Here is a 57,671-nt window from a genome sequence, read left to right as displayed (position 1 = left end):
GAGAAACGCGCCGCGAACTCCTCCAGCACCAGCCCGACCTGGCTGAGCACCTGCCAGTAGCGATTCGCCCAGGCGGGATCGTAGGTAGCGTGTTCGAGGTCCTCGGCGAACGGCCGGTCGGAGTCGGCCAGCCGATAGGGCCGGGGAATCCGGATCTCCACCCGGACGCCCAACGCTGCCAGCGTCTCCCGGGTCTGCCGGTAGAACGAGGCGACGGACTGGCCGGGGAGGGGGAAGGACTCCGTCCTGCCGTCCGCCGTCGCGACGACCAGCCGGTGGTCGACGAAGTCGAAGTCGATGGTGAAGATCGGGTTGCCGTCGACCTGTCCCATGGGCCGCGTGGTGATCCCGCGCCCGGTGAGGTGGAAGGGGACGTTCCACCAGTGGTTACGCCGCACGCTCGCCGCAAGGCGGATCTTGCCCACGACCTGCGTGAAGCGGTGCAGCGTCTCCTTCGTGTCCCGCCATTCGGCGAGCGGCATCGGCGGGAACAGCTCCATCGCGCATCCCTCCAGCCCGTCGGCCCAGTTCCATGATGACCACGGTGGTTCAGACACGCAGACGGAGGCCGGAGGGGGCGACGTCCACTTCGTCTTCCGCCGCCCAGCGCTCCGATATGCCGCGATCTAGCATGAATCGAGAGGTTCGGCTCGATGCCCCGCACCACCCGGTGAGGAGGCCGCCATGACGGAGGACGCAGGGGCGGATTCGGGCAGCTGAGCGGTTCCCGGTATCTGCCGAGCTCCGAGCACGGCCTGATCGGCGATCTCCGCACCGCCGCGCTCGTCGCCACCGACGGCACCATCGACTGGTAGGTGGGGCAGCCGATCAGCAGCGGCCGCTGGCGGCTGATGTGCTGGGTCGCGCTGGAACGGGCGGCCCGGATCGCGAACCGGCGCGGGCTCCCCGCCGACCTGCCCCGCTGGCGGCAGCCCCGCGACGCGCTCTACCGACAGATCATGGCCCGCGGCTGGTCGGCCGACCGCGGCGCGTTCGTCCAGGGGCTGGACGACAAGGTCCTCGACGCGTCCCTGCCGATGATGCCGACGGCCAAGTTCATCTCGCCCACCGACCCCAAGTGGCTCTCCGCCCTGGATGTGCTCACCCCGGATCTGGTCTACGACTCCCTGGTGTACCGCTACGACCCGGAGGCCGGTCCGGACGGCCTCCGGGGCTCCGAGGGCGCGTTCTCGATCTGCTCCTTCTGTCACGTCGAGGCGCTGGCCCGGGCGGGCCGGCTGGAGGAGGCCCGGCTGGCCTTCGACAAGATGCTCAACGTATGTCAACCACGCCGGCCTGTTCGCCGAGGAGATCAGCCGGACAGGCGAACAGCTCGGCAACTTCCCCCAGGCGTTCACCCATCTCTGGCTGATCAGCGCCGCCTTCAGCCTGGACCGCGCCCTGGGCTGAGGGTGGCGTCGCAGGAGTCGGCGTCGGCGTCGCACGAGTCGACCTCGCAGGACGGGCCGCCCGGTTCGCCCTCCGCGACGGTGCGGGCGAGCCGGGCGAGCAGGGCCCGGAACACCTCGCGCTCGTCCTCGTCGATGACGGAGAGCAACTCGTCCTCGGCCGCGCTCACCTGCCGCTGCAGGTCACGGAGGGTTTCGACGCCCCGGCGGGTTGCGACGATCTTGCGCCGGCGGCGGTCGGCAGGGTCGAGCCGGCGTTCCACCAGGCCCGCCGCCACGAGGTCGTCGAGCAGGTAGGTCATCACCGTGCGGTCGATGCGCAGGTAGCCGGCCAGCGCGATCTGGTTCGGCCCGTCGCCCTCGACCACGGCCGCGAGCGTCTGAAAGCCGCGGGCGCCCCGGGGGACGCGGGCGAGCACCGACGAGACGGCGGTCCGGTAGGCGTGTGCCACCGCCATGAGCGAGAAGCCGAAGTCCCCCGTGAGGTCGGCACACCCGGCTGCCGGCGCGGTCTGCGTCTCGCTGCCCATACCAGGAATGATACGCACCGGCCCGCTGTTGGTGAGATTGTCTGCTCTGCAGACGATCTGCCGGGCAGCGCAAACTCCGCAGGTGCCAATCATGCCAGGCACCGCGAACGAGGAAGGCCCCCCGTCATGCTCAAGATCGGCATCATCCTCGGCAGCACCCGCCCCAACCGCAACGGCGAACAGGTCGCCAAGTGGGTGCTCGACATCGCGTCGCGCCGTACCGACGCCGAGTTCGAGCTCATCGATCTCCGCGACCACCCGTTGCCGCACCTCGACGAGCCCATGCCACCGTCGCTCGGCCGGTACCAGAACGAGCACACCCGGCAGTGGGCGGACGAGATCGCGTCGTTCGACGGATTCGTCATCGTGACGCCGGAGTACAACCACGGCATTCCCGCCGTACTGAAGAACGCGCTCGACTTCCTCTACGCCGAGTGGAACAACAAGGCGGTCGGCTACGTGTCCTACGGCGCCGTCGGTGGCGTCCGCGCGGTCGAACAGCTGCGCCTGGTCGCCGGCGAGCTCCAGATGGCCGACGTGCGCCAGCAGGTCGCGCTGTCCCTGATCACCGAGTTCGAGAACTACCACGTCTTCAAGCCCGGCGACTACAACCAGCTCGCCCTGAACACAATGCTCGATCAGGTCATCGCCTGGAGCACCGCACTGGCGCCGCTCCGCGCCCCGTCACCCGTCGCGGCGTGAGCGGACCGGCGGGCGGAGTGTGGCGCTGCGCCTGGTTCTCGTTCGGACAGGTCCGCTGGCTGGTGGCGGTGCACTGCACTGCTGGAAGTGGCGAACGTCACCGCGGACGCCCATCTCGTACGGCGTGTTGATCAGCGGCCGGGGACATCGTCGACGCGAGCCTTGTCGCGCGGGAGTCGGACGAGGACGGGGGCGGCCATCCAGATGTCCTCGCCGCACACGGCGAGCGGGACGGCGTTCCCCTGGCGGTCCATCAACTGCGGGGCGGAAGCCGACGCGTCGGCCGCGGCGTGCGGCGGGATCACCTGTGCCTGTGGCGAGGCGTCGGCCGGCATGAAGCACCGACCGCTGGTGCCCGGAGTCACCGAGTAGAACAGGTCGGTGCTCACCGAGGCACCCGGCGGGACGGTGTGCCGCGAAGGCGTCTGCCGTCCGGGGACGGCGACCGCCTCTTCGGCCTTCCCGATGTGCACCCGGAACCACGGGTATCCGTCGAAGACGCACTGGCCGGGGCCGGTATTGGTGGCGGTGAGCCGGGACCGGGGTGGCTCGTCCGTACCCTTCGGCGCCTCGGCGACGACACGGAGCGTCCAGTTCAGCTGCGCGGGTGCACACTCGGGCACGACTTCCACCCACCCCGGCGATCTCGTCCCCTCCGCGACCGCCACCGCCCCTTCCGGCCGGTCACAGCCGGCGACCGCCCCGGCTGTCGAGACGATCACGGCGGCCAGAACCGCTCCCCGTACACGTATGACGATACGCCGCTTGTTGCCAGGCAACGACACCCCCCCGACAGGCGCCTGACCATGAACATCTCATTGTGCCACCGAGCCCTACGTCCAGGCGGGGCAATGCACAATCGCCCGCCGAAGCGCAGCGCCCATACCGGGATAGCTTGGCCCCGCCGCGGGGCCAAGCCATCCCGGTTCCTGGTGCCGGTTTGCCCGCGCCGCAGCCCCGCCGCCGTCCTGCTCGGCCTGCTCGCCCGGCCCCGCCGACCCGAGCAGCCCACACCGCTGGCCACCGGCCCTGACGACGGGGGAGACGACCCCACCGGCGCCTGGTCTCCCGAACCGCCCACCCGCTGAACCGGTCCGGTCGGGCTCCCACATACCGGGAGCCGGGCCGGCCGGAGTGGCTGGCACGAACCAGCCACTCAGACCGCCTTGTACCGGGCGTGGCCGATGTGCCAGACGTAGGAGCAGGCGATGGATTCCAAGGCGCGGGCATGCTGCGCCAACACGGCCGAGTCGCCGGCCGCGAGTGCGTGGATCCCGCGGCGAGCCGTTGTGGCGTGCTCTTCCCCCAGGCGGGAAGCAGCAGCGTAGGCGGTAGGGATGTCGCAGTGCTGGTCTCTGGTGAGCAGCGAGATGAGGTTCAGAGAGTCGGGGACGCCCTTGGCGGATTCCCGCGCGTAGGAGCCGAGGTCGTTCAGCACGCCGGCGAGGTCGGCGACGGCCGCCTCCAGTTGTTGCACCGCCCGGGACCTTCGTGCCTCTTCCGGCAGTTCGTACCGCAGGACGACTTCGGTAGCGGCGATGAGGGTCCGCACGAGTACGGTGTGCGGGCGCATCATGCGGTAGTCCTGCATGCTGACGTGACCGGGGTCGGCCAGCTGGTGCGCCTCCCAGAGGATGCCGAAGAGGGCGTCCCTCAGACAGCCGGTGATCCGCAGGTACTGGGCGGCCGTGGCCCGGGTGCGCAGCCTCACGAGGAGGTCATGGAGCGCTTCGTCGAACGCCCCAGCGTCGCCGGGAACTTCGCCGCCGCCGAGGAGGTGAACGCATCCCTGGATCCGGCGTGCCAGTCGGGCCGGGCTGCCTGCCGCCGCCGCTTCGCCGTAGGTGTCGTCGAATGCGGTGAGCCACAGGAAGAGGTCCGCGCACAGGAACAGGCCGTCCGCCTCGGCGGTGGGAAAGGTCCTGGCGACCCCGTGCGCCACGATGTCGCAGAGGATGTGCCGCGCCTCGGGCCGGCTGAGGAGCGGGAACCGGTCGAGCCATTGTCCCAGGTGCGCCTGGATGTCTTCCGCGTGCGGGCTGGTCGGGAAGGGGCCGGGGAAGGTACGGGAGAGGTCGGGCATGGGCAGGGCGGCGATGCCCGCCTGGTCGGTGGTGGTCATGCTGCCGTCCGTGCCGCTGCCTGTCCTCGGGTCTCGGCGATCATGTGGAGGGAGGAGGGGTGGACGGTGATGGCGGGGACGGGCCGGACGGTGGTGCCGGGTGCGTGCCGCAGCGTCCAGCGGGAGGCGATGAGGGCGGTCAGGACCGTGGTCTCCGCCCAGGTGAAGCCGTCGCCGATGCACATGCGATTTCCCGCGCCGAACGGGATGTACGCGCCCCTGCGGGGCTGCGGTCGCTCGGGAAGCCAGCGGTCCGGGTCGAACCGCAGCGGGTCGGAGTACAGCTCGGGGTCCCGGTGGAGCGCGTACGGGCTCCACACCAGGTCGGCGCCGGCGGGCAGGTGCGCGCTGCCGAGCCGCACCTGCACGTTGGCTCGGCGGGTCACGATCCAGGCGGGGTTGTGCAGGCGCAGGGTCTCGGTGACGAGTCTGCGGGTGAGAACCAGCTGGGGGAGGTGCTCCGCGGTGAGCCGGCCGCCGGCGAGCACGGTGTCCACCTCCTGGTGCAGCCGTTCTTCCAGGCGGGGGTTGCGGCCCAGTTCGTGGAAGAGCCACGCCATGGTGACCGCGGTGGTCTCGGTGCCCGCGGCCAGCAGGCCGGTGATCTCGGACAGGATCTCCTCCTCGTCCAGCGGCCGGCCGTCCTCGTCGCGGGCGTCGAGGAGCAGGGAGACGAGGTCGTCGGGGCGTTCGGGGTCCGCGCGGTGAGCGGTGACGATGTCGCTGACCGTCCCGCGCAGCAGCTCATTTGCGGCCCGGACCTTGCGCTTGCCGGGGAGGGGGAGCTTCTCCCAGCCGGAGACCGGCGTGACGGCGCGCCGGATGGCGGCCTGGAAGAGGGTGTCGACGCCGTTCATGACGGCTTGCGCCGGAGCGCGGTCGAGGTCGGAGGAGAGCAGCGCCGACAGGACGACGCCCTGGGTCATGAGCTGCACCTCGTGCTGCACGTCGAGTCGTGCCCCGTGTTCCCAGGTCCCGAGGGCGGTCTCCGCGGTGGTGATCATCCGGTCGATGTAGGAGTTGATGCGCTCGCGGTGGAAGGCCGGCTGCACCAGGCGGCGGCGTTTCAGGTGCCGCGGTCCGCCCTCGATGACCGGCAGCGGCGATCCGCCGAACAGGCGGAGCTTCTCGAAGAGCCGGCCCTTGCCGAAGTTCGCGTGCTGGGCGGTGAGTATCTCCCAGATGAGGTCGGGGGAGTTGACGACGAACACCGGCTTCGGGCCGAACCCGATCTGCACCACGTCACCGTGGCGGCGAATCCGTTGCATGAACTCCAGCCGGTCCCGGAGCATCGGCAGCAGGTGTCCGACGACGGGCAGGCGCCCCGGTGCATGCGGAATGGGCGGTGCGTCGGCGGTCACGGGCGGTGCTCCGTTTCGTGGCGGGTGTGCAGCAGGTGGCGGGCGGCGAGGACCTCGGCCTGGACCATCGCTTCCGGTGCGTACAGGGTCTTGTCGTGCCAGCGGGCGGGGTGCCGGTGGCCGGGTGTGCGGGCCGTCTCGACCAGGAAGGCCTCGGCGCGGTCCAGCGCGCGCCCGTCGGCGATCCCCGGCGTGCGGAGCAGGATCTTCACCGCGTACGCGGTCTCCTCGGCGGTGCCGCCCCAGATGCCCCAGGACCCGTCCGGCTGCTGGGTGGCCAGGACCCATTCGGCGGCGGCCCGCAGGGCCTGGCGCGCCCGGGGGCCGGGTATAGCGGACAGCGCGGTGACGCACCGCTCGGTGGCGTAGTACGGGGAGGCGTGCCACTTGTCCGTCCAGTGGCCCTGCGGCAGCTGATGCTCCGTCATCCAATCGGCCACCCGTCGCATCACCGGCAGGTGCGTCTGCGCCTCCTCGGGGCGGCGGCTGAGGTGGGCCTGCAGGGCCTGGAGGGCGTGCGCGTTGGCGGTGAGCGAACCGGTGTCCTCGCCGATGTAGCAGTCGTAGTGGCGACCGTTGTCGAAGACGGCGAGCGGAGCGGGGTCGCGGGGCCGGTCGACCAGGGCCGCGACGAGGACGGCCATGGCGGTGTCGTCGGCGTCCACCATCAGCCCGGGTGCGCCCCGGACGCCCTCGGGGTCGTAGAGGTGGTCGGCCCACTTTCGCAGGGTGGGCAGGCCACAGGACGCCAGGCCGGAACGCGCCAGCGCGGCGGCGACCCAGAGCCGCTCGAACACCGTGATCGGTGCCGCCTCCGGGAGGAGGCCGCCATAGCGGTGCGCCACTGCGGCGAGCTCGTCGACCGCACGCTGCCGCTGCCCGGAGGAGCCTGCGGCGGCGGCCCAGGCTGCGGTGGCGGCCGGGGAGCTGCCGAGCAGCCCGTCCGCTGCGGGCAGCAGCGCGTCCGGGAGGTGCCCGGCGACGCCTTCGAAGGTGTGGTGCAGCTTCAACGGGACCCCGCCGGCGGCCCGGCACTTGCGGGCGACCGCTTCGGGCGACGCGGCGTGGTAGCCGCGCGGGACGGCGGGACGCGTGCCGCGGTGCCAGGGCCCGAGGTGAGGGAGGCCCGCGACAGCAGGCCGGTCGAGACGCTCGTTGACGGCGGCGACCAGGCCGGGGACGAGGATCTCCGCGGCCGCGGTGTCCGGCCACGGCCCGGCCGACGGCAGGCGACCGAGCGCGGCGAGCCCCCTGGCTGCCGCCGCGGCGAGCCGGCCCGCCGCACCATCGGCCCGTGGCTCCTGCTGCAGCACCGCGAGGACGGCCTCGACGGCGCTCAGCGTCGGCAGGAGCCGATAGGGCGCGGGCCCCTCGCCCCAGCTGCCGTCGGCGGCCTGCTCGCGCAGCAGGTATTCGAGCCGGGCCTGTCCGCCGGGCAGCCACGGCGCCGCGGACAACACCCGGGCCGTCTCGTACAGGGACGGGCGGACGTCGCCCCAGGGGTCGGCGTCGACCGCACTGATCAGCCTCGCCGCTGCACCGACGCAGGTGTCGCTCTCCGATCGGTGCTCGACGGGTGCCGTCGCCAGGGATGTCCCGCTGTGCTGGTGGTCGTTCATGCCTGCCTCGCAGTGGCGGATCCGGCGATGTCCCGCAGCGCCGCGACGGCGGCGGCCGGGAAGGGGGCATGGTCGAGGGATGCCAGGGCTTCGTCCCGCCGGATCCGGATCATCTCCTCCACGGCCTGCCGGGCTCCGGTGCGCTCGAGGATGCTCCGGACCACGTCGGCATCCCGCTCGGTGAGATTGGGTCTGCCGAACCGTGCGCGCAGCGACCGCAGCTCGCTCCGGGAGGCCCGCTGGACGGCGAGAGCCATGAGAACCGTGGCCTTGCCCGCCCGCACGTCGTCCAGCACCGGCTTGCCCGTCTCCCGGGGATCACCGAAAACCCCGAGGAGATCGTCCCGGAGCTGGAAGGCGTCACCGAGCGGCAGCGCGAACCCGCTGAGGGCCGCTTCGACCCCCGCGCTTGGGCCGGCCAGCGCCGCGCCGATGTGCAGCGGCCGCTCGACGGTGTACTTGGCCGTCTTGTAGCGGATCACCCGCAGGGCGGTCTCGACATCGCCGGACAGTCGCCCGGTGGTCTGCAGGTCGAGGAACTGGCCGTAGACCACCTCGCTGCGCATCTCGTCCAGGAGCGGCAGGAGACGTTCGGAGCCCTGGACTGTCAGCCCCGCTCCGTGCAGGAGTTCGTCGGACCAGATCAGTGCCAGGTCCCCGAGGAGCACGGCGGCGCCTACGCCGTGCTCCTGGGCCCGGGAGACCGGGCCGCCGCCCGCGGTGTAGGCAGCGGCCAGTGCCCGGTGGGCCGAGGGCCGGCCGCGGCGGGCGTCGCTGGCATCCATCACGTCGTCGTGGATGAGGGCGAATGCCTGAAAGAGTTCGAGGCCCGCCGCTGCGCGGACAGCCGGCGAGTGGTCGACCTCGCCGCCTCCGGCGTACCAGCCGCACACACACAGCAGGGGGCGAAGGCGCTTTCCGCCAGTCAGGAATGTGCGGAGCTGGGCTATGAGGAACGGCAGTTCAGGGCCGGGCGCGGACTGCTCCTTGGTGTCCAGGAACGTGGCCAGCGCCGTATCGACCTCCCGCCGCACGGCCCGGAGGTCCAGTGCGGCGGGAGGGGGTACGACGTCAAGCGCGGGCGCCGCGCGTCTCTTGTGGTCAAGAACGGCCAATGCATGTTCCTTTGGCGAGCAGGTGTGGTCACGAACGCACATCCCCAGGCGTTCTGACCGTCACGCCTGGTGCCGGTGTGGCGGAAAACACTCCGTCAGCATGCTTGGACCCGTGGCCGACGTGCCGAGGCCGGGCAGTGCGGGCACGCGCTGTCGACGCCGCTAGCCCGGCAGGCTGACCGTGACCGCTGCGTCCGGTTTGGGCGACTGCCGCTGGGACGGGCTCTCGCGGCGTCGCGGGTGAAGCGGGGTAAACCTGGCGGGCAGTGCCGTCAGGCTCCGGTAGATGGGACCGCCCCGGTAGGCGAGTTCCGCTGCGGACACCGCGAGTTTGATGTCGGGCAGGTAGGAGGTGAGCCGTTCGATCGCCGCGGTGGCGACGAGGACGGCGGTGGAACGCGCCGGGCAGGCGTGCGGTCCTGCGGCGAAGGCCAGGTGCGCCTTGTTACCGGAGCGGTGGCCCTCGTTCGGCGGATTGCTGTGCGGGCAGGAGTTGGCGGCCGCGTAGGAGACCATCACCGGTGAGCCGGCCGGAATGACCGTGCCGTAGAACTCGACCTCGTGCCGGGGGAAGTGAAGGCTGTAGTTCGCCAGCGGGGAGTCGTTCCACAGCGCCTCGTCGATCGCATGCTGGATCGGCAGACTCCCGGTGGTGAGGCTGCCGAAGTAGCGGTCGTCCGAGAGCATGCGCGCGAGCGTGCTGGCGATCAGGTTGGTCAGCGGCTCGTTGCCCGCACCGAGAACGATGATGACCTGCTGGAGGACGTCCTCGGGGCTCAGCCCGTTCGGGTGGTCGATGAACCACGAGGTCAGGTCATGTCCGCGCTGTTGGGCCTTGGCGGCATACAGGCTGGTGAGGTACTCGTTCAGCGACTGCGCACCCGCGGCCATCTGCGCAGGATCGGAGCTCACCATCCCGCTCAGCGCCTGCATAAGGCGAGGAGCGTACTCGTCGGGCATGCCGAACAACGCGTTGAAAACCATCAGGGGGAGCTGCTGCGCGTACTGCGCGACCAGGTCGACCTCACCGTCCATGACGAACTGCTGGAGCAGCGTGTCGGCGTACCGGAAGGTCAGGTTGCGCACATCGTGCGGGTCCAGAAGGCGGAAGCTGTCCGTGATGACATTACGCAGGTGGGCGTGCTGGGCGCCGTCGGCGAAGAACAGGCTGGGCCGCCACTGCACGTGCGGCATCACAGGGCTGTCCGCCGGAACCTGATCCATCCACGGGCGAGTGTCCTTGGACCACGTGCTCGTGTCATGGAGGAGGTCGAGCGCGGCGCGGTAGTCGGTGACCAGGTGGACGACGACGCCGGGGGAGATCTCCGCAAGGCCGACCGGCCCCTGCAGGCGCAGCAGGTCGTAGCTGCGCCTCGGGTCCGCGTCGTGTTCTGGCCCGTGGATGCGCACCGGGGTGGCGGGAGGGATGGCGGTCATGACGATTCGTCTCCGGCTCGGGATATCAGGTGGGCGGTCAGGGCGATGAGCGCGTCCAGGGTGGAGTTCTTGTCCCGTGCGTCGCAGGTCACCAGCGGGGTGCGCTCGTCCAGGTCGAGCTTGGAGCGCAGGGTGTCGAGGGTGTAGTCGGGTGAGGTCGGGAACGTGTTCACGGCGACCGCGTAGTCCAGGCCGCGTTCCTCGATGAGGTCCATGACCTCGAACGACTGGTCCAGGCGGCGGGTGTCGGCCAGGACGAGTGCGCCGATGGCGCCGTCGGCGATGTCCTCCCACAGGGGCAGGAAGCGGCGCTGCCCGGGGGTGCCGTACAGGTACAGGACCACCTTGGCCTGCGGCACGGTCAGCCGGCCGAAGTCGATGGCGACCGTGGTGGTCGTCTTGCCTCGCAGGCCGTCCAGGGTGAGGTCGTCCGCCGATGCGGCGGCGTCGGTCATCACCTCGTCGGTGTGCAGCGTCGGGATCTCGGACAGAGTCCTGATCGCGGTGGTCTTCCCGATGCCGAGGGGGCCCGCCACGAGGATCTTCAGCCTCTGGTGGTCCGCCTCCGGCAGATAGACCGGACGCAAGCTAGTGCTGCCTGAGCGCGCGGAGTCCACTCAGCACCTCTTCCAGGAGTTCTTTCGACGGACGATCGGCGCCCGCGTCGGGGAGCAGGGCAGTGGGGGCCGGCACGCGAACCTGCAGGTGCCCGCCGTCGATCAGCTGGGAGACCAACACCTTGCACACGCTGGTCTGCAGACGGAGGTACGCGGCCGTCTCACTGACGGTCAGAGCGCCGCCGGTGAGGAGCGAAATGATCCGCTGGTGGACGGGCGTGTGGTGAGGGGCGGGCGGAAGACCCGTGGCGACCACGGCCATGAGTGAATGGAGAGTGTTGCGGGTCGGGGTGCCGATGCCCCGGGTAGCCAGATAGCTGGGGATCATCCGCCGACCCTGCGACGAGCGGCTCATGACGCCTCCCGTGTGCGGGCCGGGACGGACATGAGTTGCTCGCCGAGCTTCTTGGCCTGGCGGGCCATGATGTGCGCGACCGTACCCATGGGCATGTCGAGGCCTCCTGCCACGGCGATGAAGGTGTTGGTGCGGGCACCGGCCGGCATGATCATGTACGTGCCGTGGGTGTTCTGCACGGTGATGGTCGTGATGGGAGTGCCATCCGAGGCGTCCAGCGCCGCATTGGCCGCGGCACGGGCCGCGCCGTGAAGTGCGGCCGTCATGGCGGAAATGCCCTCCGCGGCCTCCCGCAGGAGCCCTTCCGTCGCGCCGATGACCATGCCGTCGCTCGACAGGATCAGGGCGTGCTTGACCTCGTTGCTGACTTCGGTGATGGGATTCAGGACCCACGACGGGTCCTCGATCACGGGGCGCGAGGTGGAGAGGGTCACTGATCTTCCTTCGAGTCGTTGGGGGCCAGACCCGCGGCGAGTCCCGCCTGGAACTGGCTCCAGGTGTCACGGGCCGTTTCCGGGTTCAGCTCCCGGGGCGCGACATCGGGGGCATCGCTGCGAGCCGGCTCCGTGCGGGCGCGCCGATGGCGCTGGGGCAGGTCGCTGCCGTCGTCCGGGGTGCGGTCCGGGCCGGCCGGAGTGGGCCACTGCGGTGCAGCAGGGGGTGCGGCAGGCAGGGGAGCCATCGCCGAGATCGGTTCCTTCTCTTCGTCGATCGTCGTCAACAGGTGCGGGGGAATGGTGAGGACCGCGCGGACCCCGTTGTAGGGGGAAACCTGGTCGATCGAGACCTGGAAGCCATGGTCGGCGACAAGCCTGCCGATGGCTGCGAGCCCCAGAGCCGGCGGATCACCGAGCTCGGTCAGCAGCGTGTCCTGCTGCTCCTCGACCGAGAGCAGGCGGACACCGCGACGGACGGCCTCTGCGCTCATGCCGGTGCCCGCGTCGTCGATGATGACGCAGACACTGCCATTGCCGGTCTGGATCAGGCCGGCCTCCACCGCGAGGTCGTCCCGGGAGTGCTCCAGGGCGTTGGCCATGAGCTCGGTGAGAGCCACCGCGATGGGCTCCGCCGCGCGACCGACGACCGCAAGGTTCGAATCGAGCAGCCGCGAACTGATCTTGATTCGTTCGTAGCCGTGGAGCCGGGACGAGGCACCGCTGACGATTTCGACGACGTAGGTGTCCGGACGCACGTGCCCGGGCCACGCGCCGCAGACGATCGCGGCCTTCTGCACCAGACGGATCGCCTGCTCGTTGAGGTGGTCGACCTTGAACAGGCTGTCGAGCAGCCGCGGGTCGTCGAAGTCGCTCTGCAGGCCTTCGACCTGCGTCTGCAGCCGGTACGACAGCGCCTGGATGTCCTGGCACGCACCACGCAGCGCCGCACGGGCGGAGGCATCGATCCGTCGGCGCTCCTTGGCCACCGTGTCCGAGTAGTGGCCGAGCACGGCCTCATACAGAGGGGCGTACACGGTCCCGGCCAGGGCCTCGTGCTTCAGGCCCGGGATCGGGTGATGCGCACTGACCAGATTCAGCGCCAGGCCGGGGAGACGGTTGGCGACCAGATGCTGAAGCTCGTCGCCGAACTGCTGGATCTGGTCCTGGAGCGCCTGCTCCCGCTTCTGGGAAGCATTCAGTGCCTCGGACTGCACGGTGCTTCGCGCGACCAGGGCGCGACGCGAGCGTGCCAGCAGTGCCGTGGCTACAGCGCCAGCTGCGGTCGTGGCGCCAAGCATCACTGCGGCAGTCTCGGGTATCGAGGTCAACGGTCGGGTCCTAGGGCTCGAGCCGGCTCCGGAGGCCAGACATGGCGGAGCCGCCCGTTCATGGTGAACGAGCGCCGACCCGTGGAGTCCCGGCAGATTGCGAACGGAAGATCTGATCGATGGAGCAGCACCTGGCATGGCCGGGCGTTGTCATTATGTGGCATGCGCGCGACAAATGTGTCACTTCGGCCAGCATGCGCAGGCCTCGTTGTCAGCTCATCGCCGAGCTGTCGCTCCGCAACACGATGGTGCTCCCGATGGGGCGTCCCATGCCGCGGCGTGCGATGACCTGGCAGTCGTGAGCATCATCCTGAACTCCGCGGGTCTTCCATCGGGGCCACGGGGCGACAACCGGCTTGACTCGCTCCGCATCTGACCGGTCATTAGATCATATTGACGACGAAGGACACCATGCGTGTCCAGCCCGCCAGCACACCCTGCAGATCGACGTCCGGCACCTTTCCCTTCGAACGTCAGGCGCATCTACCACCAGGGCGCCTCTGCCGCCACGACCGCCGCGATGATGCACAGGTTGGCACCAACTGGACAGCCCGAGAAGCGGCCGGGGTGTAGCGCGGATGCCAACCGGGCGTATGGCCAGCTATCGCTTGCTCGAGTGGCGCTGACCACCCCGCCCCCGGAACTGATACGCATGCTCTCCGCGGCCTCCCACTGTCGAACCTCCGGCGACACTGGTCCGGCCTCGCCGCATGAGACCGGGCGACGGTGGACGGACCGTAACCGGTGGGCCGTGCTTCGTTACTCGGATACGTCCCGCAACGGTGAGCACAAGGTCGGCGTCCGCGCGCTCGGAGGTGTGCCAGCCCACGATCCGGCGGGAGAAGGCGTCGCGGATCGTGGCCAGCCACCACGGTCCCTCGCCGGTCGGGATCAGCAGATGTCGGCGACCCACAGCCGGTTCGGGGCGCCCGCGGTGAAGTCGCGCTGGACCAGGTCCGGGGCGAGGGCGGCCGCCGGGTCGCGGCGGGTGAGGGAACGGGGCCGACGCGCGCTCACGCCCTGCAGGCCGGCCTGGCGCACCAGGCGCTCGACCCGGTTGCGGCCGACGTGGGTGCCCTCGCGCCGCAGGACCGCGTGGATGCGCGGGGAGCCGCAGGTTTCGTCGGAGTCGGCGTGGATCTTGCGGACGGGCTCGGTCGACTCGGCGTCGTGGCGTCTGCGCGCGCACACCTCGTGAACGTCGCGGCGCCAGCGGTCATAGGTGGAGGCGGGGATGTGCAGTTCCCGGAGGACGGGCTCGGCCCCGAAGCGGTCCTGGTGCTCGTCGATGAGCCTCAGTACCGTCGCCGGGTCGGGTCGAGATCCTGGGCGAAAGGGCCGAGGCGGCCTTGAGGATCCCGCAGGACCGGCGGAGCTCGGCGCTCTCCTTGCGCAGAGCGGCCGGCTCTTCCTTCTCGGCCGTGGTGAGCCGGTCGTCGCGCTCGCCCCGGTCCGCCTCGTCCTGGCGGATCCAGTTCCGCAGGGCCTCGTGGTGCACCCCGACATCGCGGGCCATCTACCGGATCACGGGCTTCGGATCGGCGGCCCGGTACGCGGCACCAGCCCGCTGCCGCAACTCGGGCGGATACTTCACCGGTGCAGCCGTGGCAGAGGCTCCCTTCTCACGGCCCATCAGGCGATGTCCGGCAACCTTCCGCACCTCGGGGGAACCTCATGGTCGTCCGGGTCCTTCAGACGGGCGCGGTGGCCGATCACGCACGTCTCGACCGGACCCCGCCCAGCTCTACGCTGCCGAAACGGAATCCCTCACGGGCCGTTGACACCTGCAGGACGCCGACCAGGCCCCGCTGCCGTAACCGCCCGCCGCCCCGGCTCCGTCCCGGCTCCGTCCCAGCTCCAATCGGGGGAGCAGGTTTTTCCCTCCTTCCTCTCCGCGATGTCTCGACTGCGGAGAGTGGCGAGTGCCATAGCGTTGTGCCCGCCGAATCCCCGCGTACCGGCCTCCCGGGTCCCGGGGGTGGTCCGCTGCGACCGAAAGGGAACGACCATGCACGTTGTCTCCAGCCGCACCCGAATCGCCAGGGCCGCCCTGGCCGCCTGCGGGGTGTCGGTGCTGCTCGCACCGTCCGCGGGTGCCGCCGGGGCGGATACGGGCACGCCCGCGGGCGTTCGGCGCGAGGTGGTCACCGTGACGACTGCGAGGGTCGGGGCGCCGGGGAACCCGCCGGTTGCCGTGGTGCCGTTCACCGACGCGATCTACCAGTCCTGCGCCGACGCTCCGCCGGGCTCGACGGACTGCCTGACGGTCGGCGGTGTCGGCGCTCCCTACGAGATCGGACAGCTCGAGGTCACCGTCGGTCAGTGGGTGGCCTTCCTGAACACGGCCGACCGCCGGGGGCGCGACCCGCACGGTCTGTACGACCGGACCGAGAGCCCGTCGGCCTGGCCGAAATTCGGCCCGATCAGTTTCTCGCCCACCGCCGCGGACGGGCACCACTACTCCGTGGCCTACCCGGAGTGGGCCGACAAGCCGTACGGATTCGCCGACTTCCTCAAGGCGGCCCGCTTCGTCAACTCGCTCTACAACGGCAGGCTGATCTCGAAGCAGGCGAGCACCAGCGGCAGCTACGAGTACGTCACCTACCAGGTCGAACTGTCGCCGCAGACCGAACGCGGCATGTACGACCTCGCCCGGCCCGACGCGACCCGCACCCACGACTCCGGCTTCGTGGTGCCGAGCCAGGACGAGTGGATCAAGGCGGCCTACTACGACCCGAGTGGCGGAGGCACCTACTCCTACTGGAAGTACCCGACCAACCCCGGCGTGTTCGGCGACGGCGAGGCGAGCGCACCGGCCCCCACCGTCCTCGACCCCGCCACCGGCGACGTCACGAACGCGGCCACCCAGCCGCTGGCCTCGTACCACGCAAGTGGCCTGCCCGCGCCGAGCTGGTGCCCCGGGCAGGTGCAGCCCGCCGTCTGCTCGACCGTCAACCCGTTCGGCCTGGACCCCATCGCCTACCGTGCGATCTACCAGGGCAGCCTCAGCACCGTCGGCCAGGCCAGGACCACCTCGCCGTGGGGCACCCTCGACCAGGGCGGCAACGCGGTCGAGTGGACCGACACCATCACGCCGCCGCCGGCGGGGGGCGACCCCGCGCGGGTCTGGCGGCGGGAGCACGGAGGAGTGTCCAACGCTCCGGCCTACCAGATGTGGCCGTCCGCCGTGGGCCTGCAACCGCAGGACAACGCCTTCTTCAGCCACACCTACCCATGGCTCGGCTTCCGGGTCGGCGTGATCGGCAACCTCGGCCCCTGGGCACGCTGACGCCGGGTCGGCCCCGCCTGGCCACCCGTCGTCCCCGAGGCCACGGGCGGCACGGCAGAGCCGCAGGCCGGTGACGCTCGGCGCAGCGGAGGGCCGGTGCCGCGGGGCGGCCCTTCGGCGCCGGCCGTCGTGTCGAGCCCACGACGGCCTCCGCCGGCGCCGGCGCCCACCATCACGCCCCGGACTCGCGCCTGCAGGGCCCGGCTACTCCTCAGGCCGGAGCCGGACGAACCGCACACCGCCATGCCGACCGGTTGCCGATGCGGACCTCAGCGACCGGCAGCGGCTCGCGGACCATCCGCACCCTGGCCTGCCCGGCCCTGGCCGGCCGCAGCCGACCCGCCACGGCGGCGGCGACCTGGCGGGCCTGCGCGGTGGTGAGCCGGGGCGAGGTGACCTCCTGTCGGCCGTCCGGGAGCTGCACGAGGACCGCGTCCGGCCGGGCGAGCGTGCCGGTGACGCGGGCGACGTAGCAGTCGATCGTCTCCGCGTGCCGAACCCGATCCAGCCCCCCGGGGCCGCCCCGCCCGAGGGTTCCGTGGGGCGGACCGACGCGGGAGGCTGGAAATGTGCCCCGCACGAACAGTTCCGTGGTGCCGTGCCCGCCGGTGGAGGTGATGCGGCCGGTCGCGGTGCACTCGCTGCCGGCAGAGAACGGCCTGCCCGGCGGCCGAATCCTCTGCCAACCGAAGTTATGGACAGGGTTCTGCTCCGTCCCTGTCCGCCGATCCGGCGAGCGCGGCCTGCCACAATCTCCAGGAATGCCCCGGCGGGAGCACCGGGTCGTCGCCCCGTCGCCCTCGTTCAGGTCTGCGACAGGCGCTGCCGCGCTCCTCGTCATGGGACGTTCGTTGGTCGCGCTAACGACCAGGCCGTCGTGGTTCGTGAGTCTGGCGAACGCTCAGAAGGTCGGCGCCCGGGCCGTCGCGCCGGCGGTCTCGACTGCCGCCGGCCGTCCCGGCTATCCGATTCCAGTGCACGGCTACGGTCGGGAGGTCCGGTTCATGATCACTTCTGACGGAAGAACACCGCGGCGGTGACCGCGAGCACCCGCGCCTCACCGTTGAACACGAGCAGCACCCTGAGAATCGCGCACGCCACCCATGTGTGTCACCCTCCCCCGACCCGCCGGTCTCGCTCCCCGAGCGCTGCCCACGCGAAGAGGTCGACATCCCCCGAACCCACGATCGGGGGCGCTCGGAGCGGGCGCGTGGCCTCAATACCAGACGGAGAACGTGGCGTCGGCTCTGCCGGTGGCGGTGGAGATCGGGTCGATGCGCAGCTGGTAGGCGTAGTGGCGGATGTAGCGGTCGGGGAAGTTGTACGACTGGAACGACGACCAGGCCGGGTCGGCGAGCCCGGCGGTCCTGTGGAATGTGGCGTCCTTGGCGAACCTCGTGGTGCCGTCGTTGGCGTCCAGCCGTAGCTGGTAGTTGAAGTGCCGCAGATAGTGGGTCGGCTGCGTGGCGGACTGGAAGGAGACGCCGGAGGAGTCGGCCAGCCCCGGCACCAGCTTCCACTGCGAGTCGGTGTAGGGGTCGAACGGGTACGGGTCGATGCGGCCGAGGGAATCGACCTGCCGCCAGTATCTGTCCGGGACGTTGTAGGACTTCAGCCGGTTCCAGGCAGGCCTTCCCCACGTGGCGACCATGTTGTCGTACACCGTCTGGGGGATCGGCTTGATGTCGGCGTGCTTGGAGTTCAGCGGCTGGGTGTGGACGCGCCGGTCGGTGGCGGTCCAGGTACCGGTGGAGAGGTCGCTGGTCTGCCAGGTGTAGAAGAGCGCGTTGGCGTCGCCCCACAGGTACCAGGTGCCGGAGGCCTCGGCGAGGATCGGGCCCTCGATGCCTCCCTGCGGCGCCAGGCCCGAGGTGAACTGGGTGAAGCTGCCAGGGGCGAGGGAAGTGGACCTCGCACCCACCAGCCTGTTGTGGCCCTTGAAGTACAGGTAGTTGACGCCGTTCACGTCCTTGGCCAGGGTGCCGTCGATGACGTCGTAGCCAGGGTCGAAGAAGACCTGCGGTGCCGTCACCGTCTGGAAGTCGGTGGTGTAGTTCACCATGATCACGTTGTGTCCGCTGCTGTTGACGGCCGAGTAGATGATGGCGTACTGGCCGCGGGAGGGGTCCCAGAAGGCGTCGGGCGCCCAGGTGTGGGTGGCCATGTCGTGCAGTTTCAGGAGGCGGTAGTTGTCGAAAGAGCGCAGGTCGGCGGAGTCCCAGACGTGGATGTACGGGCTCTTCTTGGTCCAGTCGGTGCCCTTCAGGTTGGTCGCCATGACGACGTAGGTGCCGTCCTGCTTGGGCAGGATGAAGGGGTCGCGCAGACCGCCGTCGCCCGCGGTCGGGGTCACGACGGGGTTGTTCTGGTTCAGCGGCATCCATTGCAGCGCGTCGGTGCTGACGGCGAGGTGCAGGCCGTAGTCCGTGCCGAGGTTTCTCGGTGACTGGGTGAAGTAGGCCATGACGAACGGGGAGGTCGTCGCAGCGCTCGCGGCCCGGCTGCCGAGGGTCAGCACGCCGGTGGTGGACAGCGGCACGGCCGCGGCCATGCCGAGGAAGAGCCGGCGCGACGGGAGGGGTAGTGCGCTCATCTGGTGCCTCCGGGGTGTGGGGAAGGTGCGGGCGGATCCAGAACCGTGGGCGGCCCGGATCCGGAGCCGCCCACGGTTTCGATCGCTCGTCAGCTCCAGGGAGCCGCGGTGAGCCAGCTGGTGTCCTGGGCCCGCGCTCTCGTGTTGTCCCAGGCCTTGGTGCCGCCATGAGGGCCGTGCGGACGTGGGGGTGGGGTGGCGCATCCGTGCCGGCGCCGACCTGGTGGCGCCGGCACTCCCGGCGATGCGGGTCAGCTCGTCACGCGGAAGGTGGCGTCCTCGCGGCCGGTCGTGGTGGTGATCGGGTCGAGGCGCAGCTGGTAGGCGTAGTGGCGGATGTAGCGGTCAGGGAAGTTGTACGACTGGAACGACGACCAGGCCGGGTCCGCGAGGCCGGCGACCTGGCGGAACGTCGCGTCCTCCGCGAACCGGCGGGTGCCGTCGTTGCGGACGAGCTGGAAGTCGTAGTTCGCGTGGCGCAGGAAGTAGCCGGGGAAGTTCACCGACTCGAAGGAGACCGTTCCCGTGCCCGCAAGACCCGGCCGCAGCCGGAACCGGGAGTCGTCCAGCGGGCTGACGTTCGCGTCGATCCGCACGTCGAAGTTGCTCTGACGGACGTATCGGTCCTGGAAGTTGAAGGACTGGAGTCGCTGGGCGGGAGTGTTCGGCCAGCGGGCGAGCACCCGGCTCTCCTCGGCTGCCGTCAGGGTCGTGATGGCACCGTGCCGCTTCGGGGTGCCGCCCATGTCGTAGGCGGCGGAGGCCTGAAGCCGGTAGGTGCTGACGTCGAACGGGTTGGTCGTCAGGATCGGCCTGTACTCGCGTACGCCCTGCGGGTTGTTGTAGTCGATGTAGAGGGCCCACTCGGTACGGTCCCTGAACTTCATCCAGACCGGGCCTTCGACCACGTTGCCGGTGAGGCCGATGCTGGAGAGGTTGCCGAGGTTGGTCCACGTCCCCAGGATCGAGTTGCTGCCCTCGACGTTGTTCTGGCCGTCGCCGGAGACCCGCAGGTAACGGTAGGGGCCGGTACCTGCGGGCACCTCGGTCATCTGGGTGTCGACGACCGGCGTGGTGCCGGGCGGGTCGATCCAGATCTGCGGGGTGGTGATGGTGCGGAAGTCCGTGGTGCGGGCGGAGTAGATGCGGTACTTGAGGATGCCGTTCACGGTGGCGTTCGTCGCCCAGTACAGGACGTAGTCGTTGGTCTCGGGGTTCCAGATCGCCTCCGGCGCCCACGCGTTCTTTCCGCCGGGGATCAGTCCGGCGGCGCCGAGCAGCCACGGATTCGACCACGTCACCAGGTCCGTCGACTCCCACACCACGAAGTCGGGGCTGCCGTTCTGGTAGGTCGAGCCGCAGCGGACGCACAGGTCGGTCGCGATGATCCAGTACCGGCTGCCGTCGGGAGAGCGCACCAGCGCGGGGTCGCGCACTCCCTTCGTGCCGATCATCGAGTTCAGGATCGGTGCCCCGCCGTTGAGGTCGTTCCAGTGCAGGCCGTCCGCGCTGTGCGCGAGGTACAGCATCTGACCGGTCGCGGAATCGCCGGTGAAGTGGACCATCAGGTAGCCGGGATCGGCGGCGGCCGCCCGCTGGGCTGCGGACAGGGCTTGGCCTGTGAAGAGGAGGCAGACGGCGAGCAGCATCACCGACAGCCGGGCGCGAAGCGCGGACATGGACATCTCCTGATCGTTCTGTGCATGCACCAGGGCGAAGGGAGGAACTGGGGTGGCGGGCGGGCTCGGTCTTGGCGGGTCGGGACACGGTCAGTCCCGCACGACGCAGAGAGGACAAGGCCGCCCGACCGGCTGTCTCTTTTCGAGTGCGGCACGTAGTGCGCAGCCCGGTTTCGTGAGCGGTCGGGCAGCGCCGCTTCCAGGTAGCTCGTGTGAACCGGAGGTGACACCGCTGTTTCGCTCCGGTGTGAGTGTTAACGCTAACAATTGGGGCGACAAGAGGAAGCGCTCGCTGTTACCCAATCTTGATCTGCTTGGCCCCGCTCAACCGCCGCCAACGCCGCGCTGTGACGGTTGTCCTGACGGGCCGTCGGCGGGCACCGCTGGTGAAGCGGGCGTGAGCTCACGCCCCGGCGCGCGGAGTAGGCCCGCTGAGGGGCCGGGCGGACCGCGCGGCCGGGACCGGTTGGCCCGGTCGGAGACCGGTTCAGGGCGTGCCGCAGGCGCCGGTTCAGGTCTCGATGGATGTCGCCGACCGCGCGCGAGAGCTCTCCCGCGCTGCCGCCCGCTACCGGTCCGGTGGGTGACACGTTGAGCCAGTCTCAACACGCTGACTGGACAGGGGAGAGGAGGTCGAGCAGCTCCTCGTCGGTGCCGCGGGTCGTTCCGGCGAGGGCCGAGGCGGCGGTGTTGGGCAGGTGCAGGTCGCCGACGGAGATCGCGTCCGGGTCGCCGTTGCAGCGCTGCAGGGTCTCGACCGCCGTCCACGGACCGATCCCGGGCACGTGCATCAGTCGGGCCGCCGCCTCGGTGCCGGACATCGCGGACGCTTCCTCCGCGCGGGGCGCCAGCCGCCCCGCGCGGAGGATCGCCTCGGTGCGCTTCGAGTCCACGCCGGCGCGGTGCCAGGCCCAGGACGGCACGAGCGCCCACTCCCGCGCCGAGGGCGGCACCAGGAGGCCGAGTTCCGCACCGGGCCCGGGCGCCGCCGTTCCTGTGACTGTGCGCCGTGGATGGCCAGAGTTTTCGCTCTCCTTGGCCACTGGTCCTGGCTCTGGCCAGAGCGAACTCCTTGAGGGCCGCAGATTACCCGTGTTGCGGAGGCCTGGCCTGTACCGGCCTTGTTCGATGTCCCGACCATGCACCGCGCTCCGCGGAGACGCGCAGACCCAGGAGCGGAGACGAAGCCGACTTCCTGGTACTGCGCGCCGAGGTGTGACGGGTTGTCCGCTGCGCGGGGCCCGGCGGGGTGGGGAGAGCGCGGTTGTGGTCAGCCTCCGTGCACGGTGAGTGTGTAGCCTTCGGGGCCCTCGAAGGAGAACATTGGCCCGAACGGGCTGTCCGCGATGGCGGTCAGGATCCTGACGCCGGCGGTGGTGAGCTGGTCGCGGAGCTGGTGGGCGTCCGTGGTCTGGAACCAGAGCACCACGCCCAGGCCGGGACGTGCGGTGTCGGCGAGGTCGACGCCAGGGAGGAGCTCACGGACGGCGAACGGGGTCGGCCTGGTGTGTGGGAAAGATTGGCCGGCTGGCCTGCAAAGGGGCCAACTATGAAGCAAAGTCACAGTGGTGGCGCAGCAGGTACAGCCAGGCACGGTGCGCTCCGGTCACTTGTCCGACCACAGGAACGTGGCTAATGCCGTTGAAATGCAGCGATGCGTCGCGGACATGTCCGCGACGCGGAGGGGCTTGACGGATATGGCCCATCGACAAGGCATATCTGCATATCAGCGGCTCTGGCACCTGGCTCAGCGTCAGCTGCTCCAGGGGGCGTGGCGAACAGATGGAAGCCCTGCCACGTGGCCGCCGCGTACCGCTGCTTCCCGAACCAGGCGGCCTCCTCGTACGAGGGTGTTGGCGGCCTGGCTGCCAGGGCCTCCCATGTGCGCTGCGGGACGCCGCCGATTCGTGCCGGACACCGGCACGCCAACGCCCTCGACGCGGGCATTCAGGCGCCGGACGCGGTGGCAAACGCCGGGCCTGGCGGTTCTCCTCCGGCGGGGTATTCCTGGAGCGGGACGTCGCCGAGCGACCACGCGTTCAGGACGGGGTCGATGATCCGCCAGGCTTCCTCGGCCTCGTCGCCGGCGATGAACAACATCGGATCGCCCCTGAGCATCTCTTGGATGAGGTGGGCATACGCCGTAAATCGAGGCGCTGAGGAGCGAGCCTCGAGCTCTCGTCTCTCAGCTGTGCGCTCCGGGCCATTGAGCGTCGTTGTCAGGCGCACGTACGGTTCTTTGAGGCCGATCCGGAGGGCATTGGGCTCGACGCCGGGCCACTGGGCGAGCAGGTACTGCGGCAGAGGTCTGAAGTGGATGGCGATCTCGGCCGAGTCGGCCCTGAGGGCTTTGCCGGAACGCAGGGTGAACGGCACCCCGGCCCACCGTGGGTTGTCCACGTCGACCGTTAGGGACGCGTAGGTCTCGGTGTTGCGGTCGGGGTCGACGCCCGGTTCGTCGACGTATGACGGCACCCGCCGGGACCCGATCACGCCCGCGGTGTAGCGGCCTCGGATCGTGTCTCTGCGCATCCGCTCCGCCGTCGGCGTGGCGACTGCCCGCAGCGCCTCTACGCGGACCGCTCGGTGCGAGCCCGGACCGAGCTTCGCCGGCTGCTCCATGAGCACCAGCGTCATGACTTCCATGAGATGGTTCTGCACCATGTCCTTCAGCGCGCCGGCACCGTCGTAGTAGGAGGCCCGACCCTCGAGGGTCAGGCTCTCCAGCCAGTTGACCTCAACGCGCTCTACGTGCACCGCGTTGAAGATCGGCTCGAAGACCCGGTTGAGGAACCGAAGGACGATGACACGCTGAACAAGCTCGTTGGACAGGAAGTGATCAATCCGGAAGATCGTCGGCTCGGGCAGCTGGATGCGGAGGATCTCGTTGAGGCGGCGCGCCGACGCCAGGTCGGTGCCGAACGGCTTCTCGATCGCCACCGCGTCTGAGCCGGCCAGCTTGCTCGTCGCCAGCGCGGGCAGGACCGACGTCAGCAGACCCGGTGGCAGCGCGAGGTAGACGAGCGTGTCCGGGTGGTCGTCGCCGATCAGCCGGCCGACGTCCTTGGGCTGGGTGACGTCGGCGGGCTGGAAGCTGAGCATCCGCACGACGGCGTCGCGGGCGGCCGGCGCCACGGTCGAGTGCTCTTTGAGCGCCTCGGCGATGTGCTGGCGGAATTCCTCGGTCGTCCAGTCTCTGTTGGCTGACCCGACGATCGTGAACGGTTGCGGCAACAGCTCGGCTTCGGCCAGCTGGGTCACCGCCGGCATGAGCAGGCGGCTGGTCAGATCGCCGGATGCTCCGAAGAGGACCATGCGCTCGATCATCGAATGTCACCCCTTCTTGAGGCCTCTTGGCGTGAGACCCCTGGCGTGGCGAGTCCCGGCCGCCGGCTCCTACGACCTGGTCTCGCGCGGTTCGTCCGCGTGTGGTCTGGTTCCCCGGTCTCCTCTGCGGTTCGTTTGTCACCGATGCTGGCTCCCCCGTGGCCGGGGCCGGGAGAGCCGCCATCCTCAGACCGAGATGGCATGTGCGGGTTTGCCGTCCGCGGTAGAGGACCGGTAGTCCTGGTACAAGGTGACGGTGGTCCAGCGGCGCGATGAGAGGCGAAGCCTTGAGCCCCTGCGAATCCGCCTGAGGCGACGCGAGCATCCTCTTCTGCTCCGGGCGCCTCGACTGCATCGTCGCCTGGTCGCCGACGCGCCTTCACACTCTCGTGCGGGTCGCTCGCGCAGTCCGACATTCGGTTCACCCGAGTTGGCGGTCGAGGTTGTAGGCGGCGCTGATCAGCGCCAGGTGTGTGAAGGCTTGGGGGAAGTTGCCGAGCTGCTCGCCCGTCGGCCCGATCTCCTCCGAGTACAGCCCGACGTGGTTCGCGTAGCCGAGCATCTTCTCGAAGGCCAGCCGCGCCTCGTCGAGCCGGCCGGCGCGGGTGAGCGCCTCGACCCACCAGAAGGAGCACATCGAGAAGGTCGCCTCTCTGCCGGCGAGCCCGTCGGGCGACGCGTCGACGTTGTATCGGTAGACGAGGCTGTCGGACACCAGCTCTGCGGCGATGGCGTCGAGTGTGGAGATCCAGCGCGGGTCGGTGGGCGCGACGAATTTACACAAGGGCATGAGCAACACGGAGGCGTCGAGCACGTCGGTGTCGTAGTGCTGGACGAAGGCCCGGAGGGAGGGATGCCAGCCGCGCTCCATGATCTGGCGGTAGATGCGGTCACGAACCGTGCTCCAGCGGGGGATGTCGCAGGGCAGGCCCCGCTGGCGGGCGATCCGGATCGCGCGCTCGACCGCGACCCAGCACATCAGCCGGGAGTGCGTGTAGTCCCGCCTGCCACCGCGCGTCTCCCAGATCCCCTCGTCAGGCTGGTCCCAGTGGCCCATCAGCCACTCGAGGGTTCGGGTGACCTCGATCCAGCCGTCGTGGTAGACCGGCAGGCCGTACTTGTTGCACAAGTAGAGGGAGTCCATCAGCTCGCCGTAGATGTCGAGCTGCAGTTGGGTTGCCGCCCCGTTGCCGATCCGCACCGGGGCCGAGCCCATATAGCCCTCGAGGTGTGAGAGCTCCTCCTCGGGCAGGTCCTCGCGCCCGTCGATGCCGTACATGATCTGCAGCGGGCCGGACTCGCGGGCGGCAGCGTCGCGGACGCGCCCCTCGAGCCAGTTCATGAACGCGCCGGCCTCTTCGGTGAACCCGAGCCTGAGCAGCGCGTAGAGCGTGAAGGCGGAGTCGCGCATCCACGTGTAGCGGTAGTCCCAGTTGCGTGCGCCGCCGAGCACCTCGGGCAGACTGGTGGTGGGCGCGGCGACAATCGCGCCGGTGGGCGCGTACGTGAGCAGCTTGAGCGTGAGCGCCGAGCGATGCACCATCTCGCGCCAGCGCCCCGCGTAGCGTGAGCGGCGCAGCCAGCGCCGCCAGAATTGCGCGGTGGAGTCGAACGCGGCCGCAATGTCGGCATCGGAGTAGGGCACCGGCAGCTGGCCGGGCTCGATGCGTTCGAGCACGAAGGCGGCGGTCTCACCGGCCCGGAGGGTGACGCACGCGCGTACGTCCCCGTCGACGATCTCGATCGGGCAGCGCGTCGAGAGGCTGAGTTCCAGCCCGGGCGAGTAGAAGTGCGCGCCGTGCGGCGTGAGCGCGACCTCGTGACGGGCGCGCGCATAGTCGAAGCGGGGCGCGACGTCCACCACGAATCGCATGTCTCCGCGCACGGCGAGCACCCGCCGGATCATCCGGTGGCGGTGCGCGGACTCGACGGTACTCGGCGGGGGCATGAAGTCCTGCACCTCGCCTACCCCGCGGGGCATCAAGAACCGGGTGATGAGGATATTGGTGTCGGGGAGGTAGAGCTGCTTGGAGCTCCAGCCTTCGTAGTCGGGCGAGATCCGGAAGACGCCCCCACGCTCGGCGTCGAGGACTGAGGCGAAGACGCTCGGTGCGTCGAAGCGCGGGCAGCAGTACCAGTCGATCGTCCCGTCGGTGCCGACGAGCGCGACGGTGTGAAGGTCGCCGATCAGGCCGTGCTCGGCGATAGGCAGGTAGCGTGCCCGCGGTCTTTGCCGAGCCCCATCGGACACGGCGGCCGTCGCGGGACCGGAACGCACGTCGCGTGCCATCGATACGCGTCCTCCGATACGCGCCCTCGTCGCCTACGGGACGAGGACGATCTTTCCCTTCTCCGCCGAGCTCTCGAGCATCTCGTGCGCGTGGCGCGCTTCGGTGAGTGGCAGGCGCTCGGCCACGACCGGGTGGATCTTGTCGGCACGAAGCAGCTCGACCAGCACCGCGAAATCCTCCCGGAACTGTTCCGCGTTCATCGGCTCCCCGCCGACTGCTCCGTCTCGCCTCGTCGCCTTGTCGCGGTACTTCTGGACGTGGTAGGCGTACACGTGCCGGCGAGGCGACACCTTGTCCCACAGCCAGACGGTCGCGATCGCGGCGTACCACTTGAATACCGCCGGCCAGTCCTTGTGCCCTTCCTTGATCGTGCTGTAGCGGCCGAACACCACCAGCCTTCCGCCCGGCCGCAGCGCCCGGAACGAGCGCAGCGAGATCGGCCCACCCAGGCTGTCGACGACAACGTCCACGCCGCCGGCCTCCTGACGAACGCGCGCCAGGAAGTCCTCGCTCTGATAATCGATCGCCACCGCGCCGAGCGCCTCGACCTTGGCTCGGTCGCGAGCGGCTGCGGTCCCATAGAGGCGAAGCCCTGCCTCCCTGCCCAACTCGAGAGCCGCAACACCGACCCTGCCCGCCGCGCCGTGCACCAGCACCGTCTCCCCGCGCCTCACCCTGGCCATGCGATGGAGCACCTGGTAGGAGGTCATGTACGGGAACAGCAGACTCAGGACCTCCCCTGGATCGACGTCCTCGGGAACGGCCACGGTGCCGGACTCCGGCACACAGACGCGCTCCGCGTCCGCGCCCCAGACGGTCAGCGCGCCGACACGGTCACCCACCCGCGAGCTCGAGCAGCCCGGCCCGACCTCCTCGACGACGCCGACAAGCTCGTAACCGGGCGTGAACGGCGGCTTCGGGGCGCCAGGGAGGTACGTCCCAGCGCGCAGCTGCGAATCGGTGAACGACACCCCCGCCGCCAGCACCTTCACGAGCACCTCGCCCGGCGCCGGCCGAGGCACCTCCTCCTCAACCACCTTCAGAACCTCGGGCCCCCCGAAATGGTCAACAACGACCCGCTTCATCGCAAGCCTCCTCTGCGACGCCACGGCATTCCCCCGATACGCATGCTCCACCGCGTCGGTCGCTGGCGCCAGGGTCGTTGGACCCTGTAAACCATGCCAAACCGCACTAAAGACACCCTCTGTTGGATCATCAGGAACAGGATTCAGCGGTCGGTAAAGGTCACGGTGACCTTCTGCACGAGGGCGGACGGTACGAGGGAGTCCATCACCAGCCCGGTCGCGCCGAGGCGCAGTCAGGGGTCGCGGCGCTGGACGTCCCGGAGCTTCCCCGGGCGGCAGCACCAGGCCGTCCGGCCGGTCGTTCGCGCCGAGCAGCGCAGGCAGCTGCTCCAGCAGCCAGTCCGCTCCCGGCCCCCAGGCCGTCGCGGCGACCGTGCCGTCGGCCGGCCGCGCCACGATCCGCAGCGTTCCCGGGCCCCGCCGGGGTGCGCGAGGCCCACCATGCGCTCCCGGCCTCCAAGAATCGTCGGATCCCCTGCCCCGCGCCGCAGCGGCCCGATCACTGCCGGGAGATCGAGCGGGTCGGGCGGGCGCCAGGCGGGCGATCGTGCGCTCTCCACTGCTCTCGCCGCCATGCCCGTGCCGTTTGATGCCGCCGTGGTCCGGCGGCACCGGGGCACCCTACGCGACCAGCCTGACGGCGCTCACCGTGTCGGTCCACCACTGGCCGGAAGCTGGGGCGCAGGAGTGTGGCCGGCCGCCGTGCGGGGCGCGAGGTGGGGCGACACGCGGAAGATATTCGTACAAGAATTCGAACAGGGTTTTAGGCTGATGGACGGAGGGTGTCCGGATCGGCGAGGGGTTGTGCGAGCGAGGAGGCGGCGCGCGTGTTCACGCGTCTGCACGTGGCCTCCGGCTATTCGGCCCGCTACGGGGCGAGCCTGCCGGCCGCACTCGCGGCTCGGGCCGCGGACCAGAAGCTCGGCGCGCTCGCGGTGACCGACCGCGACACGGTCGCCAGCGCGGTGCGCTTCGCGAAGGCCAGCGCGGCCTCCGGCGGCCGGCCGCTGTTCGGCGCCGACCTCGCGGTGCCGCTGCTCGACACCGCCGCGGCCGGTCGCACGGGCCGGCCGGGCGGCGCCGCGGCGGCGGGGGAGCGGCGGCCGCGGACCCTGCACGGGGTGGGGCGTTCGTCGACGAGTCCGCGCCGCGGATCACCCTGCTGGCGCGGGACAAGGCCGGGTGGGCGAACCTGTGCGCTCTGATCACCGCAGGCTGGGCGGCCCGCGCCGAGCGCGGCGGCGGCCAGCCGATCATCCCGTGGGAGGCGATGCAGCAGCATGCCGAGGGACTCACGGTGCTGCTCGGCCCCGGCTCCCAGCCGGTGCGGGCGCTCGCCGCCGGCTGCCCCGACACCGCGACCGAACTCTTCGCCCCCTGGCGGGACGTTCGGGCCGCACCTGCGGCTGGAGGCCATCCGCCATCGCCGCTCCGGCACCGCGCCGGGCTCGCCGCGGCTCGCCGCTCGCACGGTGGGCCTCGCCGCGGACCTCGACCTGCTCGCCGTGATCACCAACGCGGTCCGCTACCTCGACCCGGCCCAGTCACGGGTCGCGGATGTGCTGGACTCCGCCCGGCTGCTGATGCCGATCCGGCCGGACCGGACCTGCAACGGCGAGCGCACCCTGAAGAACCACCGCGAGATGGCCGCCCTCGCCGAGGAGGTCGCCCGCGCCGCCGGACAGGAGCACGTCGGCGCCGCACACCTCCTCGCCACCACCGCCCGCACCGCCACCGACTGCCGTCTCGACCCGGCCTCCGACCTCGGCATCGAGCAGGTCCACTTCCCCGAGGAACACGTCGTCGGCGTCGCCCCCGGCACCTCCGCCCGGGTGCTGCGCGAGCGCTGCGACGCCGCCATGGTCCGGCACGGCTACGACCGCAGCCCCATCATGCGCACCCGCCTCGAAGAAGAGCTGCGGGTCCGCGCTGCTCGACGTCACCGGCGCGCTCGGCTACGTCCACCGCAGCCCCGCAGGCCTCGCCGACCTGATCGCCACCCGCCTCCTCGCCCGCTTCGGCCTGCTCGCGGCCATCGGCGGGCGACACCCCGCTCCTCGCCCAACTCGCCGCCGACACCTGCACCCCCGGCCGGATCCGCATCCTCCACCCCGGCACTCCCGACACCGAGCAGTTCCTGCGCGCGCCCCGTCCAAGCGTTGCCCGGCGTCGGCCCCAAACTCGGCCGCGCCCTGGCCCGCTACGGCATCGCCATCACCGGCGAACTCGCCGACCTGCCACTGCCCACCCTGCAGCGCATCGCCGGCACCAGCACCGCGCGCCTCCGGCACGAGCGCGCCAACGGCCGCGACCCGCGTACCGTCGCCCCCTCCGGCCCGCCGGCCAGCATCACTGCCACCCGCCGCTTCCCTGCCGACGTCCTCGACCCCCCTGATGCGTCCGGGCGGGCGCCGTGTTGTCGGCGCCCGCCCAGGGGAGGTGCCGGAGTCGGGTCAGAACTCCAGCACCTCGCGGTCGAGCGGATACTGCGCACGGTGAGGGCCCTTGTACGGTGAGGGCGTGATCGGCAGGACGCCGGTCGGTTGCAGGCCCAAGTTGTCGTCCCAGATCCGGGGTTCGACCTGTCCGAGGACGCGGAACCGCTGGAAGGTGAACGGCGGGCTGTCGGTCGGGAAGAACTCGGCCGTGGTCGTCACCTGGAAGTGCAGGTGCGGCGTGGTGGAGTTGCCGCTGTTGCCGATCAGCCCGAGGACCTGGCCGGGCTCGACGCGGTCGCCCTCCCGGACCTTGAGCGAGCCGGGCTCCAGGTGGCCGTAGAGCAGGTAGCGGCCCGGCGCGACTTCCAGGGTGATGTGGTTGCCGACCGTGTCCTCGATCGGCGGGACGGGCGGCGTGTGGGGCGGCGGGTTGTCCGGGATTCCGTCCTGGACTTCCACCACTCTGCCGCCGGCCGCGGCGGCGACCGGCTGACGGTAGCTCAGGTAGCTGGTGAGCTGGGCGGGGTCGCCTTCCCAGGCCTGCCCATGCTCGCCGACCCGGTACCAGTCGATCGCGAAGCGCTGCGGCACGCCGAAGCGGCCGTTGATCGGGGCGAGGCCGCGCCGGTGGTGGGTGTTGCCGCAGCACGACTCGCTGGCGTACCAGGTGCCGGGGAGGACCGGCGGGCTCAGGTTCAAGGGCGCGGTGCGGGCGGTCGGGGTGGCCTGCACCGTCTCCTCGAACGCGGAGGGGCCGGAGGCGGTCAGGATGGCACCCGAGAGATGGTGTTCGAGGACCTCGGGCGCCGCCCGGCCGTGGTCGAGGGTTAGGTCGAGCCAGATGATCCACTGCTGGGAGCCCTGGATGACGGTCGGCATCGGCGCCGGGGGCGGCGGGGTGTACCCGTCGGCACCGGGCAGGGGGTCGCCCACCGGATTGGCGGCCTCGGCCAGCGCCTGCCCGCTCAGCGAGCCGATGACCTGGTGGGTGCGGGCGTCTTTGACGTCGACACGGTTAAGCCGAACCGGCGTGCTGCTGGACAGTGCGCTCGTGGTGAGCAGTTCGTACGAGAGGTGCGTCTTTCCGTCCGTGGCGTCGAACGGCGTCGGTTCGGTCATCACTGTCGCCGTCAGCGGCGTGAACTGTGTGCCGGGCGCCAGAGCGGCCGCGCCGGTCCCGTATCCGGGTCCTGCTGAGGCCGCCAGCATGCCGACTGCGAGCACGGCTGCGGCGAGCCCGCGGAGTAGAGGGCCGCGACCAGTGCGGTTACGAGGGTCGTGCTCTGCCATTGTGCTCTTTCATTCGTCGGGTCCGGCGGCCGTGAAGGACGCAGGCACGCCCCGCGCCGAGGCGCAGGCCCATGCAACCCGGAGGCGCACCGCTTCGGACGGAGGCCACCGGAGCCAGGTGTCGAACTACACCCGTCCAGCCGCACGGGGTTTGCGCCGCCTGCTGGACCGAAGGCGCCACTGCGCCATCTGACGTCATGTCGCACCATGGGCACGCGTGGGGCCCAAAGAACCCGGAACTCAGGTGGGGCCAGCCGAACCCGTACAAGTGGGGCCAGGGGCGAAACGGACCCGCGAACGCCGTCCTCGGCCACACGTGCCACGAGGGCCAACCCCAGACGCCACCTCGGACCGACCTGCCGGGCGAGAGCGGAACAGCACACCCTCAGGGCGCGAGACGCTGGTGCATCAGGCCAGTACTACTGTCTGGGCGTCTCGCAGTTCGCCCAGCAGCCCCGCTACCTTGATGACTGTGCGATCGCCCAGGTGGGCTCCGATGAGCTGGATGCCGAGTGGCAGTCCCTCGCGGGTGCGGCCCAGCGGCACGGTCGCGGCCGGCAGGTGGACGAGGCCGGCGAGGTTCAACCAGGTGGTCTGCTCCCAGTAGGCGCGGCGCTGGCCGTCGACGGTGATGTGCCGCTCAGACATGGGCACGTTGGCCTGGTCCGGTACTGCGGCCGTTGGCGCGGCGGGGGTGATGAGGACGTCCATGTCGCCGAAGTAGGAAGCCCATCGTTCCTGGAGTCGTCGGCGTTCCTCGTTGGCCAGCAGCCAGTCTCGGTGACTCATCGTGCGGTCGCGGAGGTAGTGGGCCCGGGGCGACTGGTCTCCGGGAGACAGCTGCCGGGAGGTTTCCGCCTCGGCGGCGTACGCCTGCGGCGCGGCACTGGCAGCACTGCCGGCGAGCATGAGGGAGCTGAACAGCCGGTCGGAGGAGGCCATGTCGACCGGGTGGCCGTGTCGCTGACGTGGACGCCTGTGTTGCGCAGGGTTCGGTTCAGCTCCTCCAGCAGGGCGCGAGCTGCCGATCCACCGGGCAGAAGGGGTCGTCGGCCCAAACGCCGATCCGGTAGCCGGTCAGCGTCTCGTGCAGGGGTGGTGGCAACGACAGCTGCCACGCCGTGGCCTCGTGGGGCGCTGGACCGGCCAGGACACCGAGCGCGAGATCGAATCGGCTGCGCTACGGCCCAGGGGGCCGATGCAGAGCATGTCCGAGGTGGTCAGCCAGCCCGGTGGGCGTGGGACATGGCCGCGGTTCGGCACGATGCCGTAGGTGGGGCGCAGGCTGTAGAGCCCGCAGTAGAGCTTCTTGCGGACGTCCTTGCCCCAGGCGTCCAGTGGGTCGTCGCCGAACGCGGCGAGCTCGACCTCGCTGTAGTGCTGGAGAGCGGCCTTGCGGATCCGTTCGCGTCGGCCGGCACGCTTGGTGACCCGCATCCGGGCGGTGGTCGCGGCCTCGATGGCGGCGCCGGCGGCGGCCTCGGTCTCCAGTACCGACAAGGAGTTCACCATGTCCGAGACGGCTGTCGTGCTGCTGTCGCTGGCACGCGTACGGGAGGGGACGCTCTCCTCCCGGTCGACGAAGTCGCCAGGGGATGGCGCGGTCGAAGCCCGGTCTGCTACGGCCGGCAGCGAAGCGAGACGGTCAGACTGCTGGGCCCCACCGAGGAGGGGGCGCTCATGATCGAGGCCCATATCGAGGACCTCGCCGCGGGCCTCATCTTCGGGATGCTCACCGCGATGGCCGACGCAGCCCTCGGACGCACGTGGCACCCGCAGGACGATGGCAGGGTGCTGCGCAAGGTGGCGGCCATTGCCGCGATCCACGCCCGAAGGCCGGTGTTCCCAGCCCGGGCCGCGCTTCGGGCCGCACTCGTCGCCCGCAACGCCGCCGCCGAGGGGGACGACGCCGGCGTGGACGAGTTCGCACGAATCCGGCTCGGGCTTTCCCGGCCCAGCAGGTGGCGCGAGGCCGTGAAGGAGGCCCTGCTCGGCGACTGGACCCCGGCACTCGGCTCCGGCCCCACCACCGACACCCGCCTCACCGACCTGCTGAAGCGCCACACCCGCTCCGCCAACCCCCACCACCAGCCACTGTGGGAACGCAAGATCCACCACCGGCGGGTCGCGCTGCTGAGTGAGCCGATCGGCGCCGGCCAGGTCGTGGCGGACCTCCTCGTCGACCACCGCAGCCCGGAACTCGACGCGCTGTACACGGAACTGGCGGACAGCCGGCTCGGGCCCATCCTCCGCGGCCTCACGGCGGACGAGCGGGCACGGCGCCGAGGCCGGCCCGGTAGGCGAGGGTGAGGGCACCGCCGACTGGGGTGGTGGCGGCCCACAGGACTCCGAGATCATGGCGAGGACACTGGCTACCGCGGCCGCGGTAGCCCCGGCGACGACCGAGCGGGCGGGGGTGGACAGGCGGGGCCACTCCTCGCGGGCGAGGCGGTCGATGTCGTCGAGATGGCGACGGGCAGTGGCGTACCAGGCCGGGCCGACGGCGGATGCGGTGGTCACGGGAGGTCCTTTCGAGGTGTGAGGCCAGCCGAGCAGGGCGGCCGGGCCGGGGATGGTGTGCAGGGTGCTGCGCAGCCGGGGCGAGTGGGTGCGCACCGGTGCTGCGCAGCTGCGCAGGCCGGCGATTCGGGTTGCGCGCCGCTGCTGCTGCGCACCTGCACAGGGACACCCGCGCCCGCCGACCCATTGCGTGGCGTGGTGTTGTCGAGGTCGGACCATCGGCCGTTGGGTGCGACAGGCCTGTCACCGCGAGCTTGGGCAAAATCTCTCCCAAGAGGCGGCGATCGGTTCGGTGTATATCAGGCGTAGATGGACAAACGATGCGGCGGGCCGCGTCGCGGTGGGAAGTTGTGCGCCGTGGGGGTTGTCTAACGTGGCGGATGACCAGGGCGAATGCCCTATTTTCTGCTTGAAAGAGATGACTCTGTGTCAGCTTCTCCACCCCTGAGACGGCCGGTCGGCGTGATACGCGGACTCGCCCTGGCCGCAGCGACCGCCGTCGTCGCGGCCGGTGCTGTCGCTTTGCCCGCGCAGGCCCAGGCGTCCGGTACGTCGTCACCGACCGGCGGCTCTCACGTCGGCTCGCTGACCCTGTCCCAGGCAGCCGCACAGGCGGCCGCCGTGGGCAAGGATGTCCAGGCCTCCGCTGCGACCACGGAGCAGAGCACCACCACGGCTCACCCCAACGGGACGTTCACGGTCGAGCAGTCGCTCGTCCCGGTGCGCAAGCATGTGAGCGGCGCATGGGTCGACCTGGACGCGACCCTGCGCAGGAACGCGGACGGTACCGTCTCGCCGGCCGTCACCAGTAGCTCGCTGAGTCTGTCCGGAGGTGGCAGCGGTGCGCTGGCGACCATGGCCCACCAGGGCCGTAAGCTCGCCCTCGGCTTCCCGGTGAAGCTGCCCGCGCCCACCCTGGACGGCGCGACCGCCACCTACCCGAACGTCTTCGACGGCGTCGACCTCAAGGTCACCACCGACACCCGAGGCAGTTTCTCGGAGGTCCTGGTCGTCAAGGATGCGAAGGCCGCCGCCAATCCGGCGCTGAAGAAGCTGCGGCTGACGGCGAAGACCGACGGCGTGACCCTGAGCACTGACGAGGCGGGCAACATCACCGCCGGCGACCGGCGCGGCAATGCGGTGTTCACTGCCCCCGCCCCGTTCATGTGGGACTCGGCCACCGCGGCGGCCACCACCGGCGGGCAGGCGAAGACGCTGCGCAGCCCAGGCTCCGGACAGACCTCCGGCGAGCCTGCGGCGTCCAGCGAGAAGGCCCCCGGCGACAGCGCGCACACCGCGCGCGTCGCTGCACAGGCCACCGGCGACGGCATCGACCTCACCCCTGATGCCGCCCTGCTGAAGTCACCCGACACCAAGTACCCGCTATACATCGATCCGACGTTCTACCCCGCCTCGGCCTCCGGCAGCCGCCAGGGCTGGGCGCAGACCAACTCGACCTACCCCAACCAGGCGAACTACAACACCAACGACGTGCTGCGGGTGGGCTACAACGGCTGGGAGAGCCCGTACTTCACCGCCCGCTCCTACATGCAGGTCAGCGTCGACCCCGCCATGTGGGACTCCAGCGTGATCAGCTCCCAGATCAACTTCACCGGTGTCTGGTCCGGCAGCTGCACCGCCAACAACACCGAACTCTGGCTCGCCCCCAACGGCTCCAGCCTCGGCAACTCCACCACCTGGAACAACGCGCCCGCGCCGCAGACCTACGTCGGCAGCAGCAACGCCATGTTCTGGGGCGGCACCAACTGCGACCCGCGCGGCGTCGGCTTCGACACCCGTTCCGTGATGGCCACCGCAGCCGCCAACCACTACTCCAGCATGGTTTTCGTCCTCAAGGCCCAGTACGAGAACAACGACCGCAACAGCTGGAAGAAGTTCGCCAACGCGGTCACGGTCTCCACCACCTACAACCACGCCCCCGACCGGCCGGGCACGCTGACCACGTCGCCTTCGACGTGGTGCCCTGGCGGCGAGTTCGCCGGTGACGGTGACGTCTGGCTGTACGGCGGCGTCTCCGACCGCGACGGCGGCACCCTCGGCGCCGCCTTCCACGCCGTCAAGCACGGCACCAGCACCACCATCGTCCCGGACAGCAACCCGAACCTGCTGACGGCTCAGTCGGGTTCGACCCTCGCCTTCAAACTCCCCAAGGCCAATCTCGAAGCCGTAGCAGGCGGGCAACTCCTCCAGGTCGACTGGACGGTGACCGCCACCGACTTCTACGCCTCCAGCCCCACCTCCACCACCTGCTCGTTCCTGTTCGACCCCACCCGGCCAGGGGCGCCCGCCGTGACCCCACCGTCCGGGACCACCCTCGGCACCTCGGTGTCCGTGAACATCTCGCCGGTCTGCGCACTGAGTACGCCGAGCACCTGCACGGCCGGTAACACCCCGAGCAGCTACGAGTACCAGCTCAACGGTGCCGGGCGGATCACCGTTGCCGCGACCAACGGCAACGCGACGATCTCCGTCAAGCCGAACCGCCGCACCAACGTCCTGACTGTCACGAGCCTGTCCCCGGCGGGCAACATCGGGCAGTCCGCGACCGTGACCTTCAACTCGGCGGCCGCGGCGCCGGCCAACGACGGGGACTTCACCGGCGACGGCACCCCCGACCTACTCACCGTCGGTGGGCAGCACGGTCTCACGTCCGGCATCTGGCTGGCACGTGGCGACGGCCAGAACGCGACCCGTGTCAGCAGCTCCGCCGTGGACATCGGGATCAACGGCAACGGCTACTCCAGCGGGAACGTGCCGGCCGACTTCGACGGCGCCCTCGCGATCTCGGGCCACTTCACCGACACCAACCTGCAGGACGTCCTGGTCTACTACCCCAGGCCGAGCGGCAACGTCGGCGGAGGAGTGATCCTCAACGGAAGCGGCGACGGATCGGCCATCCCGTCCGCTCAGAACGGGAACGCGCACACCGTCCCCGCCGGGGCCTTCCAGGACATCAACGGCAACAACCCGCTCAGGCTGGCACCGGCCGGCACCGTGTCCGGCAGTGGTGCCCCGTACCCGGACGTCATCGGCATCTCCGGTGACGACGCCAACGGCTACGCGCTGAACCTCTACCAGGGCACCGGCACGATCGGTGCCTTCCAGTTCCCCGTGCAGATCAACGTCAGCACGCCGAACGGCACCGCCGACTGGGACAAGTGGACCATCGCGACGTGCCAGGTGCCCGCCGGCACCGGTACCAGGACCGCGATGTACCTGTGGAACAGGACCACCGGTCAGCTCGCCCTCTGGAAGGACCTCGCGGTCGACCCCAACACGGGCACGCTCACCTACACCCCCGTCAGCATCGCGGCCAACTGGAACACCGGTAAGGACCTCGCGCTCGAGGCGGCCGACGTCAACGCCGACGGGATCCCGGACCTCTGGGTGGTCGGCGACAACCGCAACGTCACCGCCTACCTGGTCACCTCCCTGCCGAGCCAGCCCGGTGGCAGCGCCTCCATCACCACCGCAACGGACGTGCTGACCCCGTACCTGGGGCTGCCTGCAGCAGCACCCGACGACCTGAACAGCGACGGCGTCGGCGACCTGGTGGCCGAGTGGGGCGACGGCAGTCTGCATGCCTACTTCGGCGACAGGACCACCGGTCTGGCCTCGCAGAGCCTGGGCCAGCTCGCCGGTACGACCTGGTGGCCCGTCCAGCAGATCGCCATGGGCGAGTTCACCGGCGACTACGCCGCTGACGTGATGGCGGTCTGGAGCGACGGCAGCCTCCACCTGTACAAGGGGGACGGCAACGGGCACCTCACCGACGGCGTCGCGCTGACCAAGTGGGGCACCAGCTGGGGCGGCATGCAGCAGCTGGAGGCCGGCGACTTCAACGGGGACGGGATATCCGACCTCGTCGCCATCTGGTCCGACGGCTCCATGCACATCTACCCCGGTGACGGCCACGGCGACCTCAAGGACGGCGTCGCGCTCACCCAGTTCGGCACCACCTGGAACCGCATGCCGCAGCTGGCCGCGGGTGACTTCGACGGAGACAAGATCGCCGACATGATGGCGGTCTGGACGGACGGCAGTCTGCACCTGTACAAGGGCGGCGGCAGCAGCTACATCGTCAGCAGCACCGCGCTCACCCAGTTCGGTACGACCTGGAAGACCGTCAGGCAATTCGTCGCCAGTGACGTGAACGGTGACCGCAACGCCGACCTTCTCGCCGTGTGGGAGGACGGCACGATGCACGTCTACAAGGGCGACGGCCGGGGCAACATCGACGACGGCACCGCGCTGAGCCAGTACGGCACGACCTGGTACCCCATCAGGCTGACCACCGGCTGATCCTCGAGCGCACCAGCGCACCAGCGCACCAGCGCATCGCATTAGCCCGAACGCCAGTGGCCCCCGCCGATCGGCGGGGACCACTGGGGTTTCTACGGGGTGAAGCAGGGTCAGCCGACGGCGGGCGGTGACCTGGGCCGGGGTGCCGTAGACGGTGCCCGTGACGTTGCCGAGGCCGGACCACGTGCCGTTGGGGTTGCGGGATGGCGTGGTAGACGGCACCGGAGCTGTTCGGCGCCACGAACTGCATGGCGTTGGCGGAGCCGGTGCCGAGGCAGCTCACCGCCGAGACCTACCGCCAGGCCGCCGTGCTCACGCCCGGAAGCGGCTACGACCCATGGCGAGGCTGACGATCGGGCCGGCGACGCCGCCCACGGCGGAGCCGGCGTCGCCGAAGGCGCTCCAGGAGCCGCTGGCGGCCCGGATGGCGTGGTAGAGGCTGTTGGTGGTGACCAGGACCTGGAGCGCGCCGGCCACACCCGCGGCGGCGACGTGGGTCGCGGTGCCGGGGTTGCTGGAGTTGGCGAACAGGTCGCCCCCGCCGGACCAGGTGCCGGCCGCTGTGGCGCGCAGGTGCCACAGCTTGCCGCCGGAGACGGCGACCAGCTGCAGGTCACCGCGGGTGGTGGTGGCCGCGGCGACCTCGGTGATCGTGCCGGGGCTGCCGGCGATCTTCGCGGTCAGGTCGGTCCAGCCGACCCAGGTGCCGTTCGCGTGGCGCAGCGCCTCGTACAGGCGGCCGTTGTCGCCGGTCGCGATCAGGTCGAAGTCGCCGTTGACGGTCGCCGAGGCGTTCACCTTGGTGATCCGCACCGAGGTGCCGGGGACGACGAGGTCCTTCGGGGCTGTGGTGCCGTCGGCCCACCTGCCCGAACGGCACGACCAGGGGATGGCGCACCGATCGTTCCGAGACCGGCCTGCCCGTCATCCGGATCCGCTTCCCGGCAACTGCCTGCCGTCCCTGCCCGGACCGGGCTGCATGCATCAACTCCTCCAACGGCAGGCAGCGGGAGCTCAGCCTGCGGCCTCGCGACGAGCACCTGGCCTTCAGCAGGCCCGCGCTATCCAGGCGACCGAAGAGTGGAAGACCCGCTACAAGATCCGCGCCGAGGTCGAAGGCACTATCTCTCAAGCAGTTCACGCCTGCGACCTGCGTAGATCCCGCTACCACGGTCTGCAGAAGACCAGCCTCCAACACCAGCTCACCGGCGCCGCGATCAACATCATCCGCATCAATGCCTGGCTCACCGACATACCCCGCGCCGGACCAGCCCCCTGACAGCACTTCGCCCCGCCGCATAGCGACGGGGCGAAGCAATAGGACCCGGATTGACCAACAGCATCCGAACCCCACGGTGCGGGGCCCTCTGTCGTTTCCGGCGCCCCGCACCGTCGATGCTCCGCGGCGGCGAGCGGCCCGCGGCCATCGCGTCTGCCGGGCCCGGCTACTCCTCCGGCCGGAGCCGGACGAACCGCACCCCGCCGTGCCGGCCGGTGCCGACCCGGACCTCTGCGACCGGCAGTGGCTCGCGGACCATCCGCACCCGGCCTGCCCGGCCGTCGCCGGCCGCAGCCGACCCGCCACCGCGGCAGCGACCTGATGGTCCAGGAATCATCGGCTTCCTGACAGACTGCCACCCCGGCGAGGCTTCTCGCCAGCTCCCGGTTTCCGTACCGGGCGGCGTCCAGCGCTGGCAACTGCCGCCGCACGCTCGCCGCTGCGCCCCGGTGCACATGCGCCGACGTCTCGTACACCGTCACCACCAGCCCGGAGCCGGGCCGGGCCCGGTGTCACGCCGGAGGGAGGCGACGGGTGTGGGCCCCGCCATCGGCCCAAACGCATTGCTTCTGGCGATCCAGGGTGTCCCAAATGAGTGCTGATATCAGCCCGACCAGTACCCAGAGCAGCACCACGGCAACAGCCTTGATGATCGTCATCGGGCTTGTCAGCGAGGGCCTGCCCAGAAGTGTCGAACGAAGTGACGGCCGCTGCGCCACGGGAGGCCCGGGCCGCGGACGCCGTCCTCATGCCACCAGTGCAGGACGGTGTAGACGACGCAGAACAATCCGAAGACGAAACCGGCCGTACTGCCGATGAGCGCGCCGCCCCCATCGGGTCCGACACTGACTATCCCGACGACGCACGCGGCGGTGAGCGAGACGCTCAGGAGGACCCCGAGCAACCAGCCAAGACGCCAGACCTTCGTGGAACCGACGCTCATGACGGTGATCTCGACCTGGTCGCCGCAAGTGCCGCAGGCCAGGGCGGTCTCGACGGCGCCACTGCTTGGTCGTTCGATATCGATGCGATGTGAGTGAGAGACCCGGATTCGAGAGGATCCGTAAGGCGAATCCGACGTCAGATGTTCGTACGGCGTCGACGGCACCGGCCCTAGTTGGCGTGACATGAAGCCTCCCTTTGATCAAGTCACCTGCACATCGTTGATTCCACAACGCCTCCAGTGACCCGGCGTCCCTCAGACACTTACCGGCCAATCCCACGGCCCTTGAGGCAGTTGGAGGCCACCATGCGCCTCAGGTTCAACCTCGGGTCGGGAGTGGACGCCAGGTTTCATGCGGCGTGCGACAGCCTATGTGATGAGCGCTGTTGCAGAGCAGGGTATGACCTCTGCCAATCGCGATCTTCCGGGCCAGCGTGCGGCATTCGCCTCTCGCCATCGAGGAGCTCGTGCTGTGCGTCAAGGCTTATCTGACCCTTGCTGCCCCTCGACAGGGCACTGCCGTTCAGGCGATCCGCCCGGGATGATCACACGAGTCCGAAGACTGCCGGTGGCCGGGCAATGCCCGGCCCGTGATGGCGAAGACTTCCGGAGGTGTTGTCCCACCCGGCCAGGAGGGGTACGCCGATGGCCAGGTTCCGGAGGGAGGCCGTCGCCCGCGGCACGCTGCCGGACCGCACCGCACCTGCGAGACTCTCCCCGAACGTCACGTCGGCGACAAGACACTGGCTACTCTGTACCGGCCAGCTGGCCGACACGGGCCCCTGCCGCTGCTCGGCGTACCCGCACCGCCGGCTCTCCCTGACCAGGCACGCCCGCTCCTCGGGGATCAGCTCGGCCTTGCCCCACGTCCATCGAGCAAGCCTGGGAATTCTGCCATGTCTCGTCGCGATTGACGGCTCAGTGGGCGGGTGCCGACGCCGGTGTTGCCGTTCTTTGCGAGCCGACCGAACTCGGGAACACGGCCCTCTCTGTCGTACCGGCGGCTGGTCTCGGCGGCCCGTTCCAGCCGGAAGTGGTCACCGTGGTCGCGGACCCGGATCTCGCCGAGCGAGCGTGCTCGATGCACTCTCCGATCTCGACTTTCGACCAACCGGTTGCGCAAGGCATTTGGTCAACCGCCATGGGGCAGCGGCCGACGTCGTCCACCAGCGACTCGCCCCCGCCGACAGGCCGCCTAGCTACCGCGCTCGGGTAGCGCGAGCCCAGGAACCGGGACACCGCGCCCGAGTACGTCGGGAAGGAGCGGAGTTTCCCCCATCTGCACGGTGGCCTCACCCTCGATGCGAGGAGGGGTCCTCACTTCACCTCGGTAGCCGAAACCGTATTCCTACGGATGTCTCAAGGTGAGGCTGTCTGGAAGGGTCGGGCATGCAGTCGGGCACAGGCGTTCGAACAATCGCTCTCGCGAGTGCGAGATGGGCAGATCAGCGTGGCGAGATGCGTAAGACCAGAGCGGAGCAGTGAATGTACGCGGCGAGGTGTCCCGACGGAGTCCTGGTCGTCGACGACAATACGGCGACGCTTCGATGCCTCGCATGTGGTCTACGCCTTAACGGATTCGTGGGTCACGCTAGGCGCAGACGATCCGTCCACAGTTACCGAACTCGTGGCCCAGCCCCCACGTGGTCGCCCTCCGCGACTCCCGGCCGGGGATCAGCGACAACGAGATCTGCCGTCGCCTGCGTGCCGACGGGGACGAAGCGCGGTGCTGATGCTCTCCGCACGGGACGGCCCGGCGGACCGGACCGCGGGTCTCCAGGCCGAGCCAGACGATTATCTGGTCAAGCCATTCGCGTTCAGGGAACTGCGGCTCCGGCTGCGGGCCCTCTTGCGTCGCCGCCCATATGTGGCCACGGGCGCGCTTGTGCGAATCGGTGGCCTGGTTCTCGGCACAGCGGCCGGGAGGTGCCGCATGGTGGCTCAACGGTCAGGCTCACCCGGCGGGAATTCGCGTTGCTGGAGGTGCTCGCCCGAAACGCCAGCATCGTCCTCACCCACGCGCAACTCATCGACCGTGTGTGGGGCTACGACTTGGACGCAACGACGCCGTCGATACGTTCGTCAGCTACCTTCGCCGCAAGCTGGAGGCGGGGGCCGCGCATGGTGCACACGGTCTGTCGGCATCCTGCCGTGAGTGCCCAAGCCAGAGGCCAGCCGTGAGCCTCGGAGCGATCAGGATTGCGCCTCGGAGTACCCATGGGTCTACGGAAGCAGACATGGTCGGCAACTGGGCTGGTCGCCGAAAGGGCCGGCGTCGGCTCCGGTCGGCAGCCTGCTCCTCCTCCCCGCGGGCGGGGGCGCGCGGGCCATCTGCCGGAGGCGGCGCACTACGGGCACCACATGGCGCAAAGCCGGCCGCGCGCGGGGAGAGACACCAAGCCAACGAAGTCGGGGCTTGCCATCACACGGCGCCGCGAACCGGCGGCCTCACCTGTTGACCGACTCCCGGCCTTCGGGGCGGGTGGTAGGCGTGGTTTCGCTGATACTCACACATTCCGCGGAACGCACCAATCGGTGTGTGTGCCTGCGCGGCACTGATCTTCCCCTTCACGCGCCGCACAGCTACGCCATCCATGCCAGTACGCATGCGCACTGAATCATGTATTCACGCGAGTGGCGACGAGTCCCGGAACGCGGCGCAGCGCCTCTGCCTCCCGCTATGACCGTCGCTCGCTACGGATTCACGTTCAATGCCGGAGCGTCCAGGTCGACAGCCCTGTCGGCTTCGATTCACATTCGCTATTAAGGAGCTGAGCTTTGAACCGCCGCGACTCCCTGAGAACGGTCTTGGCCGTTGGTCTCTTGACTGCTCTGGGCACCGGGACGACCGGATGCACAGCTGAGGGGCGATCCAAATATGTGGGCGGGGCGCCGACCGGTCCAGTCTCAACCAGTCGTGCGAATCCCCCGGCGCCGGAAGGCAGCACGCCTCCAACGGCCCCCGCCTCAGTTCCCCCGAGCGGTTCACCCGGCACGCTGAAGAGCCAATCCGACGAGACGGCCGCGCCCCATCAGGCCGCGCCCGATAGCCTCATCAATCGCCCAACTCAGCCCGCTGCGCTTGCATACGGCCACGACTACGAGAATCTGGCCTCCTATGCTCACCCGGGCGGACTGGTAGTGACTGGTCGCGACAATTACGCTCACCAAAGCTTCAAGGCGATATCAGCCGCAGGCGGAACGGTCTTGGTTTACCTGGATTGCATCATCGACGCGACTTACGGACGCTATCAAGGATTACTGCTGCAAGCCTCTGAGTTCGGACCGGCCGTGCCACGTTGGCCAGGCATGCCCAAGTACAACGATTGGGGATACCTCAACGATTTCCGTGCCGGAAGCGTGCTCGAGCGCAAACTGGAAGGCGTGCTCGAGAGAATGGTCGCCGAGAATCCCCACATGGGTGGCTGGTTCGCCGACGACCTCGGAACTCGGCCTTACCCCGGCAGTTTCGACTGGACCCGCGTGCCGACGAGTACGCAGCAGGCATATCGGGACGGAGCCATCGCGCTGAGCAAGATATTCCGTCGAGTTGCCGACCGGCACGGGCTCATTTTTCTCGTTAACGGCACATGGGCCGGCGGTTCTCTTCCGACGTCCGGCGGCGGTTACCCCGACATGATGCAGCACGGCTGCTCTTTGGCCGACGGAGGAGTGATCGAGCACCACGAGCCGAACGCTTTCCAGGTCAACTACGCCACATCGGCACAATGGGCCACGCAGTCGGCAGTCACACGAGGCACCTCATTCCAGTTCGCCATCGCCCGCACTGATGAAATCCGTGACCAGTGGCGCACAAGACAGGCCTGCGCCTTCGCCGTCACCCAGAATGATTACGGGCGAGTTCCAGCGCCCTATTCCCGCCTGTCGCCTGCCGGGCTTCCCAGCCGAGTGGCCCGGTAGATCCATGGGGCGGTCATCTGATTCAGTTCGGATGCGTGTGACTGCCAGCAGCCGACCAGCCTCGGTAATCAGGGACGTTTCAAAGTCTGGCGATCTTGTGAGTGATCCTCTGCCATCCTGAGTTTCCGCAGGTGAGGAGGGTGTGGGCGACGGCGACCCTGCGGCTGATCCGGATTGTGGAGCATTGGGCCTTGCTGAAGACCTTCCATGTCTTCAGTTGGGCGACGGCCATTCGCCGGGTGCTCGGCGCGGGCATGGTCGCGGTTGTACTGCTGGTAGTGCTCGGGGAGTTCGTGGTGACCGTAGTAGAGGGTGCGGACGGTGGCGCCGGCGCCCTGGTAGGCGCGGGTCGGCGAGGACGAGGATTTCCATGGTCGAGCAGGCCTGGATGATGCCGGGGGCGCCGGCGGCGGTCGGTGGTGGGCGCGGCCGGGCAGAGCCCGGGAAAACCGCAGCGGTGTGCCGTCCGGGGTGGCGATGACTGCACATTAATCCCGTGCTTCCTGTGCTTCTGCGAGTAGTACGGCTCGTCCGAAGCGATCCGGTCGGTCGGGATAAGCATCCCGTCGACGATAACGAAGTCGCCCTCACCCGGACCCACCAGCACCTCGCATGGGCTCGGTGCCCAGGCGGCGAGAAGCTCGACGGTCTCGCCGACGTACCGCCAGGCGGTCTCCTCCGACCCCCCGAGGCCAGCTCCGACCTACGCGAGCGTCTCATTGTCTTCCGTCACTTCGTGTGCGAGCCACACCGCGTGCCGGACCGTCTCGGCCTAGACGACCCATCGTCCTATCCCGACCCTCGTGGCTTCCGCGCCACCTTGCTTGGCCGTTTCTGCGCACCAAGGCCCCGATTACGGTAGCTCGGGCGTGACCCCCGGTCCGGTGGCACCATCGGCGGCGCCACCGGACCGTGCTGCCCCGCGTGGGGACTTGCCGGTGCGCGGTGTCCGCGACTGGGTTTCACAGAGTTCTCCCAAGATCTCTCTGTACCCTCCGGGGCGTTGAAGGCGCTGCTGACCCCATGCGCGGAGCCCACAGTTCCACCGGCGTAAGACGATCACGCATGTGTTGGAGATGACGAAGTGATTGAACCGGACGTCGCCGTTCCACGATATGAGACAAGACCCAACCTGGTGGGCCGGGGCGAAGAACTGCGGGACCTGCGAGCAGCCTTGCACGGTCTGCGGTCCGGCCAAGGTCGTGCGATCGCGCTCTCAGGGGAGCCTGGCATCGGCAAGAGCGCCTTGATGTCCGCGCTCATCGCGCACGCTCGCCCCAACGGAACTGAGGTTTTCACGGCGAACGGACGCGACTGGAACCCCCTAAGGCTTCCTGACGCGTTGTACTCGGGGAGTCAGGACGTGCAAGGCTTCGAGGGTAGGGCGCCTGCAAGACCTCCGTCGGTGGTACTGCTTGATGACTTGCATCTTCTTGAGCCCGGCCAGATTTCTGAGGTGCTGTGGTTCATCCGGGCCGCCAACACCGGCCCGCTGCTATTGCTGGTGGCGTATAGGCCGCGGCAACTGCCACCCGCGCTTGCCACGATGCTCCACCACTCTGCCGCGGCAAGCCAACTGGAGGTGTGGCAGATCGGGCCGCTGTCCCTTGGCGAGACCCGCCAGCTCCTCGGCGATCGGCCGGACCTCGACCATATCCATCAAGAAGGGCTTGGAAATCCGCAGTACCTCAAGGCGATTGCCGGCCAGGGCGAGGCACGTGCCGACGCAGGTGCAGCGATCCTGTACGAGCTGGCCGATCTCGATCTTTCGGCCCTCTCGGTCGTCCGGGCTGCGGCCGTGCTCGACGGTCCGGCCCCCCCGGACTTGTTGGCCGCGGTCGCGAGCCTGGACACCGTTGAAACACTGGCCGCGCTCGATGTCCTCAGCGATCTCGACCTCGTTCGGCCGATTGGCTGCGCGGGGCAATGGGCCTTGCGTCATAGGGTGTTGGCCGAGGCCATCTACGAGCGGCTCGCTCCAAGCTATCTGTCCGCTTTCCACGCACGTGCCGAGGCCGCGCTTGCCGAGCGATCAGCACCGGTGATCCAGCGTGCCTACCACATCGCACGCGCCCTCGAACCCGAGAAGTCCCACAAGGTCCCTACCCTGATCGACGCCGCACGAGAGTCGCTCCCGACTGCTCCCGCCGTCGCCGCAGACCTTCTGCAGGCCGCAGTCCCGCTGTTGCAGACAGGCGAGGCGCAATGGCATGAGGCCCAGGTTCTCCTCGCACATGCAAGTCTGCTGACAGGTCGCGTACGAGAGAGCCGAACGCTGCTGCACTCACTGCGACCGGACTCACCCGGTGTGCGAGAACTGGACCCGGCCGCGTTCGCGGAGGCCGCCCGAGTGGAACGACTGCTCAGCCAGTACAACGAAGCCGCCGCCTTGGCGCGAGCCGGCCTCACTGCGGTGCCCGAGCACGACACTGTGGTGGCGGCCTCCCTGCACACGGAGTTGGCGGACATCGCGCTCGACCAGCAGCACTACAAGGTAGCCCTGGAGCACGCCGAAGCGGCCGCATCGATCAAGCGAAGGCACCAGGACACGGCCGGGGAAGCCCACGCCCTCGCGCTGTCCTCCCTGGCCCACCTCTTCTCGTCCCAACAAGCGCTGGCGGAGACCGCAGCAGCGCGTGCCACCGAACTCATCGATTCCGCTACCGATGCCGCCATCCTGGACAACCTACAGTCCATCTACCAGCTGGGATTCGCTGAAGCGACGCTCGTCCAGCTGATGGACGCCCAACGCCACCTCACCCGCGGGGCCGCACTCTCCCGACGCAGCGGGCAGTACTACGTGTTGCCAGCCATTTTGAAGGCTCTGGCCGAGGTCCAGCTGCGCTCGGGGGATCTGGGCGCGGCGCTGGCTACCCTCAACGAGGCCGCCCATGACGCTAAGCACAACGACAGCCCTGCGACCACAGCGATCCTCATGCAGGCGCGAGCCCGGGCACTGCTCTGGCAGGGACGCCCGGGAGATGTGGAGGATGTGCACGCTCTGTCCCAACGAGCCTGGGACATCGCAAGCGGTCATTCCACGGCGTGGGCGATCACCGTGCGCAGCTATCACGCTGAGGCTGCCCTGCTCAGCGGAGATCCGATTCGCGGCAAGTGGCTCCTACTGGACGCCGTGGGCGGGGCCGCGCTGCCCCGACTGACCACCTGGCGCAAGCCACGCTGGTGCGACGCCTTGGCCCTGGCCGCTCAGATCAGCGGCGATGAGCGGCTGGCCGAACAGACGGCGGCCATCGCCGAGCAGTGCGTCGAAGAGCTTCCGACCCATGGCCGGCGAGGGTTCGCCCTGCGTGCCCGAATGCGAGCCCACGCTCTGCGCGGCGACATCGAACAGGCTGTGCTGAGCGCGCAGCTGGCCATCGAAGACTTCTCTCTGCGCGGCAAGCGCATCGAGGCATGCCGCACAATGCTCGCAGCTGCGAAGGTGTCCCTTGATGCGGGGAGAACCCGCGACGTGCACACATGGCTGAGCCAGGCCGCATACCTAGCCAGCGAGTGCGGCTCTGCACGCCTGGCCGATGAAGCGGCCCGCGAACGCAGTCGGCTCGCCACATATGCGGCGGAACCGAACACGGCTAATCGTCTGGCTGTGCTCAGTGCACGGGAACGCGAGATTGCCGAACTTGTGAGCTCTGGCATGACTAGCCAGGAAGTCGCTGACAAACTGCATCTGAGTGTGAGGACGGTTGACAGTCACTTGAGCCGGGTGTACCGGAAACTAGGCGTACCGAATCGCGCGGCACTCACTCGCACGGTGGCCGATGTCGCGCGTCAGACTTTGTGGCAGAGCTCGTTTGTTGCGGGCCCTGTCGTGTGAAGCAGTCTGATCGTTCATGGCGAGGCCACGGGCGTCGCCGCCGGAACACAAAGTCCGGATCGTGCTGTCGATCCTGGCCGGTGAGATTGCCGAGGCTGCGCGCCGGGCGAAGGTGTCCGAGCAGTCGATCGGGACCTGGAAGAACGATGTCCCGGAGTCAGGCCGGGCCGGATCAGCATCGGGGCCGGCCAGGCCGCACCGAACTCGGACGGCCAAGTGGTTGTGGACATCGACGGTGTGCTGGCCCTGTCGCACTCCGAGAAGGAGGACGCGGCCTCGACGAAGAAGAAGGGTGTACTCGAACACTTGGGGCGGGGCGAGCACTCGACGGTCGGCTTCACTGATTCCCAATCGGGTTTGTCAAGGGCCTGGGTAGCGGACGGTGGCGGGGTTATGCCGCTGCGAGATCGCGTCGGGGCGGCTCAGTGGTAAAGGTGCGCTGGTCCCGTATGAGGGCCCAGAGCACGTCGAGGCGGCGCCGGGCGAGGGCGAGGACGGCCTGGTTGTGGGACTTGCCCTCGCTCCTCTTGCGTTCGTAGAAGGCCTTGGAGGTTGGGCAGCAGCGAGCGGCGACCTGGGCGGAGAGGTAGAAGACGCGCAGGAGACGGCGGTGGTAGCGGTGTGGTCGGCGCATGTTGCCGCTGATGCGTCCGGAGTCCTTGGGGACGGGGGCCAGGCCGGCGATGCCGGCCAGGCGGCCGGATGTGCCGATGGCGTCCAGGTTGCCGCCGGTGCAGGCGATGAACTCGGCGCCGAGCAGGGTGCCGATGCCGGGCATGCCGGTGATCGCCTCGGCGTGCCGGTGTTCGCGGAACCGGGCCTCGATCGCCGTGTCGGTGCGGGTGATCTCCTCGTCCAGGGCCATCACGTCCCTGGCCAGGGTGTGCACCATGGTCGCGGCGATCTTCTCTCCGGGGATCACCGTGTGCTGGGCGTGTGCCGCCTCCAGCGCGGTGGCGGCCACCGCTTTGGCGTTGCGGACTTTGCGGTTCGCCAGCCAGGTGGCGAGGCGGGCCTCGCCGATTCTGCGGAGGCCGGCGGGTGTCTGGTAGCCGGTCAGCAGGACGAGGGCGGCCTTGGAGGTGCTGTAGTCGAAGGCGCGCTCGAGGGCCGGGAAGTACTCCAGGATCTGGGCGCGCAGACGGTTGATCGCCCGGGTGCGGTCGGCGGCGAGGTCGTAGCGCCGGGCGGTGAGGATCCGCAGGTCGAAGGCGATCTCGTCCGGCGCCTGCAAGGGCTGAAGGTCGCGGCGCATGCGGGCCTGGTCGGCGATGACGTAGGCGTCCTTGGCATCCGTCTTGCCGTCGCCGCGGTAGCTGCCGGAGGCGTGGTGGACGGTGCGGCCGGGGATGTAGAGCAGCTTCTGCCCGTGGCCGACCAGCAGGGCGATCAGCAGGGCGGCACCGCCGGCGTTCAGGTCGATGGCCCAGGTCACCGGCTCGCCCTCACTCAACTGCAATACCTCGCCGATCAGTTCGAGCAAGGGGCCTTCGTCGTTGGCCACCCGCCGGGACAGCCTCCGCCTGCCCTCGGCATCGATCACCGTGCAGTGGTGCTCGGCCTTGCCCGCATCCGTCCCCGCCCATAGCTCGGGCATTCGCGCCTCCTCGTCGGTCCGTGTCTTGGCTTCCTGCAGACGACCACGCCGACGTGTCCTTACGAAGCGATCGAGTTCGCGCATCCCAATGAGTGGCCGTGTCGTCGCGGGGCACCGGGCGGCCAATCAGTGGAAGCCACAGCCTCGGCATGAACCTTTTGAGCCACACCCGGAGCCCCTGGGCCTTCCGATCGTACGAATGAGCGGAACGAACCCACCAAGAAGGTAAGGAGCCTTTTCAGCGGTGCAACTCCAGGGTGAGGACGGCTTTGGCTGCTGACGTCAGCCAGTTCGGACTGCAGCGGGCGTGGCGAAAGATCCTCCAGCGCTTGACCGTGGCCACTCCGCGTTCGACCGGGTAGCGGAGACGGGCGTGGGCCCGGTTCGGCGATCGCTGCCTGACGCAGAGCTCCTTGCGGGGTGGGCGCCTGGTCGGCACGGCGAACGTTCCGCCGGCGCCGGTGTAGGCCATGTCGGCCAGAGCGGGAACGCGGAGCCGGACGCAGGTCTTCACGATGCGGTGGGTGCGGGCGGCGGTCAGGTCGTGGGTGCGGCCGGGCAGGGCGCGGGAGATCCACGCGAGCCTGCCCGTCGGGCTGGTGGTTCACGCCGTGGCGGGGGTGCTTACCAGAGTAGTCTGCGCGTCCGTCTCCGACGCGGCCGCACTCGGCGAGGGTGCCCTCGACCAGGACGTACTCCGCGTCGGCTTTGCGTAGGGCCTGGGCCAGGCCGGGTGCTTTGCGGGCGAGGATCTCGGTGACCTGGTGAACGTAGGCGTGGGCGGTGCCGACGCTGATCCGGAAGCCGGCGGCGATCTGGGCGAGGGTGTCGTGCTTGCGCAGGTAGACCAGCGCGACCAGCGCCCGTCGGGAGGGGCGGAGCTTGCAGCGGCGGTCACCCTCTCGCGTGACGATCAGCATGGTGACCCACTCAACGAGCGCGTGCAGCAGGTCCAGTGCGGCAGGATAGGTGACCAACGAGGCTCCCTGGCTGGTTGCTTGAGACGTGAGACATCTCGCTCAACCGCCCGTGAGCCTCGCTCGTTCTGCTCTCATGCCGACCCCACGGCCATCACCCGATCGGTGCTCGCCCTGAAAAGGCTCACTGAGAACGCCGAGCTGATCGAGTTCGCCCCGGACGAGGGGAAGGTGCGGGTCTCGTGCACGTACGCGGCAGCCGAGGTGGTCTGCGAGCTCGCTGACCTCAAGGACTCATGGCTGAATTTTCGGCAGGCCGTGCTGACCGAGCTCAGTGGCACGTACCCGCGACTCGCGGCCAATCCGGTGCTCGCGGAACTCCGACTCTGACCGCGGGGGCCTGTCTGATCGCGGACAGACCCGAAGTTACAGACCAAAAGTTAGACGTGATCACCTGCCTTGATCGCTTTGACAGGTTCCGGTTCCTGATAGCGGCCTCGTCCGGGTTGGTCGAGCAGTCCCTGACGAACGAGTCGTCCCAGTCGGGAGCGGGTGACGTTGATCGAGGGCTCGTCGGTGGGCAGCCCGAGAGATTCGTGGAGGTCGCGTACCCGGACGACCTGCCCGGGGCGCTCGTTGAGGGCGGTCCCAATGCGCTGGTAGGTGGTGGTGGTCCCCTCCGGGGCCACTGCGCGCTCAGGCACAGCGAGGTCGTCGACGACGTTGCAGGTGGTGACGGTCTCGGCAAGGCGGACCTCGACCTCGGCGAGGGCAGTGGTGACCTGGTCGATCTGTTCACGCAGGCCGTCGGCCCCATCGCAACGCCGCCCACCACGTCACCCAGCGCCAGCGCCGTGCGGCTCTGCCGTCGCGCCGCGCCCGTGGGGCGCGCGGACCAGATCGAGCGGGTCCGTCCGGATCCCGAACCGCCGGCGCAGCGCCCGCCCCGCGGCGTGTACACCGCACATGCCGTGGACGGCCGGGCCGGGCGGGGTGGAAGCCGAGCAGAGGTACAAGCCCTCCAGCGGGGTCGTGTAGGGGTCCCAGCGGACCACCGGCCGCATGGCCGTCCGCCACAGTGACAGGTCGCCGCCCATGATGGAGCCGCCCACGTAGTTCGGGTTGTGGTCCTCCAGCGCAACGGCCGGTGTGACCCGGCGGGCCAGGACCAGGTCGCGGAATCCTGGCGCGAAGCGCTCGATCTGCGCGGTCACGGCGTCCCCCAGGTCGAGGGTGGAGCCGTGGGGGACATGGGCGTAGCTGTAGAGCGTGCACTGTCCCTCGGGTGCGCGGGAGGCGTCGACGACCCCAGGCTGGACCACCAGCACATAGGGCCGTTCCGGGTGCCTGCCGCGCCTGACCTCCCGCTCTGCGGCCACCGCCTCCTCATGGGTGCCCACCAGGTGCAGGGTGCCCGCTCGTTCGCAGTCGGCCGTCGTCCACGGCACGGGGCCGGACAGCGCGAAGTCGACCTTGCAGACCGCCGGTCCCATCGGGGAAGTCCGCAGAGCGCGGGCATAGCCGGACGGCAGCGCGTCGCCCGCGATGGCAGCCAGACCAGAGGGGGCGACGTCCAGCAGAACAGCCCGGGCGCGCGGCAGGTCGTCCAGCGAGCGGACCCGGTGACCGGTGACGATCTCCCCGCCGCGGTCGCGCAGTTCCGCCGCCAGGGCGTCGGCGATCCGCTGGGTACCTCCTCGCGGGACGGGCCAGCCGACGGCGTGAGCCAAGGTGCCGAGGACGACGCCGACCGCGGTGGCGACGGGGGAGCCGGGCGGTGCGATCCCGTGGGCGCTCACCCCGGCGAGGAGCGCCCGGGCGGCGGAGCCACGGAAGCGCAGGGACCGCAGCGGCGAGCCCTGCTCCAGTACCCCCAGGGCCAGCCGGGCCGCGACGGCGGGGTGAGCGGGAAGGTGCCGCAGGTCGCTCATGGCAAGGTCGGCCATCTGCTGCCAGCGGTCCACCAACGGGGCGAACAGCGCCTGCCAGGCCCGCCCGTCCGGCCCCAGCGATTCCGCGGTCCGGCCGAGGTCCTGCCATGCCAGCCCGCCGCCGCCCCCGTCCAGGGGGTGGGCGTAGGCGACTTCGGGCCGCAGCATCTCCACACCGTGCGCGGCGAGGTCGAATGCCCGGAAGAAGGGCGAGGCGAGCCCCATCGGATGCACGCTGGCACAGATGTCGTGCCGGAAGCCGGGCAGCGTCACTTGCGCAGTGCGGGTTCCGCCGCCCACGGTGTCCGCCGCCTCGTAGACGGCGACCTTCAGACCGGCTCCGGCCAGGGTGATCGCCGCCGCCAGTCCGTTCGGTCCCGCTCCGACCACCGCCGCGTCCACGGCGCCCGCGGAGGCGCTGCCCAGGTGCCGCCCCATGGCGGGACTCAACTCGCCCTCGTCGCCGGATCGGTGCTGCCAACCGGTGTGGGCAGCAGGACGAAAGCCGACACGAAGATGTATTCCGGCTCCGGCTCCTGCTCGTAGCCCGTGTGCCGGGCGACGAGGAACTGGAAGCCCTGCGGCAGGGCGCGGTCACCGTACTCGGCCCGGACCGCCTGGGTCACCATGTCGACCAGCGTCCAGTACGCCGGGTGAGCCGTCACATCGGCGCCGGGCTGTCCCATGAGGGCGATCAGATCGAAGGCGAGGTCGAACACCGCCTTCTCCCGGCGGCGGGAGGGGAACCACACCGTGTGTGTCCAGGTCCGCGGGGTGATTTGGGTGGTCTGCGTCCAGGGCGTCTCCTCACCGTCCGCAGTGAGGACCCGGTGCAGGACGTGGTAGTCGTGCCGGGCCGGCTCGGGCGCGAAGAACCGCCAGTTGGGTACCAGCAGCCCGATCTTGTCGTACGCACGGACCCGGTCGAAGGCCATCTGCGGGTGCTGGCTGACGAAGGTCGCGCCGAACCAGGCGGCCAGTCCGCCCAGTACGGCGGCGGTGCAGGCCTTCTGCCCGAGTGTCGGGCGCGTCAGGTCAATTCCCGGGGTGGTCATCGTCGCTCTCCTCGTGGCTTGGTCGGGCCAGGTCCGTGATGAAGGCGTCCAGCAGCATCGCGACGCGCCCGGCCTGGTTCTCGCCGGACAGCAGTCCGTTGTGGTCGGAGTCCTCCAGCACGGTGTGCCGGGAACGTGGCGAGCGTTCCGCCAGTTCGGCGTGCATCCGCCGCAGTTCGGGGTCCTGCACGGCCGTCCTGTCCGCCGTCAGTACCAGCAGGGGGACGTCCATGCGCGGAAGCGTGCCGTCGAACGAATCGAAGTGCTCCTGCGTGGCCCGCCATTCGCGTCGCGCCGCCGTCCACAGGCGCCGGTCCCGGTACTCGGCGATAGCCTGGGACCGGGCCCGGCCCGGCAGCTGGCGGGCCCAGTCGGGCTCTTTGAGCAGCACGCCCAGGCCGAGCGCCAGGGAGACGGACACCTGGCCGAAGAAACTGGTCAGGTGCGATCCGCCCTGTGCCTGGCGCGGCGAGCGCCGCAACTCGTCCGGGTGGCTGGAGTCGACCAGGCAGACTCCGGCGATGTGCCCGGGGAGGCGTTCGGCGGCCCTGGTGACGAGATACCCGCCGAGGGAGTGGCCCACCAGGACGACGGGCCGGTCGCCGGCAGTCTGCTTCACCAGATCGACGAGGTCCTCGACGGCCGCGTCCAGGTCGAAGTCCTGCGGCTGCCCCCGATAGGTGCTCCGGCCGTACCCGGCACGCTGGTAGGTGACGACATGATGACGTGCGGAAAGCGCCTGGACGATGTGTTCCCAATGCGCCTCGGAACTGCCCAGTCCGTTCTCGAGGATCACCACGGGCCGCGGCTCGCCCGTCGTCCCGGCGCCGGACGGCGGAGCGGTCCACCGGTAGGCGAGAGTGTTTCCCGCCGACGTGGTGACCATGAGCTCGTCCCCGCGACCGCGCAGCACCGCCCGGCGGTTGCGCGCCGCCGCGATCCCCGCGGCCGCCCAGCCGGCTCCCAGCAGGCCCGCGGCCACCACGGGCAGTGTGTCGTGACGTGGGTGGGCTTCCGTGTCGGCGCCGGACAGCTGAGGCAGGCCCGCGGTGTAGAGCACCGCCGGGTACATGGAGGCGAACGACCAAACGAACCGGCCCAGCCCCATCACCCGGGCGTTGGCCAGGTGGAAGGCCGCCGCCGAGCCCACCATGAGCCGGGCGGGCCGACCACGGGCGACGTACACCAGGGGGAAGGCGCATTCCAGCACGAGCACGCCGGCAGCGACCGCACGGGCGGTCCGCGGGAAGCGTCGTATCAGCTCCCAGGTGGTCCGGTCGCCGTACGACTCGGTCCGCATGATGCCGGGCAGCGCCTGCCCACTGCGCCATGTCGGGCCAGCCAGCTTCACCCACCCGGACACGGCGTACGACAGCACCGACTGTCCCGCCACGAACCACAGGCACGCATCCACCACCCTGGGGTTGCGTTCCCCCGCGCGTGCCACAGTGGTAACGGTCTGGACCAGGAAGGACACCTGGTCGCTGCCATCGGTGCCATAGAGATGCCCCGGGTACAGCAAGAGCGAGGTGCCCGCGACGACCGCGTTGGCGGCCAGCCGGCCGCGCCTGGGCAGCGGTGCGAGCAGGGCCGCTGCTGCCCCGGCTCGGGCCAGGTGCAGCATCCGTCGGGTGCGGCGGTCGGCCGCCGCGTCCAGCAGCCTGCGGACCGTCGCGGGGGCAGTCGCGAAATTCGCGCGGCTGACCTCCCAGTTGTTAACGCCGCCCGGCCCGTGATCCTTCTCGGTCGTCAGGAACTCCAGGCTGGCCACCAGATGAGTCGCCGCGCTCAGCCGCTCAGTCATGGCCAGGGCGGTCGATCTGCTGAGCGACGGGGACGACACGGAGGATCTGACGGCCTGCAACAGCCGTGACGTCACGGTCATGAAGTCCGGCCTCCTTCCTTCTTGTCTGCCGGCCGTTGGCGGCCGGCGTCTACAGTGGTTGCGGTGTCAGCCGACCAGCTGGTTGGCGGCGAGTTCGGCGTAGAGGACGTCATGCCGCAGCAGTTCGGCGTGCCTGCCCACTGCGCGCAGACCTCCCTGGTCGACGACCGCGATGAGGTCGGCGGAGAGCACCGTGGACAGCCGGTGCGCGACGACGAGCACCGTCGTCGTGCGGGCGACCTCGTCGACCGCCTCGCGCAGCGCCGCCTCGTTGACGGCGTCCAGCTGCGAGGTGGCCTCGTCCAGGATCAGCAGGCGCGGCCGGCGGAGCAGCGCGCGGGCGATGGCGATGCGCTGCCGCTCACCCCCGGACAACGAGGCTCCCCCGCGGGGAAGCGGGGCGTCGAGGTCGCCGTCCAGCCGTTCCACCAGCGCCTCCAGCCGGGTGGTGCGCAGCACCTCCCACAGCAGTGCCTCGTCGGCGGCGGGCGCGGTGTAGGTGAGGTTCTCTCGCAGTGTGCCGGCGATCACCGGGGCGTCCTGCTCGACGTAGCCGATGCCGGCCCGCAGGTCGCGCAGATTCCACTGCCGCAGGTCCGTCCCGTCGAGCAGCACGCGCCCGCGGTCCGGGTCCCAGAACCGTTCGACCAGGCTGAGCAGGGTGGTCTTTCCGGCGCCGGAGGGGCCGACCATGGCCGTGAGCCCGCGCGCGGGAACGGTCAGGGAAAAGGAGTCCACCGCAGGGTCCTTGCGGCCTGGGTAGGTGAAGGTGACGTTGTCGAAGCGGACCGAGGCGGCCGCCCGGCGCGGTGCCACGGCAGGGGAGTCCGTCTCCGGCTCGTCGAGGGGTTCCACGGGCAGGCGCTGGACCTCTGCGATGCGTTGCAGCGCCGCCCGGGCCGCCTGGAAATAGGTGCCGACGTTGACCAAGGACAGCACCGGCTGGGCCAGGTACATCACGTACAGGAGGAACGCGATGAGCGTCGCCAGCGAGATGGCGCCGTCGGCGACGCGGGCGCCGCCGACCCCGAGGACGGTCAGAAAGGCCACCTGCATGGCCAGACCCGCCGAGGTCCCGGCGACCGAGGTGGACCAGGCGAGGCTGATCCCCTGGTTGTACGCGGCCTTGGCGCTGTCTCCCACCCGCCCGGCCTCGAGCTCCTCGGTGCCGGACGCCTTGACGGTGGTGAAAGAGGTCAGGGCCCGCTCAAGCGCGGCCCCCATGGACCCCACCGCGTCCTGCGCGCTCAGAGCCGCGCGGCGGATGCGGGGCATGAGGACGCCGACCACCAGCCCGAGCAGCAGGAGCACACCGAGCGTGACGACGAGCAGGGTCGGGTCGACGATGCCCATCATGATCAGGGTGCCGATGACCGTGACGAAACCGGTGAGGGCCTGGACGAGGGTCTGGGTCACGACCTGGCGCAGCAGCATGGTGTCGCCGGCCACCCGGGCCATCAGGTCGCCAGGCGTCTGGCGGTGGACCTCGACCATCGGCAGCCGCAGCACGTGCGCGACCAGTGCACGCCGCGCGTGCAGCACCACGCCTTCGGCGGCCCGCATCAGCAGATAGTTGCCGAAAGCCACCACGACGGCGTCGAGGAGCACCAGGCCGACCAGCTCCCATGCCTGGCGCTGCCAGTCCCGGCCGACCGCGAAGGCGGACAGCAGGTCGCGGACCACGAGGGGCTGGGCCAGGGCGACCGCCCCGGAGACGACGAGGAGGGAGCAGGCCAGGGAGGCCCCGGCCCGGTGCGGCCGCAGGTGCGCGCTGACGGCGTCGAACGACTCCCTGAGCGAGAGGGGACGGCGTGAACCGGGTTCGGTGCCAGCGGCCGGAGCTGTCGACTCTTGACACGGTGGTGAGACAGCCGGGTCTGCGGGCGCATGGTCCGCCGGGGGCCCTGCCTTGTCACGCAGACCGGCCTGGAGTGAGGTGTCGGCCATCTGATCGTCCCTTCTCGGCTGACGGATCGTGGGGGTCGGCGGTGGCGTGGTGGGCGGGCCGGGGCCCGGCCCGCCCACCAGCGGACTACTGCGGCAGATGGTTACCGGCCGCCTGGCCGACGATGACGCCAGCGGCGGCTGCTGCGGCGGCTGCGGCCACGAGCTGCGCTCCGACGAGCACGGCGGGAGTGGAGAGCGCGGGGGCCAGGTCACTGACCTCGTGCGCCGTCGTGGACCGCAGGGGAATCGCGGTCAGGGAGGGGTGGGAGTTGATGCGATCAGTCAGAACGGACATGAGCTCTTTCCTTGGGATGCTGGTTGGGTGTGTTGTGCGGGTTGTCGGCTGCGCCAGCCGTCGGCAGCCGATGCGCCCCGCGCTGCGGGGATGCGGGCGGTCGGATGGGCGCGTCCGGCATGCTGTGTGTCACGGCGCGGCGGCCGGTCGGTGTGCCGCTTTCTCGCCGCTGGAGACGTGCCGCCGGTGCCGACATTCG

The 57,671-nt window shown here is 69.8% G+C and carries 44 protein-coding genes and 4 pseudogenes (1 of these 48 only partly in view); 14 read left to right on the top strand and 34 right to left on the bottom strand.

Features of this window, described 5'->3' with window-relative positions; translation table 11 throughout:
- Window positions 1–500: the 5' portion of a DUF5996 family protein gene (locus KSNIM_RS00500; RefSeq protein ID WP_263101191.1), read on the bottom strand. The gene continues 445 nt to the left of window position 1, outside the view; 500 of the gene's 945 nt are visible here — the first part of the coding sequence; the start codon lies at window positions 498–500; its stop codon lies off the left edge, out of view.
- A 345-nt stretch (window positions 501–845) separates the two neighbouring features.
- Between KSNIM_RS00500 and KSNIM_RS00495 the strand changes: the two are divergent.
- Window positions 846–1,410 (top strand): annotated as a pseudogene (locus KSNIM_RS00495) (glycoside hydrolase family 15 protein); the annotation flags it as partial.
- Here the strand turns inward: KSNIM_RS00495 and KSNIM_RS00490 are convergent.
- On the bottom strand, window positions 1,385–1,939 hold the full coding sequence (locus tag KSNIM_RS00490) for a MarR family winged helix-turn-helix transcriptional regulator (RefSeq protein ID WP_263101190.1): 555 nt from the start codon (window positions 1,937–1,939) through the stop codon (window positions 1,385–1,387). The pseudogene KSNIM_RS00495 and the gene KSNIM_RS00490 overlap by 26 nt on opposite strands.
- 126 nt (window positions 1,940–2,065) lie before the next feature.
- Here KSNIM_RS00490 and KSNIM_RS00485 point away from each other — a divergent pair, with 126 nt between their 5' ends.
- Entirely contained in the window at window positions 2,066–2,641 is a 576-nt protein-coding gene (locus KSNIM_RS00485) for an NADPH-dependent FMN reductase (RefSeq protein ID WP_263101189.1), read from the top strand.
- Window positions 2,642–2,772: 131 nt separating this feature from the next.
- Here the strand turns inward: KSNIM_RS00485 and KSNIM_RS00480 are convergent, their stop codons facing one another.
- Window positions 2,773–3,264, bottom strand: a complete 492-nt coding sequence (locus tag KSNIM_RS00480) for a DUF4232 domain-containing protein (RefSeq protein ID WP_263101188.1) — start codon at window positions 3,262–3,264, stop codon at window positions 2,773–2,775.
- A 309-nt stretch (window positions 3,265–3,573) separates the two neighbouring features.
- Here KSNIM_RS00480 and KSNIM_RS00475 point away from each other — a divergent pair, with 309 nt between their 5' ends.
- Window positions 3,574–3,729: a hypothetical protein gene (locus tag KSNIM_RS00475; protein WP_263101187.1), complete on the top strand. Its 156-nt coding sequence runs from the start codon at window positions 3,574–3,576 to the stop codon at window positions 3,727–3,729.
- Between the two features lie 68 nt (window positions 3,730–3,797).
- Here KSNIM_RS00475 and KSNIM_RS00470 read toward each other — a convergent pair whose 3' ends face one another.
- The 11 genes from KSNIM_RS00470 to KSNIM_RS39300 all read right to left on the bottom strand — a co-directional run bounded on the left by KSNIM_RS00470 (window position 3,798) and on the right by KSNIM_RS39300 (window position 14,548).
- Window positions 3,798–4,763 (bottom strand): terpene synthase family protein, encoded by a 966-nt coding sequence (locus KSNIM_RS00470; protein WP_263101186.1) that lies wholly within the window; start codon window positions 4,761–4,763, stop codon window positions 3,798–3,800.
- The gene (locus KSNIM_RS00465) at window positions 4,760–6,124 is read right to left on the bottom strand and encodes a cytochrome P450 (protein ID WP_263101185.1); all 1,365 of its coding nucleotides are present in this window, start codon (window positions 6,122–6,124) and stop codon (window positions 4,760–4,762) included. Before KSNIM_RS00465 ends, KSNIM_RS00470 begins: the two co-directional genes overlap by 4 nt.
- Window positions 6,121–7,743: a prenyltransferase/squalene oxidase repeat-containing protein gene (locus tag KSNIM_RS00460; RefSeq protein ID WP_263101184.1), complete on the bottom strand. Its 1,623-nt coding sequence runs from the start codon at window positions 7,741–7,743 to the stop codon at window positions 6,121–6,123. Before KSNIM_RS00460 ends, KSNIM_RS00465 begins: the two co-directional genes overlap by 4 nt.
- Entirely contained in the window at window positions 7,740–8,900 is a 1,161-nt protein-coding gene (locus tag KSNIM_RS00455; protein WP_263101183.1) for a polyprenyl synthetase family protein, read from the bottom strand. Before KSNIM_RS00455 ends, KSNIM_RS00460 begins: the two co-directional genes overlap by 4 nt.
- 120 nt (window positions 8,901–9,020) lie before the next feature.
- A complete protein-coding gene (locus tag KSNIM_RS00450; RefSeq protein WP_263101182.1) occupies window positions 9,021–10,295 on the bottom strand; it encodes a cytochrome P450 in 1,275 nt (424 codons plus the stop codon).
- On the bottom strand, window positions 10,292–10,882 hold the full coding sequence (locus KSNIM_RS00445; protein ID WP_263101181.1) for a GTP-binding protein: 591 nt from the start codon (window positions 10,880–10,882) through the stop codon (window positions 10,292–10,294). Before KSNIM_RS00445 ends, KSNIM_RS00450 begins: the two co-directional genes overlap by 4 nt.
- A 1-nt stretch (window position 10,883) precedes the next feature.
- A complete protein-coding gene (locus tag KSNIM_RS00440; protein ID WP_263101180.1) occupies window positions 10,884–11,240 on the bottom strand; it encodes a DUF742 domain-containing protein in 357 nt (118 codons plus the stop codon).
- Between the two features lie 23 nt (window positions 11,241–11,263).
- The gene (locus tag KSNIM_RS00435; protein ID WP_263101179.1) at window positions 11,264–11,701 is read right to left on the bottom strand and encodes a roadblock/LC7 domain-containing protein; all 438 of its coding nucleotides are present in this window, start codon (window positions 11,699–11,701) and stop codon (window positions 11,264–11,266) included.
- Entirely contained in the window at window positions 11,698–13,032 is a 1,335-nt protein-coding gene (locus KSNIM_RS00430; RefSeq protein ID WP_263101178.1) for an ATP-binding protein, read from the bottom strand. The genes KSNIM_RS00435 and KSNIM_RS00430 overlap by 4 nt, the downstream gene beginning before the upstream one ends.
- Window positions 13,033–13,923: 891 nt before the next feature.
- Entirely contained in the window at window positions 13,924–14,223 is a 300-nt protein-coding gene (locus KSNIM_RS00425; protein WP_263101177.1) for an IS3 family transposase, read from the bottom strand.
- 25 nt (window positions 14,224–14,248) lie between these two features.
- Window positions 14,249–14,548 carry a transposase gene (locus tag KSNIM_RS39300; RefSeq protein WP_411543631.1) on the bottom strand — a complete coding sequence of 100 codons (300 nt, stop codon included), beginning with the start codon at window positions 14,546–14,548 and terminating at the stop codon, window positions 14,249–14,251.
- Window positions 14,549–15,040: 492 nt separating this feature from the next.
- Between KSNIM_RS39300 and KSNIM_RS00420 the strand changes: the two genes are divergently transcribed.
- Complete coding sequence (locus KSNIM_RS00420; protein ID WP_263101176.1) at window positions 15,041–16,321, top strand: hypothetical protein; 1,281 nt, start codon at window positions 15,041–15,043, stop codon at window positions 16,319–16,321.
- 1,216 nt (window positions 16,322–17,537) lie between these two features.
- On the opposite strand, the gene KSNIM_RS00415 is transcribed toward KSNIM_RS00420, so the two are convergent.
- The 7 genes and pseudogenes from KSNIM_RS00415 to KSNIM_RS00385 form a co-directional block, all read right to left on the bottom strand.
- Window positions 17,538–18,914: a glycoside hydrolase family 43 protein gene (locus KSNIM_RS00415; RefSeq protein WP_263101175.1), complete on the bottom strand. Its 1,377-nt coding sequence runs from the start codon at window positions 18,912–18,914 to the stop codon at window positions 17,538–17,540.
- Window positions 18,915–19,165: 251 nt separating this feature from the next.
- Window positions 19,166–20,593 carry a glycoside hydrolase family 43 protein gene (locus KSNIM_RS00410; protein ID WP_263101174.1) on the bottom strand — a complete coding sequence of 476 codons (1,428 nt, stop codon included), beginning with the start codon at window positions 20,591–20,593 and terminating at the stop codon, window positions 19,166–19,168.
- Between the two features lie 602 nt (window positions 20,594–21,195).
- On the bottom strand, window positions 21,196–21,516 hold the full coding sequence (locus KSNIM_RS00405; protein WP_411543630.1) for a hypothetical protein: 321 nt from the start codon (window positions 21,514–21,516) through the stop codon (window positions 21,196–21,198).
- A 347-nt stretch (window positions 21,517–21,863) separates the two neighbouring features.
- Window positions 21,864–22,103, bottom strand: a pseudogene (locus KSNIM_RS00400) (VOC family protein); the annotation flags it as partial.
- Between the two features lie 437 nt (window positions 22,104–22,540).
- Entirely contained in the window at window positions 22,541–23,920 is a 1,380-nt protein-coding gene (locus tag KSNIM_RS00395) for a glucose-6-phosphate dehydrogenase (RefSeq protein ID WP_263101173.1), read from the bottom strand.
- A 421-nt stretch (window positions 23,921–24,341) separates the two neighbouring features.
- Complete coding sequence (locus KSNIM_RS00390) at window positions 24,342–26,210, bottom strand: glycoside hydrolase family 15 protein (protein ID WP_263101172.1); 1,869 nt, start codon at window positions 26,208–26,210, stop codon at window positions 24,342–24,344.
- Window positions 26,211–26,243: 33 nt separating this feature from the next.
- A complete protein-coding gene (locus KSNIM_RS00385) occupies window positions 26,244–27,296 on the bottom strand; it encodes a zinc-binding dehydrogenase (RefSeq protein WP_263101171.1) in 1,053 nt (350 codons plus the stop codon).
- Window positions 27,297–28,123: 827 nt separating this feature from the next.
- On the opposite strand from KSNIM_RS00385, the gene KSNIM_RS00380 reads away from it, so the two are divergent.
- The gene (locus KSNIM_RS00380) at window positions 28,124–28,501 is read left to right on the top strand and encodes a PHP domain-containing protein (RefSeq protein WP_263101170.1); all 378 of its coding nucleotides are present in this window, start codon (window positions 28,124–28,126) and stop codon (window positions 28,499–28,501) included.
- A gap of 267 nt (window positions 28,502–28,768) precedes the next feature.
- Window positions 28,769–29,812, top strand: a complete 1,044-nt coding sequence (locus KSNIM_RS00375) for a hypothetical protein (RefSeq protein WP_263101169.1) — start codon at window positions 28,769–28,771, stop codon at window positions 29,810–29,812.
- Here the strand turns inward: KSNIM_RS00375 and KSNIM_RS00370 are convergent.
- The 3 genes from KSNIM_RS00370 to KSNIM_RS00360 all read right to left on the bottom strand — a co-directional run bounded on the left by KSNIM_RS00370 (window position 29,750) and on the right by KSNIM_RS00360 (window position 32,524).
- Window positions 29,750–30,853 carry a M23 family metallopeptidase gene (locus KSNIM_RS00370; RefSeq protein WP_317633973.1) on the bottom strand — a complete coding sequence of 368 codons (1,104 nt, stop codon included), beginning with the start codon at window positions 30,851–30,853 and terminating at the stop codon, window positions 29,750–29,752. The two genes, KSNIM_RS00375 and KSNIM_RS00370, sit on opposite strands and share 63 nt — an antisense overlap.
- A gap of 579 nt (window positions 30,854–31,432) precedes the next feature.
- The gene (locus KSNIM_RS00365; RefSeq protein WP_263101168.1) at window positions 31,433–31,966 is read right to left on the bottom strand and encodes an amidase family protein; all 534 of its coding nucleotides are present in this window, start codon (window positions 31,964–31,966) and stop codon (window positions 31,433–31,435) included.
- Between the two features lie 135 nt (window positions 31,967–32,101).
- The gene (locus tag KSNIM_RS00360) at window positions 32,102–32,524 is read right to left on the bottom strand and encodes a hypothetical protein (protein ID WP_263101167.1); all 423 of its coding nucleotides are present in this window, start codon (window positions 32,522–32,524) and stop codon (window positions 32,102–32,104) included.
- 180 nt (window positions 32,525–32,704) lie between these two features.
- On the opposite strand from KSNIM_RS00360, the gene KSNIM_RS00355 reads away from it, so the two are divergent.
- Together KSNIM_RS00355 and KSNIM_RS00350 are read left to right on the top strand one after the other, a co-directional pair.
- Window positions 32,705–33,334, top strand: coding sequence for a hypothetical protein (locus KSNIM_RS00355; RefSeq protein WP_263101166.1), 630 nt, complete (start codon window positions 32,705–32,707; stop codon window positions 33,332–33,334).
- 831 nt (window positions 33,335–34,165) lie between these two features.
- Window positions 34,166–37,867, top strand: coding sequence for an FG-GAP-like repeat-containing protein (locus KSNIM_RS00350; RefSeq protein ID WP_263101165.1), 3,702 nt, complete (start codon window positions 34,166–34,168; stop codon window positions 37,865–37,867).
- A 312-nt stretch (window positions 37,868–38,179) separates the two neighbouring features.
- Here the strand turns inward: KSNIM_RS00350 and KSNIM_RS00345 are convergent, their stop codons facing one another.
- Window positions 38,180–38,665, bottom strand: coding sequence for a hypothetical protein (locus KSNIM_RS00345; RefSeq protein ID WP_411543629.1), 486 nt, complete (start codon window positions 38,663–38,665; stop codon window positions 38,180–38,182).
- On the opposite strand from KSNIM_RS00345, the gene KSNIM_RS00340 reads away from it, so the two are divergent.
- From KSNIM_RS00340 to KSNIM_RS00325, 4 genes are all read left to right on the top strand, one after another.
- On the top strand, window positions 38,643–39,146 hold the full coding sequence (locus KSNIM_RS00340; protein WP_411543628.1) for a transposase: 504 nt from the start codon (window positions 38,643–38,645) through the stop codon (window positions 39,144–39,146). The two genes, KSNIM_RS00345 and KSNIM_RS00340, sit on opposite strands and share 23 nt — an antisense overlap.
- A gap of 688 nt (window positions 39,147–39,834) precedes the next feature.
- Window positions 39,835–40,182, top strand: a complete 348-nt coding sequence (locus KSNIM_RS00335) for a hypothetical protein (protein ID WP_263101163.1) — start codon at window positions 39,835–39,837, stop codon at window positions 40,180–40,182.
- A 1,392-nt stretch (window positions 40,183–41,574) separates the two neighbouring features.
- Window positions 41,575–42,270, top strand: a complete 696-nt coding sequence (locus KSNIM_RS00330) for a winged helix-turn-helix domain-containing protein (protein ID WP_263101162.1) — start codon at window positions 41,575–41,577, stop codon at window positions 42,268–42,270.
- A 1,128-nt stretch (window positions 42,271–43,398) separates the two neighbouring features.
- The gene (locus KSNIM_RS00325) at window positions 43,399–44,010 is read left to right on the top strand and encodes a hypothetical protein (protein ID WP_263101161.1); all 612 of its coding nucleotides are present in this window, start codon (window positions 43,399–43,401) and stop codon (window positions 44,008–44,010) included.
- A gap of 79 nt (window positions 44,011–44,089) precedes the next feature.
- On the opposite strand, the pseudogene KSNIM_RS00320 reads toward KSNIM_RS00325, so the two are convergent.
- Window positions 44,090–44,713: pseudogene (locus KSNIM_RS00320) on the bottom strand (transposase family protein); the annotation flags it as partial.
- Between the two features lie 381 nt (window positions 44,714–45,094).
- On the opposite strand from KSNIM_RS00320, the gene KSNIM_RS00315 reads away from it, so the two are divergent.
- The gene (locus tag KSNIM_RS00315) at window positions 45,095–47,845 is read left to right on the top strand and encodes a LuxR C-terminal-related transcriptional regulator (RefSeq protein ID WP_411543627.1); all 2,751 of its coding nucleotides are present in this window, start codon (window positions 45,095–45,097) and stop codon (window positions 47,843–47,845) included.
- Window positions 47,846–48,236: 391 nt separating this feature from the next.
- Here KSNIM_RS00315 and KSNIM_RS00310 read toward each other — a convergent pair whose 3' ends face one another.
- Both KSNIM_RS00310 and KSNIM_RS00305 read right to left on the bottom strand, forming a co-directional pair.
- The gene (locus KSNIM_RS00310; RefSeq protein WP_263101159.1) at window positions 48,237–49,442 is read right to left on the bottom strand and encodes an IS110 family transposase; all 1,206 of its coding nucleotides are present in this window, start codon (window positions 49,440–49,442) and stop codon (window positions 48,237–48,239) included.
- A gap of 238 nt (window positions 49,443–49,680) precedes the next feature.
- A pseudogene (locus KSNIM_RS00305) lies at window positions 49,681–50,419 on the bottom strand (transposase family protein).
- A gap of 105 nt (window positions 50,420–50,524) precedes the next feature.
- On the opposite strand from KSNIM_RS00305, the gene KSNIM_RS00300 reads away from it, so the two are divergent.
- Entirely contained in the window at window positions 50,525–50,749 is a 225-nt protein-coding gene (locus KSNIM_RS00300) for a hypothetical protein (protein ID WP_263101158.1), read from the top strand.
- 50 nt (window positions 50,750–50,799) lie between these two features.
- On the opposite strand, the gene KSNIM_RS39295 is transcribed toward KSNIM_RS00300, so the two are convergent.
- From KSNIM_RS39295 to KSNIM_RS00275, 6 genes are all read right to left on the bottom strand, one after another.
- Entirely contained in the window at window positions 50,800–51,048 is a 249-nt protein-coding gene (locus tag KSNIM_RS39295) for a type IV toxin-antitoxin system AbiEi family antitoxin domain-containing protein (RefSeq protein ID WP_411543835.1), read from the bottom strand.
- 147 nt (window positions 51,049–51,195) lie between these two features.
- The gene (locus KSNIM_RS00295; RefSeq protein ID WP_263101157.1) at window positions 51,196–52,728 is read right to left on the bottom strand and encodes a phytoene desaturase family protein; all 1,533 of its coding nucleotides are present in this window, start codon (window positions 52,726–52,728) and stop codon (window positions 51,196–51,198) included.
- Between the two features lie 8 nt (window positions 52,729–52,736).
- Window positions 52,737–53,345 (bottom strand): DUF5819 family protein, encoded by a 609-nt coding sequence (locus tag KSNIM_RS00290; RefSeq protein ID WP_263101156.1) that lies wholly within the window; start codon window positions 53,343–53,345, stop codon window positions 52,737–52,739.
- Window positions 53,326–55,230, bottom strand: a complete 1,905-nt coding sequence (locus KSNIM_RS00285; protein ID WP_263101155.1) for an alpha/beta fold hydrolase — start codon at window positions 55,228–55,230, stop codon at window positions 53,326–53,328. The genes KSNIM_RS00290 and KSNIM_RS00285 overlap by 20 nt, the downstream gene beginning before the upstream one ends.
- Window positions 55,231–55,296: 66 nt before the next feature.
- Complete coding sequence (locus KSNIM_RS00280) at window positions 55,297–56,994, bottom strand: ABC transporter ATP-binding protein (RefSeq protein WP_263107780.1); 1,698 nt, start codon at window positions 56,992–56,994, stop codon at window positions 55,297–55,299.
- 268 nt (window positions 56,995–57,262) lie between these two features.
- Window positions 57,263–57,472, bottom strand: coding sequence for a hypothetical protein (locus KSNIM_RS00275; protein WP_263101154.1), 210 nt, complete (start codon window positions 57,470–57,472; stop codon window positions 57,263–57,265).
- Window positions 57,473–57,671: the final 199 nt, after the last annotated feature.

The sequence above is a fragment of the Kitasatospora sp. DSM 101779 genome (assembly GCF_025655475.1).
Lineage (GTDB): Bacteria > Actinomycetota > Actinomycetes > Streptomycetales > Streptomycetaceae > Kitasatospora.
This window is presented reverse-complemented; position numbering and strand designations above follow the sequence as displayed.

What these genes read in the sequence shown, in the direction of transcription:
- KSNIM_RS00490 (WP_263101190.1), bottom strand. Translation starts at nt 1,939, where the DNA reads ATGGGCAGCGAGACGCAGACCGCGCCGGCAGCCGGGTGTGCCGACCTC.
- KSNIM_RS00485 (WP_263101189.1), top strand. Translation starts at nt 2,066, where the DNA reads ATGCTCAAGATCGGCATCATCCTCGGCAGCACCCGCCCCAACCGCAAC.
- KSNIM_RS00470 (WP_263101186.1), bottom strand. Translation starts at nt 4,763, where the DNA reads ATGACCACCACCGACCAGGCGGGCATCGCCGCCCTGCCCATGCCCGAC.
- KSNIM_RS00460 (WP_263101184.1), bottom strand. Translation starts at nt 7,743, where the DNA reads ATGAACGACCACCAGCACAGCGGGACATCCCTGGCGACGGCACCCGTC.
- KSNIM_RS00455 (WP_263101183.1), bottom strand. Translation starts at nt 8,900, where the DNA reads ATGTGCGTTCGTGACCACACCTGCTCGCCAAAGGAACATGCATTGGCC.
- KSNIM_RS00450 (WP_263101182.1), bottom strand. Translation starts at nt 10,295, where the DNA reads ATGACCGCCATCCCTCCCGCCACCCCGGTGCGCATCCACGGGCCAGAA.
- KSNIM_RS00440 (WP_263101180.1), bottom strand. Translation starts at nt 11,240, where the DNA reads ATGATCCCCAGCTATCTGGCTACCCGGGGCATCGGCACCCCGACCCGC.
- KSNIM_RS39300 (WP_411543631.1), bottom strand. Translation starts at nt 14,548, where the DNA reads ATGGCCCGCGATGTCGGGGTGCACCACGAGGCCCTGCGGAACTGGATC.
- KSNIM_RS00420 (WP_263101176.1), top strand. Translation starts at nt 15,041, where the DNA reads ATGCACGTTGTCTCCAGCCGCACCCGAATCGCCAGGGCCGCCCTGGCC.
- KSNIM_RS00415 (WP_263101175.1), bottom strand. Translation starts at nt 18,914, where the DNA reads ATGAGCGCACTACCCCTCCCGTCGCGCCGGCTCTTCCTCGGCATGGCC.
- KSNIM_RS00410 (WP_263101174.1), bottom strand. Translation starts at nt 20,593, where the DNA reads ATGTCCGCGCTTCGCGCCCGGCTGTCGGTGATGCTGCTCGCCGTCTGC.
- KSNIM_RS00395 (WP_263101173.1), bottom strand. Translation starts at nt 23,920, where the DNA reads ATGATCGAGCGCATGGTCCTCTTCGGAGCATCCGGCGATCTGACCAGC.
- KSNIM_RS00390 (WP_263101172.1), bottom strand. Translation starts at nt 26,210, where the DNA reads ATGGCACGCGACGTGCGTTCCGGTCCCGCGACGGCCGCCGTGTCCGAT.
- KSNIM_RS00385 (WP_263101171.1), bottom strand. Translation starts at nt 27,296, where the DNA reads ATGAAGCGGGTCGTTGTTGACCATTTCGGGGGGCCCGAGGTTCTGAAG.
- KSNIM_RS00370 (WP_317633973.1), bottom strand. Translation starts at nt 30,853, where the DNA reads ATGACCGAACCGACGCCGTTCGACGCCACGGACGGAAAGACGCACCTC.
- KSNIM_RS00365 (WP_263101168.1), bottom strand. Translation starts at nt 31,966, where the DNA reads ATGGCCTCCTCCGACCGGCTGTTCAGCTCCCTCATGCTCGCCGGCAGT.
- KSNIM_RS00355 (WP_263101166.1), top strand. Translation starts at nt 32,705, where the DNA reads ATGATCGAGGCCCATATCGAGGACCTCGCCGCGGGCCTCATCTTCGGG.
- KSNIM_RS00330 (WP_263101162.1), top strand. Translation starts at nt 41,575, where the DNA reads ATGTACGCGGCGAGGTGTCCCGACGGAGTCCTGGTCGTCGACGACAAT.
- KSNIM_RS00325 (WP_263101161.1), top strand. Translation starts at nt 43,399, where the DNA reads ATGCCCAAGTACAACGATTGGGGATACCTCAACGATTTCCGTGCCGGA.
- KSNIM_RS00310 (WP_263101159.1), bottom strand. Translation starts at nt 49,442, where the DNA reads ATGCCCGAGCTATGGGCGGGGACGGATGCGGGCAAGGCCGAGCACCAC.
- KSNIM_RS00295 (WP_263101157.1), bottom strand. Translation starts at nt 52,728, where the DNA reads ATGGGGCGGCACCTGGGCAGCGCCTCCGCGGGCGCCGTGGACGCGGCG.
- KSNIM_RS00290 (WP_263101156.1), bottom strand. Translation starts at nt 53,345, where the DNA reads ATGACCACCCCGGGAATTGACCTGACGCGCCCGACACTCGGGCAGAAG.
- KSNIM_RS00285 (WP_263101155.1), bottom strand. Translation starts at nt 55,230, where the DNA reads ATGACCGTGACGTCACGGCTGTTGCAGGCCGTCAGATCCTCCGTGTCG.
- KSNIM_RS00275 (WP_263101154.1), bottom strand. Translation starts at nt 57,472, where the DNA reads ATGTCCGTTCTGACTGATCGCATCAACTCCCACCCCTCCCTGACCGCG.